Raw genomic sequence first — 55,452 nt, 5'->3', positions numbered from 1 at the left:
GCTGGCGGGCGAGCTGCGCGTGACGGCGCCACGCGACCAGATCGCGGTCACGGGCACCGTGCGCACGGTGGAGGGCGTGTTCGAGGCCTACGGCGCCAAGCTCGACGTCACGCGCGGGCTGGTGACCTTCAACGGCCCGGTGGCGAACCCGACGCTGGACATCGAGGCGCTGCGCACCGACCTGGAGGCGGTGAAGGTGGGCGTGGGCATCACGGGATCGGCGCAGAACCCGCGCGTGGCGCTGGTGTCCACGCCGGAAATGGCGGACATCGACAAGCTGTCCTGGCTGACGCTGGGCAAGGCCTCGACGGACCTGGCGGGCGACCAGACCGCGCTGCTGCAGCGCGCGGCACTGGCGCTGCTGGCCGGCAACAAGGGCAGCAGCGGCCCCGGCCTGGCGCAGCGCCTGGGGCTGGATGCGGTCTCGTTCTCGCGCGGCGCCTCGGGTGGCCTGTCGGACGCGGTGGTGGGCGTGGGCAAGCAGCTCTCGGAGCGCTTCTACGTCGGCTACCGCCAGAGCCTGGACGCCACCGGCGGCGGCTTCGACCTGATCTACAAGATCGCCGAGCGCTTCACCCTGCGGCTGCTGACGGGGCAGACGACGGGCGTGGACCTGGTGTGGACCTGGCGGTGGGATTGAGCACGCCGCTCAATGCCAGTCCGCGTCCGGCTGCAGCTTCAGCCGGCGCGCCGCCCGCACCACGTCCTCCAGCTCCACCGGGTCGCTGAACGGGTCCTCGTCCAGCACCGTGACGCGGTTGAGCAGCCGCTGCCAACGGTGCAGCTCCTCGACCACCGGCGCGTAGGGCTCGCGCCGCAGGGTGCCGTCGGGCTGCTCGACCAGGTCGCACAGCCCGTTGTGCAGCCACTGGCCGTTGTGCCAGTCGGGCATGTCCACCGCCGGGAAGAGGCAGACGCCGTGCAGGTCGATGCCCTCGTCCACCGCGGCCAGCGACTCCTGCATCACGTCGCACAGCCAGTCCTTGCGGCCCTTGCCCAGGCCGCTGGTCTCGGAGATCACCATCGGCAGCCGGTAGCGCTCCCACACCGTGCGCAGCAGGCTGCACAGCGGCAGGATGCGGTCGTCGCCGGGTTCCAGCGCCTGGTGCGGGCCCTGCGCGCGGTACTCCATCTGGCCGAAGGAGTAGCAGTTGCAGCCCACGATGTCGAGCAGCTCCGGCGCGCCGCCCAGCTCCGGACGGCGCCGTCCGGACAGCACGTCCCAGGCGTGGCAGGCGTCCTCGTCCTCCTCCTGCCGCGCAGCCTCGGCCAGGTCCGGGCGGTCGCGAGGCGGCACCACGTGGATCAGCGGCTCCACGTGCAGCATGCGGGCCTCGGCGTCCACCTCACGGATCGCCTTCACGCCGGCGATGGCCGCCGCGCACAGCGCGTCGCGCAGCCGCATGCGCTGCTCGCGGCTATGGCCGAAGGGCGCCATCCATCCCCACTCGCCGCCGGCGAAGCTCCAGAAGGTGATCTCGTTGATGGGCGTGAAGCAGTGCGGCCCGCGCACGCGTGGCACCACGTAGGCCGCCGCGGCGCGGCAGTAGGCGGCGAAGCGCGGCGCGAAGTCCGGCGCGAAGGGGTCGGCACCGTCGGGGTAGCCGTAATGGCACAGGTCCCACACCGGCAGCAGCTGGGCGCGGTTGATGGCGTCGATGAGCGGGTCCAGGCACGAGAAGTCGTAGCGTCCGCCGCCCCGGTCCGCCAGCGGCCACGGGACGCCCTCGCGCGCCACGGCGATGCCCACGCTGCGCAGGAAGGCGTAGTCCGCCACCGCCTGGCGGTCGTGCTGCGTCTCGGCCACGAGGTTGCGGCGGCCCCGGTCCTTCCACTCGAAGGTGGAGCACTCGAAGCCGGAGAGGAAGAAGGTGGGAAAGATGCCGGCGCGCTGTGCCATGCCGCCTCCGCGAAGCTGTGCGTCGGCAGTGGGCGGCAAGGGGTGGTCCCGCGCCGGGGCGGGTCAGGCACCTGCGACAGGCGCGCTTCGGTCCGCCGCGCGCCGCCGCGCCGCGGCGCCCATCAGCGCCAGCCCGCCCAGCATCAGCGCCCACGCGCCGGGCTCGGGCACGGGGGTGGCAATGAAGGCTTGCAGGCCCGGCTCTCCGCGGAAGATGCCGTAGCCGACGATCTGGCCGCGCTCGTTGATGTCGGCGGCGCTTTGCAGGATCCAGTTCGCGGCATCGAGCGGACGAATCAGGCTGGTGAGGTTGTACGAGACGCCGTCGCGGTACAGCAGCGCGCTGCCGTGGAGGCTCGAGTAGTCGCCCACGCCCCAGCCCTGGTTGTTCAGGGCCAAAAGCCGCGTGGAGGGCTCCTGGCCCAGCTCGGGAATGGGGGTATATCTGCCGTCGGCGTATATGAACGAGCGCACGGTGCCATTGCGCATTGCAAGTTGCAGCATTTGGCCGGCGTTGTTGACGTCCAGGGCAAGGACGGAGAAGCCATCTTCTGTGGGGGGCTCCAGCAGTTTGAAACCCGATCCTTCGGATATGAAGGTCCACACGTTGGGGCCGTCCGGCGCATTGACGAAGGCTTCGCCCACGATCACGCCGGCGTCGTTGATGTCCTGGGCCCAGACGGTACCCGGGTTGGGCACCTGGAGATAGCGAGAGCGCGTGCCGTCATAAATGAAACCCTTTTGGCCCAGGCGGCCCACGACCTGTCCGGCCTCGTTGATGCCCAGGGCTTCGCCCCACTCGTCACGGTCCAGCGGCCTGCCCAGGTCTTTGAAGCGGCCCTTGTCCAGGACGTAGGGCACCCGCTGCTCGTTGTCCAGAAGCAGCTGACCGACGATCTGGCCGCGGTCGTTGATGTCGTCTCCGAGCAAGACGTGGCGCTGTCTTGAGTCACGGAGCAGTTGCATGTGGCCGTTGCGATAGACGAAGCCGGTCTGCTCGATGGCGCCGTCGACGAAGCCCGTGACCTCGCCGCGGTTGTTGAGCGCCATGGGCGTGACGTAAAGAAGGCTTCCCTGCAACCCATCCGGCAAGCCCAATCCCTCGACGCGGTAACGCAATTCGGCCTGCACCGCCGCGGGCCAAGGCAGCAATACCAGCGCAAGAACAGAAAGAACTGAAAACCGAGACATGCATATCTCCCGGAAAGATCAGGAGCCTAGTTTCAATAGATATATGCCCACCATCCCGCGAGCCCACTACCCCGAATTGGATCTCTTGGAACCTTTGTTTCAGCGATGAAATGGCAAAAATGTAAAGAGGCAATTCAATATTGCTGCACCGTGCCGTTTCACGCCCTTCATATTCGCTTCCTGTTTTGCAAAAAATACCGGCATGCGGGTATGTCCGCCATGCCGGTACGGGGCGATGCCGCCGATGCCAGGGTGCCGGGCCGGGGCATGGCGATTGCCTCGGTCGTCCATGGCTACCGACAACCAACCCAACCCGCCCGGAGACACCATCGACCTGGACGACGAGGCGGCCATGCGCCGCTGGATCGACTATTTCGGTGTCACCGTCACGCAACTGGAAGAAGCGGTGAAGGCCGCCGGCAACAACGCGCAGGACGTGAAGCAGCACCTGCTCAACCAGGGCAGCAGCGCCGGCGCGAGCTGAAACCGGCGCCGGCCATGCCGCTCGGCGCCGGGCTGTGGCGGGCGCTGACCGGCCTCGTGCTGGGCTGCGCCTGTGCTTGGACGCTGGCGGCGGCGCCGGCGGCTTCGGCTGCCGGCAGTACGGCCCCGGCGGTGGCTGCGGTCGCACCTGCCGGGCCGGTGGTCGTCGGCTCCAAGCGCTTCACCGAGAGCTACCTGCTGGGCGAGCTGGTCACGCAGGTCCTGCTGCGCGCCGGCATCGCCGCGCAGCACCGGCAGGGGCTGGGCAACACCGGCATCCTGGAGCAGGCGCTCGCCAGCGGCGCCATCGCGGTGTACCCGGAGTACACCGGCACCATCGCGCGCGAGCTGCTGCGGCGCGAAGGAGCCGATGCGCCGCGCACGCTGGAGCAGCTCAACGCGCTGCTGGCGCCGCGCGGGCTCAAGGCGGCCGTGCCGCTGGGCTTCAACAACACCTACGCGCTGGCGATGCGCGAGGACGAGGCCGCGCGGCTGGGCGTCGCTTCGCTGTCGGACCTGGCGCGGCTGCCGCGCGAGCGGCAACGCGCGCTGCGCCTGGGGCTCTCGCACGAGTTCCTGCAGCGCGCCGACGGCTGGCCGGGGCTGCGCCGCGCCTATGGCCTCGATGCCGAACCCGGTGCCGGCCTGGACCACGGCCTGGCCTACCAGGCGCTGGCGCAGGGGCAGGTGGACCTCGTCGACGTCTACACCACCGATGCGCAGATCGCCCGGCTGCGGCTGCGCGTGCTGCGCGACGACCGCAGCTTCTTCCCCCGCTACGACGCGGTGCTGCTGATGCGCGCGACGCTGGACGAAGCCCCGCTGCAGGCGGCGCTGGCCGGGCGCATCGACGAGGCGGCCATGATCGCGATGAACGCGCGGGCGGAGCTGGACGGGCGGCCTTTCGCCGAGGTGGCACGCGAGTTCCTGGACGCTCGGGCTGGCGGCGCGGGCGCTGCGGCCTCGGCGCCTGCGGCGCGCACCGCGCCGGGCTTCATGGAGCGGCTGCTGGCGCCGGACCTGGGCCCGCTCCTGGCGCAGCACCTGGCAATGGTGTTCGGCTCGCTGGCGCTGGCGGTGGCCGTGGGCGTGCCGCTGGGGGTGCTGGCGCACCGCTTCCGGCGCCTGGCCGGCGTGCTGCTGGGCGCGGTGGGCGTGCTGCAGACGGTGCCCTCGCTGGCGCTGCTGGCCTTCCTGATCGCGCTGTTAGGACGCATCGGCTTCGTGCCGGCGCTGCTGGCGCTGTTCGTCTATGCGCTGCTGCCCATCGTGCGCAACACCCACGCGGGGCTGGCGGGCGTACCGCCGGGGCTGCGCCTGGCCGGCGCGGCACTGGGCCTGCGCGGCGGGCAGGTGCTGCGCGCGGTGGAGCTGCCGCTGGCCGCGCCGGTGATGCTGGCGGGCATCAAGACGGCGGCGGTGATCAACGTGGGCACCGCCACCGTGGCGGCCTTCGTGGGCGCGGGCGGCCTGGGCGAGCGCATCGTCTCGGGCCTGGCGCTCAACGACCACACCCAGACCCTGGCCGGCGCCGTGCCCGCGGCGCTGCTGGCGCTGGTGGTGCAGGGAGCGTTCGAGGCGGTGGAGCGGAGGCTGAGGCGCGCGCCGGAATAAGCGCTCAATCCAGCTGCCGCGCCGCCAGGTCCTCTGCGTGGGCGATCTGCTGCTCCGCCTGGTGCAGCGCCTGGCAGATGCCTTCCAGCGCTCGGGCCGGCACGGCGTCGCGCGCCGCGTCGGCGCCCAGCACGGCCAGCTGCGCCTGCTCGCGCAGGTCGGCGATGCGCTTGAGCAGGCAGCGCACTTCGAAAGCCGAGAGGTGCGATGACGCGGCAGCGGACCGGCAAGGCTCGGCCAGCGCGTGGAGGGGTTCAGCCAGGGTGCTCATTGCAGCAGCAAGGAAACGGGAACGACCAGCGCAGATTACTGTGTTTCCATACATATTCCGGCCGCATGTGTTTTGTGCTGCCGGACCCCCGGATCGTCGTGGACGGCCCAAGTGCCGACAGCCTTCACTGCCTGAGATGGGGCCGCGGGGCGGCGGCACAAGCCGCCCCGCGGCGCGGGCGCGCGTCAGCGCCCGTAGAGCTGCTGCGGCAGCCACATGCCGATGCCCGGGAACAGGTACAGCAGCACGATGGCCACGACCTGGATGCCCATGAAGGGCATCATCCCAGCAAAGATCTGGTTCAGCGTCACGTGCCGCGGCGCCACGCCCTTGAGGTAAAAGGCGCTCATGGCCACCGGCGGGCTCAGGAAGGCGGTCTGCAGGTTCAGCGCCACCAGCAGGCCGAAGAACAGCGGATCGACGCCGAAGTTGTCCAGCAGCGGGATGAAGATGGGCATGAAGATCACGATGATCTCGGTCCACTCCAGCGGCCAGCCCAGGATGAAGATGATCACCTGGGACAGGAGCAGGAACTCCGTGCGGCTGAGGTTCATGCCCAGCACCCACTGCTCCACCAGCTCCTGCCCGCCCAGCAGCGCGAAGGCGGCGGAGAAGATCGCCGAGCCCACGAACAGCCAGCACACCATGGCGCTGGTCTTGGCGGTGAGGAACACCGACTCCTTGACCACGTCCAGGTTCAGCCGCCCGTAGGCCGCCGCCAGCAGCGCGCCGCCCAGCGCCCCCACCGCCGCCGCCTCGGTGGGCGTGGCCAGGCCGAAGACGATGGAGCCCAGCACCGCCAGGATCAGGATCAGCAGCGGGAAGAAGCTGGCCAGCAGCATCTTGAAGATTTCCAGCCGCGCGAAGTTCAGCCGCGCGTAGTACAGCGCCAGCGCCGCGGCGCCCACGGCCAGCGCGATCCAGAAGCTCTGCGGCGCGGGACGCGACGCGGCAGCCTCGCGCTCGGCCGCCGGGGCCGAGGCGCTGCCCGCGTCGCCCGGCGGCACCACGGCCGCGGCGCCGGGCGGCTCCTGCACCCCGCCGGCGCCCGGCGGTTCGGCCAGGCCGGCGGAACCCGGGGGCTCCTGCAGGCCACCGCCCGAGGGCGGCTCGCGCAGGCCGTCACCGTCGGCCGGCGGCTCCTGCAGGCCACCGTCGGCGGGCGGCTCGGCCAGGCCACCGCTGCTGCTCTCCTCGGACGGGGAGCCGGCGCCGATCTCCTGCAGCCCCGAGGACTCTTCCAGGGCCAGGGGCCGCGTCACCATCTCGTAGCTCAGCAGCGCCGCCGCCGCGAACACCAGCGCCGGCAGGAACATCACCACGCTCTGGCGCGCCAGGTAGCCCATGGGCACGCCGTGGTTGCGCTGCCCCTTCACCGCCGCCATCAGCCCCGTCACCGCGTGGCGTTGCGGCGCCGCGCCCACCTGCACCAGCGGCACGGGCAGCGCCACCGCGCGCTCCTCGGCGCTGAGCGGCGGCGCCATCGCGGGCCGGAGCTTGGCCACCAAGACGGTGTAGAGGACGTACAGGCCCGCAAGCATCAGCCCGGGGAAGAAGGCGCCGGCGTAGAGCTGCACCACCGACACGCCGGCCGTGGCGCCATAGACGATCAGCAGCACCGAGGGCGGAATCAGGATGCCCAGGCAACCACCGGCAGTGATGGCGCCGGCGGACAGCGACACCGAGTAGCCCGCGCGCAGCATCGCCGGCAACGCCAGCAGCCCCATGAGCGTGACCACCGCGCCGACGATGCCGGTGGCGGTGGCGAAGAGCGTGCAGGTCACCAGCGTGGCCACCGCCAGCGAGCCCGGCAGCCGCGCCAGCGCCAGGTGCAGGCTCTTGAACAGCTTCTCGATCAGGTTCGCGCGCTCGACCAGGTAGCCCATGAACACGAACAGCGGGATCGAGATGAGCACGTCGTTGGCCATCACCTTGTAGGCCGACTGCACCATCAGGTCCAGCGTGCGCGTCGTGTCGCGCTCATAGGCCAGCCAGGTGAAGAGCATGCCCATGCCCATGAGCGTGAAGGCGGTGGGAAAGCCCAGCATGATCGCCACCACCACCAGCGACAGCATCAGCAGCCCGATGTGGCCGGGGGTGACGCGCTCCGCCCCCACCAGCATGGCCACGGCCCCGGCGATGATGAGCGCCATCAGGCTGAAGCCGAACCACAGTTCCTTGCGCAGCTTCATCACGCGCCCTCCTGGCGTTGCGCCGGCGGCAGCGGCCGGTCGAGCGCGTCGATGTCGGTGTCCTTGACCTGGACCATCTCCTTGAGCTTGTCCACGTCCACTTCCTCCACGTCCTCGTCGCGCGAGGGCCACTGGCCCTCGCGCAGGCAGATGACGCAGCGCACGATCTCCACCAGCCCCTGCAGCAGCAGGATCGCCCCGGACAGCGGGATGATGAACTTGAAGGGGTACAGCGGCAGCGCGTCGGCGGAGAAGGTCTGCTCGCGGATGGCCAGCGACTCCTGCGCGAAGTGCCAGCCGGCCCAGGTCAGCGCGACGATCCCGGGCAGGAAGAAGATCACGTACAGCACCAGGTCGATGGCCGCCTGCGTGCGCGGCTTGAAGAACCCGTAGAGCACGTCGCCGCGCACGTGGCCGTTCTTGGACAGCGTGTAGGCCCCGGCGGTCATGAACAGCGTGCCGTAGAGCATGATCTGCGCATCCAGCACCCAGGCATGGGGCTTGTTGAGCGCGTAACGGCTGAACACCTCCCAGCTGATGAGCAGCGTGAGCCCCACCGCCGTCCAGGCGAACGTCTTGCCGATGAAGGTGGAAAAGCGGTCCACCGCCAGCAGCGCCTTCTGCATGCGAACTCCCAACGCGCGCGATGCGTGCGAATAAGCGGACAAGGAAAAGGCGCCCCCGGGGCGCCCTTTCCTGGGAACTTCCTCAGCCGGTTCAGCCCTTCTTGGGCTGCTGGCCGGCGCCGCGGCTGAAGTAGTGGTTGTAGGCCATCTTGAAGTCCACCAGGTAGTCGCTCTGCCACTGGCCCGCGCGCTGTGCGAAGGCGCGCTGCGAGTCGAGCACGCGCTTGAACATCGGGTTCTCGGCGGCCTTCTTCTCGATCACCTTGTCCCAGGCGGCGAGCTGCGCACGCAGGATGGCGTCGGGCGTCTTGTAGAACTTCACGCCGGCCTTCTTGAGCTCCTCGTAGTCGCGCGAGTTGCGCTCGATGGCCTTCCAGCTCATGTCGGCGCTGGCGGCCTGCACCGCGTAGTCGATGATGGCCTTGAGCTCCGTCGGCAGCGCCTTGTACTTGGCGCCGTTGAACAGGATCTCGAACTGCTCGCCGCTCTGGTGGAAGCTCTGCAGCATGCAGTTCTTGGCCACGTCGGGGAAGCCCAGCACGCGGTCGGAGGAGGCGTTGTTGAACTCCGCCGCGTCGATGAGCCCGCGGTCCAGCGCCGGCACGATCTCGCCGCCGGGCAGCGGGTTGACGGCCGTGCCCAGCTCCGTGAACACGTCCACCGCCAGGCCCACGGTGCGGAACTTCAGGCCCTTCATGTCCTCGACCTTGGCCACGGGCTTCTTGAACCAGCCCAGCGGTTGCGTGGGCATCGGGCCGTACATGAACGACACCACGTCCAGGTTCAGGCTCTTGTAGATCTCCTCCACCAGCGCCTTGCCGCCGCCGTAGTAGTGCCAGGCCAGCACCATGTTCGGATCCATGCCGAAGGCCGGGCCCGAGCCCCACAGCGCCAGCGCGGAGTTCTTGCCGTACCAGTAGGCGATGACGCCGTGGCCGCCGTCGAGCGTGCCCTTGCTCACCGCGTCGAGCATCTGGAACGCCGGCACCACCGAGCCCGCGGGCAGCACCTCGATCTTGAGCCGCCCGCCGGCCATGTCGTTGACCTTCTTGGCGAAGTCCTGCGCGTACTCGTGAAAGATGTCCTTGGCCGGCCACGTGCTCTGGAAGCGCAGCGTGGTGGTCTGCGCCCGCGACACCGCCGGTGCCGCCAACGCCCCCGTCCCCACCGAGGTGGCAACGGCTTTCTTCAGGAAACCGCGGCGCGGGGCCGCCTGCTTCGGTTGCTGGCTCATGGGGCTGTCTCCTTTGTGATGGAAATGCGCAAAGCGCTGACCAGAAAAAGCTGCTGCACTATCAAAGTTGTCATACCACTGCTGCAACTGGTGCAAGCCCGGGTGTTAAAAGTGGCAAACAAGGCTTGCCAAACGGCGCCAAATCGGCAAGGCCGGGTTCAGTCCGGCACGACGGCCGTGGCCTCGATCTCCACCTTGGCGCGGTCCTCGATCAGCGCCACCACCTGCACCGCCGTCATCGCGATGTCGTAGTGGCCGATGAGCTCGCGGAAGGCCCGGCCCACGGTGGGCAGCGCGGCGAGGTACTCGCGCTTGTCGGTGACGTACCAGGTCAGGCGCACGAGGTGCGCCGGCGTCGCGCCGCCGGCCTGCAGCACGGCCACGATGTTCTGCAGCGCCTGCACCGCCTGGGCCGCGAAGTCGTCGCTCGTGAAGCGCTGCTGCGCGTCCCAGCCGACCATGCCGGCCACGAACAGCTGCCGTCCGCTCGCGGCCACGCCGTTGGCATAGCCGCGGGGACGTGGCCAGCCGGGGGGAAGGATTGCAGGCATCTGGAAGCTCCCGGAGGGTTGTCATTCGAAAAGGCACGTCACGTCAGCGAAATCCGGCGCTGGGCCTACTCCACCTTCAGCCTGAAGCGCTGCAGCTTGCCCGTGGCCGTGCGCGGCAGCGCTTCGAGGAAGGCAATGGCGCGCGGGTACTTGTAGGGCGCGATGGCGCGCTTCACGAAGTCCTGCAGCGCGCGCACCATCGCCGCGTCGCCCTGGTGCCCCGGACGCAGCACCACGAAGGCCTTGACGAGCTGTCCGCGCTCGGTATCGGGCACGCCCACCACGCCGCACTCGGCCACGGCCGGGTGCTGCAGCAGCGCCTCCTCCACCTCCGGCGCGGCGATGTTGTAGCCGGCGCTGACGATCAGGTCGTCGGTGCGCGCGTGGAAGCGGAAGTAGCCGTCCGCATCCATCGAGTAGGCGTCGCCGGTGTAGTTCCAGCCCTGGCGCACGTAGCCGGCCTGGCGCTCGTCGGCGAGATATCGGCAGCCCGTGGGCCCTTTCACGCGCAGGCGGCCAATGCTGCCCGGCGGCAGCGGGTGGTCCTCGTCGTCCACCACCTCGGCCCGGTAGCCCGGCACCACGGTACCGGTGGCACCGGGCCGGGCATGCGCTTCGTCGGCAGAGATGAAGATGTGCAGCAGCTCCGTGGTGCCGATGCCGTCGATGATCTCCAGCCCGGTGGCTTCGCGCCACTGCTCGCGCGTGGACGCCGGCAGCGCCTCGCCGGCCGAGACGCACTTGCGCAGCGCCGATCCGTGCAGCGCCGCGCCGTGGGCCACCATGGCGCGGTAGGACGTGGGCGCGGTGAACAGCACCGTGGCCTTGAAGTCGCGGATGCCTTCGAGCAGTTGCGTGGGCGCGGCCTTCTCCAGCAGCACGGTGCTGGCGCCGATGGACAGCGGGAACAGCAGCAGCCCGCCCAGGCCGAAGGTGAAGGCCAGCGGCGGGCTGCCGATGAAGACGTCGTCCGGTTGCGCTCGCAACAGGTGCGCCGGCCAGCAGCGGCACACCGCCAGCACGTCGCGATGGAAGTGCATGGTGGCCTTGGGCACACCGGTGGTGCCGGAGGTGAAGGCCAGCATGCAGGTGTCGTCCGCGGCGGTGTCCACGTTGGCAAAGCGCGCGGACTGCTGCTGCATCGCGTGCTCCAGCCCCTGCGGGCCATGGCCGTTGAAGTAGCAGCGGTGGTGCAGCTGCGGACAGGCCTGCGCCGCGGCCTCCAGCTCCTGGGCCAGGGAGCGGTCGCACAGCGCGTGGCTGCACTGCGCGATGTCGAGCACGGCCTTGAGCTCCTTGGCGCGCAGCAGCGGCATGGTGGTGACCGCGATGCCGCCGGCCTTGATCACCGCGAACCAGCAGGCGGCCAGCATGGGATTGTTGGGCGCGCGCAGCAGCACGCGGTTGCCCGGCACCAGCCCCAGCTCGCGCACCAGCACGTGGGCGATGCGGTTGGCCTGCTCCTGCAGGTCGCGGTAGGTCCAGATCAGCCCGGGCGCGCGGATGCACACGCGCTCGCCGCGGCCTTCGGCCACGTGGCGGTCCAGCAGCTCCCAGGCGCAGTTGAGTTGCGCCGGAAACTGCAGCTCCGGCAGCTCGAACACGAACTCTGGCATGAGCGCGGGCGGCGGCAGGCGGTCGCGGGCGAAGGTGTCGACGTGGGCACTGGGCATGGATGAGCTCCCGTCAATGGCTTGAAGCTGGCGGCTTGGCGGCCGTTTCCTCGCGCAGCAGCTCGCGCGCGATGATCAGTTGCTGCACCTCCGAGGCACCCTCGTAGATGCGCAGCGCGCGGATCTCGCGGTAGAGCCGCTCCACCGTCACGCCGCTGGCCACGCCCTGGCCGCCCCAGAGCTGCACCGCCGCGTCGATGACCTGCTGCGCGCCCTCGGTGGCCGCGAGCTTGGCCATCGCCGCCTCGCGCGTGACGCCGCGGCCCTGGTCGCGCTGCCAGGCGGCGCGGTAGGTCAGCAGCGCGGCGCTGTCGATGGTGGTGGCCATCAACGCCAGCTTGGACTGCGTGAGCTGCAGGTCGGCCAGCACGCCGCCGAAGACCTTGCGCACGGTCGTGCGGCGCAGCGCCTCCTCCAGCGCCCGGCGCGCGAAGCCCAGCGCCGCGGCGGCCACCGAGGTGCGGAACACGTCCAGCGTGCGCATCGCCAGCTTGAAACCCTCGCCCGGCGCCCCCAGGCGCTGCGATGCCGGCACGCGGCAGCCCTCGAAGCGCAGCCGCGCCAGCGGGTGCGGCGCGATGACCTCGATGCGCTCGGCGATGTGAAAGCCCGGCGTGCCGGCCTCGACGATGAAGGCGGAGATGCCGCGCGCGCCCGGCGCCTCGCCGCTGCGCGCGAACACCACGTAGAAGTCGGCGATGCCGCCGTTGGAGATCCAGGTCTTCTCGCCGTCGAGCACGTACTCGTCGCCCTCGGCACGCGCCGCGCAGCTCATGGCCGCCACGTCCGAGCCGGCCTCGGGCTCCGACAGCGCGAAGGCGGCGATGGCGCGGCCCGCCACGACTTCCGGCAGCCAGCGCGCCTTCTGCGCCTCGGTGCCCGCCAGCGTGATGGCGCCCGAGCCCAGGCCCTGCATGGCGAAGGCGAAGTCGGCCAGGCCGTGGTGGCGCGCCAGCGTCTCGCGCAGCAGGCACAGCGCGCGCGTGTCGATCACGTCGCGCGCGCCGCCCCAGGCGCGCCCGCCCACGGCATGGGCCAGCCAGCCGGCCTCGCCCAGTGCACGCACCAGCGCGCGGCATTGGGCGTCCACGTCGCCCTCGTGGCCCCGCGGCAGCTGCTGCACGCACCAGGCGTCCAGCTCGCGCGCGAGCGTGCGGTGGTGCGGCTCGAAGAAGGGCCAGTCCAGGTGCTGCGCGTGGTCCATGGCTTGCGTCCTTCAGTCGCCCTTGAACACCGGCCGGGTGCGCTGGCTGAAAGCCTCGTAGGCGCGCCTGAAATCCTGCGTCGCCATGCAGATCGCCTGCGCCTGGGCCTCGACCTCGATCGCCTGCTCGATGCCCATGGACCACTCCTGGTGCAGCATGGTCTTGGTGATGCCGTTGGCGAAGGTGGGGCCGGCGGCCAGCTCGCGCGCCAGCGCCAGCGCCTGCTCCAGCAGCGCTTCCGGCGCCACCAGGCGGTTGAAGAAGCCCCAGCGCTCGGCCTCCTCGCCGCCCAGGCTGCGGCCGGTGTAGAGCAGCTCGCTGGCGCGGCCCTGGCCGATGATCCGCGGCAGCAGCGCGCAGGCGCCCATGTCGCAGCCCGCCAGCCCGACGCGGTTGAACAGGAAGGCCGTCTTCGAGCGCGCCGTGCCCAGCCGCAGGTCGCTGGCCATGGCGACGATGGCCCCGGCGCCGGCGCACACGCCGTCCACCGCGGCGATGAGCGGCTGCGGGCAGCCGCGCATGGCCTTCACCACGTCGCCGGTCATGCGTGTGAACAGCAGCAGCTCCGGCGCGGGCAGGTCCACCAGCGGCCCGATGATGTCGTGCACGTCGCCGCCGGAGCAGAAGTTGCCGCCCGCACCGGTGACCACCACCGCATGCACGTCGGTGGCGTATTTCAGCTGCCCGAAGAGCTCGCGCAGCTCGGCGTAGGACTCGAAGGTCAGCGGGTTCTTGCGCTCGGGGCGGTTGAGCGTGAGCGTGGCGACGCCCTCCTGCACCTCCCACAGCACGTGCGTGGCCTGGTAGCCGGCCAGCGCCAGCCGATTGCCCGCGGCCAGGACGGGATGGATCTGCTTGCTCATCGGCGCTCCTTGCGCGCGGCGGCGCGGGTGGATGCGGTGTCGGCCGCGGGCACGTCCTGGCCGGCCAGGTGCAGCCGCAACCGGCCCAGCAGCTCGTAGAGGGTGTCGCGGTGCGCGGACTCGAAGCCGCGGAACATCTCGACCAGCCAGCCTTCGTGCTCCGTGGCCATGGCCAGGAACTGCTCGCGCCCCTGCGGCGTGAGCCGCACGATCAGCGAGCGCCGGTCCTGCGGATCGGGCACGCGCTCGACGTAGCCATCGGCCGCGAGCTGGTCGGTCACACCGGTGACGTTGCCGCCGGTGACCATCAGGTAGCGCGACAGCGCGCTCATGCGCAGCCCCTCGGGGTGGCGCTCCAGCTGCGCCAGGTAGTCGAAGCGCGGCAAGGTGGTGCCGAAGCGCTGGCGCAGCCGCAGCCGGATCTCCTGCTCGATCTGCGTGCTGCACGACAGCAGCCGCAGCCACAGCCGCAGCGCGGCGTGGTCGTCCGGCGCGGCGCGCGCTTCGCGGCCTATGCCCTCGTCGCCCAGGGAATGCACCAGCTTGAAGTGTCGAGCCTTGCTCACATCACTTCTCCCCCGCTGACCGAAATGGCCTGCCCGTTGATGCTTCGCGCCGCCGGCGTGCACAGCCAGGCCACGGCATCCGCCACCTCCTCGGCCTGCACCAGCCGGCCCTGCGGGTTGTGGCGCGTGAATTCGGCGCGCGCGCCTTCCGTGTCGCGCCCGGTGGTGTTCACCACGTTGGCGATGCTCTCGCGCAGCAGATCCGTTTCGGTGAAGCCCGGGCACACGGCGTTGACGGTGATGCCCTTGGCCGCCACCTCCAGCGCCAGCGAGCGCGTGAGGCCGATCACGCCGTGCTTGGCCGCGGCGTAGGCGGCGACGTAGGCATAGCCGCGCTGCCCCGCGGTACTGGCAACGTTGACGATGCGCCCCCAGCCCGCCGCCAGCATCGCCGGCAAGGCCGCGCGCGCGCAGTGGAAAGTGCCGTTGAGGTTCACCGCCAGCATGCGCTGCCACAAGTCGTCGCTGGTGCGCGCGAAGGGCGCGCTGGCGGCCTGGCCGGCGTTGTTGACCAGGATGTCCACCGCCGCGGCGCCCTCCTCCTGCAGCGTGCGCCAGGCCTGCGCCACCGCCTCGGCATCGGCCACGTCGCACACCAGCACGCGCGCATGCGCCGTGGTCGGCAGCGCCTCGGCCAGCGCCTGCAGCGCGTCCCGGCCGCGGCCCAGCAGCGTCAGCGTCGCGCCATCCACCGCCAGCCGGTGCGCGATGGCGGCGCCGATGCCGCGGCCCGCGCCCGTGACCAGCGCATGGCGCCCGGCCAGCGGCAGGGCGGCGCTCATGAACGCCCCGGCGCGGCCTGGGCCGCCGCCTTCTCGCGCGCGAGGTTGGATTCGAGCTGCCGCTTGGCCGCCAGGTACTGCCTGGGCCACGCCACCTCGGTGAAGCCGATCTTGGCCGCCTCCAGCAGCGTCCAGGCCGGGTTGGCCAGGTGCGGACGCGCCACGGCGCACAGGTCGGCACGGCCGGCGGCGATGATGGAATTGACGTGGTCGGCCTCGCTGATCGCGCCCACCGCGATGGTGGCGATGCCCGCCTCCTGCCGCACCCGGTCGGCGAAGGGCGTCTGGAACATGCGGCCGAAGATGACGTGCTCCTCCTTGCTCACCTGCCCCGAGGACACGTCGATCAGGTCCGCGCCGGCGGCCTTGAAGGCCTTGGCGATCGCCACTGCCTCCGCCGGCGTGTTGCCGCCCGGCACCCAGTCGTGTGCGGAGATGCGTACCGACATCGGCAGGTGCTCCGGCCAGACGGCGCGCACCGCGCGGAACACCTCCAGCGGGTAGCGCAGCCGGTTCTCCAGCGTGCCGCCGTAGTCGTCCTCGCGCCGGTTGCTCAGCGGCGAGAGGAAGGAGGACAGCAGGTAGCCGTGCGCGCAGTGCAGCTCCAGCCAGTCGAAGCCGGCCCGCGCGGCACGGCGCGCGGCGGCCACGAAGTCCTCCCGCACCCGGTCCATTTCCTCCCGCGTCATGGCGCGCGACCAGGCGCTGACGCCCGCGAGGTACTGCTGCGGCGAGGCGCTGACCAGGGGCCAGTTGGGCTCCGGCCCGCCGTCGGGCAGCGGCAGGTCGATGCCGTCCCAGGCACGGCGCGTGGAGCCCTTGGCGCCGGCGTGGCCCAGCTGCATGGCGATCTTCGCGTCGGTGTTGGCATGCACCCACTCCACGATGCGCTGCCAGGCCGCGCCCTGCGCGTCGTTCCACAGCCCCGGGCAGCCGGGCGTGATGCGCGCGGCGGGGCTGGTGCAGGTCATCTCCGCGCACACCAGCGCGGCGCCGCCCATGGCCCGCGCCCCCAGGTGCACCAGGTGGTAGTCGCCCGGCACGCCGTCCGCGCACGAGTACTGGGCCATGGGCGAGACGACGACGCGGTTCTTCAGGCTCACCGAGCGCACGCTGAAGGGCGTGAACATGGGCGGCACGGCAGGCAGCTCTGGGTCGCGCTGCACGCCGGCACGCGCGGCGAACCAGCGCTCGTAGCCCTCGAGCCAGGCCTTGTCGCGCAGGCGCAGGTTCTCGTGGCTGATGCGCTGGCTGCGTGTGAGCAGCGAGTACATGAGCTGCTCGGGTTCGAGCTGGTCGCAGTAGCGCTCGCCGCAGACCTCGAACCACTCCATCGCGTTCCAGGCCGCGTTCTGCAGCCGCAGCGCCTCGACGCGCCGCGCCTCCTGCCAGCGCTCCAGCGCCTCGGGGATGTGCGCCGGCGTGTCGCCCAGTTGCTGGAACTGCCGCGCGAGCTCGATCGCATCCTCCAGCGCGAGCTTGGTGCCGGAGCCGATGGCGAAATGCGCCGTGTGCACCGCGTCGCCCATCAGCACCACGTGGCTGCCCTGCGGGTTGCGCAGCCACCAGTGGGCGCAGCTCACGCGCTGGAAGTTCAGCCACGCCGAGCCACGCAGGTGGCGCGCGTTGCTCATGAGCGGCTCGCCCTGCAGGTTCTCCGCGAACAGCTGCTCACAGAAGGCGATGGACTGCGCCGTGTCCGCCCGGTCCAGCCCGTGCGCGCGCCACACCGCTTCAGGGCATTCGACGATGAAGGTGGAGGTGTCGCGGTCGAACTTGTAGATGTGGGCCTGGAACCAGCCGTGCTCCGTGCGCACGAAGACGAAGGTGAAGGCGTCGTAGAGCTTCTTCGTGCCCAGCCAGATGAAGCGGTTGGGGCGGGTGACGATGTCGGGCTGGAAGTGCTGCGCGTGCCGCGCGCGGATGCGCGAGTTGATGCCGTCGCTGGCGACGATGAGGTCGGCATCGGCGAACTCGGCGTCGGACTCCACCTCGCGCTCGAACACCAGCCGCACGCCCTCTTCCTCGCAGCGCGCCTGCAGGATGTTGAGCAAGCGCTTACGTCCGATGCCCACGAAGCCGTGGCCGCCGCAGCGAATGCGCCGGCCCTTGAAGCGCAGCTCGATGTCGTCCCAGTGGTTGAAGGCTTCCTCGATGGCCGCGGCGCTGGCGGGGTCCCAGCGGCGCATGTTCTCCATGGTGGCGTCGGAGAACACCACGCCCCAGCCGAAGGTGTCGTAGGGGCGGTTGCGCTCGATGACGCTGACCTCGTGCGCGGCGTTGAGCCGCTTCATCAGCAACCCGAAGTACAGGCCCGCGGGTCCGCCGCCGATGCACGCGATCTTCATGCGCCACGCCTCCGTTCAACGACGGTGACCCCTGAGGGCCGGTGCGGGGCAATTTAGGTTTCAATACTTTAGGCGTCAAGCAAGTGGAGACCCTTGTCCCGCTGGGTGGCAGCGCGGCGCGGAGCCACAATGTCGGCCCCGCTTCAAACAGAAGCTCAACCACATCGCATCTCATGAGGAAGCCCATTTCCCTCTCGCGCCGCGTCGCCGCGGCGCTCGTGCCCGTGGCCCTGGCCGCGGCCTCCTTCGCCGCGCAGGCGCAGGAAGTCGTCAAGATCGGCTTCAGCAGCCCGCTGTCGGGCCCGCAGTCGGCCTACGGCGTGGACAACCGCGATGGCCTGCTGCTGGCCGTCAAGGAACTCAACGCCAAGGGCGTGCAGGTCGGCGGCCAGAAAGTCACCTTCGAGGTCGTGCCGGAAGACGATGGCGCCGACCCGCGCCAGGGCGTGGCCGTGGCGCAGAAGCTCGCCGACAGCAAGGTGAAGTTCGTGGTCGGCCCGTACAACTCCGGCGTCGCCATCCCCGCCGGGCGTGTCTACAACGAGGCCGGCATGGTGATGCTCACCGTGGGCTCGAACCCCAAGATCACCGAGCTGGGCTATCCGCGCCTGTTCCGCATCGGCGTGAACGACGTGCAGCTGGGCTCGGCCATGGCGGTCTATGCCGCCAAGGAGATGAAGATCAAGAACGTGGCGGTGGTGGACGACCGCAGCGCCTACGGCCAGGGCCTGGTGCAGGAGTTCATGGCCGAGGCCAAGCGCCAGGGCCTGAACGTCGTCAAGCAGGAGTTCACGACCGACAAGGCCACGGACTTCACGCCCATCCTGACCTCCATCCGCAGCGCCAAGCCTGACGCCGTGTTCTTCGGCGGCTATTCCGCGCAGGGCGGCCCGATGCTGCGCCAGATGGTGTCGCTGGGCGTGCAGGCCAAGCTCCTGGGCGGCGATGGCATCTGCGCCACCGAGACCGCGCGCCTGAGCGGCAATCTCGCTGACGGCAAGGTGCTGTGCGCGCAGGCCGGCACCATCCTGGGCAAGGCCGACACCGGGCGCGCCTTCGCCAGCAAGTACAAGGCGGCTTACAACCGCGACCCGCTGACCTACGCCGCCGCCTTCTACGACGGCGCCATGCTGCTGGCCGACGCGATGCAGAAGGCCGGCTCCACCGACCCGGGCAAGGTGGCCGAGGCCCTCGCCAAGGGCAGCTACAAGGGCGTGGCCGGCGAGTATTCCTTCACCGAGAAGCACGACCTGAAGACCTCGCCCGTGAGCGTGTACGGCTTCAAGAGCGGGCAGCCGGAGGCGATTGCCTCGTTCTGACCGTTGCCGCCCAGGCGGGCAGCCAAGTGGCGACGCGGCCGTGGGCCGCGTCGCCCCTCACGACGGAACGCGCCGCACCAGGACTGGAATGGGCTGCCCGGTGACGAGCGCGACGACCACGTAGCCGCCCTTGTTGGGATTTTCCTTGGTGAGGTAGCGGCAAAACGCCTGGGCCATGTTCTGGATGCACGCGAAATCCAGACTGGCCCGTTGGTCGGCAGGAAAATACTGCTTGATTTCCGCCTCCGTGCTGGTCCGGTACTCACAGCCGGCATCACAGCTGATATTGGCCCACCGGCCGCCAGGTTTCTTGCCCTCCATGACCCATTTGTCGCCACTGCGGGACAGGCGGTAGAACATGTCGGTGGGATTCTTGGCGCGGTCGAGTATGACGTAAGTACCCGTGTCGGCTTCGGACAGCGCCGACGCGCCGGCAAGGCAAACCCAGAAGGCACTCGCCAGCAGCACCAGGCCTCTATTCATCGTTCGTCCCCTGCAGCGCTTTGGCGATGTCATTTCTCAGTGTTCCAACGGCGTCCCTGTCCCGGCCCGCGACCGCAAAGTAAACGAGGGCGCCGGACGGGATTTCCACGCATTTGACGCTGGCCCGGTTTCCCTTGAGGTTTCCGTAGCTGAAAGGGCCCTTCTGGATGACGTTGGCATATCCCAGCGACGTCAGCGCGGCGTGCGCCTTTTCGGCACAGGCCTCCAGAGAAACCGGCAAAAGCTTGTGGCCGGACCACAGCTGCGGGGGCCTCGGCTCCTTGGGCGCCGCCGCCTGGACCGGTGAAGGCGCCACGGCATCGGCCGGCTTGTCGCTGCCGGTTCCGGATGCGGGCCGCGGCATGGCGAACTGCAGATCCGAGATGAAGCGCTGGTCGAGCGCCGCGCGGCCCGGGGTGGCTTCCGCCCACTGGACCTTTTCCCATGCGCCGGCAAGGTCGCCCTTGGCGAACAGCGCCATGGCCCAGTTCTGCAGGTTCAGCGTGTGCTGCGGCGCCCGGGCATGAATGGCGGCAAAGCGTTCGAGCGCCCGCTGCAAGGCAGCCGCGTCCCGCTCCCGTACCGCGGCCATCGCCTGGGTTCGCGCATGGTCCACTGAAAAGTCGATGTCCTGCTCCAGCGCGGGCGCGGCTTCATCGAACAGTTGCAGTGCTTCCCGGTGCCTGCCGGCGGTGCCCTGGACCGAGCCCATGCCCCACAAGGCCTGGGCGTTGGAGGGGTCCAGAAGCCAAGCCTGGTTGAAACGCCTCATGGCCTCCTCATACTGTTTCCGCCTGAACGCCCGCCAGCCCCAGGCGGCGGCATCTTCGGAGGCCTTCTTTCGATTTCCCTCATATTGCCGATCGACGGCTTCCAGGAGTTTCGCGTCCGCTGCCCGCTCCGCTTCACTCTTGGGCAGGGTGCCGTATTTGGGCAGCGGGTTGATTCCCTGGGCATGAACGTTCAGGAGCGAGCAGCCCAGGAAAATCAAGGCCTGGGCGAGGCGGCGAAGTGGCAAAAGCATTCAAATCAACTTTCCAGGTTGAAATCCATCCAGGCCACTCAAGCCACGGCCTACCCGTGCAACCTTCACCGGCACCGAGGTCCAGCACGCTGGCGCTGGCGGGGTGAAACACAGGCCTTTCCCATGGTGCCGAAGAAATTCAATGCGGTGCGGTGGCCGCAGTCACGGCTGTCCTCAGAGGCACGACTGCCTTTAGCACGGCCTTGTTCATGTGCTGCGCCAGCTCGTCATACCGCGCCTGGTAGGCAAACGCGCTGACCATGTACGGCTCTTCGATGTCCGTGATCCAGAGCGCCTGCAACTTCTGGTTGTCCACTTCCTTGGCCAGGGTCAGCCGCACGCGCAGCTGGTGCGAGCAGCCGCTGCCTGCACATACCTTTAACGCGCCGAGCGGCGTGACAAGCAGAACGGGCCAGTCGGCGCGGGCGGAAGCCAGGGCCGGCGTGCTCCAGTCCACACGCTCTCCCAGCTTGACACTGGCGAAGACGGATTCGATCCCGGCCGCGCGCAGCGTCTGGGGCATTTGCGTTTCGACGGAGTGGTTCAAAAGCTCGACGATCCGGTCGCGCGTGGGCTGGTAATAATCCGGCCGTTCGGACACCAGCCGAGCGTTCTCGTACACGATCCTCACACCCGGGACTTGTATGGGCAGCGCCTGAAAGGCCTTGGCATTGAGCTCCCTGGTTGCGCAACCCGTCAGCGAAGCTCCCAGAAACACCGCGGCCAGCCATCCCAGGCCACGCTTTGACACCCTGCGCGCAATCGTTCCGTTCATGTCGCTCCTCCAGAAAAAGCGGACAACGTCTTGTCGGCGAATGCGAAACGCCTTCACCGCCGCCGTGGGCGGCCCTTCGGCGGCTGGGTGATCGAATGCCATGCAGTTGCACGGTGTTCGACCATTGCGCTCCCCATGCGTCATCGCGTTGCCTGTTCAGGCCACCGCGGCTTGTGCGGTTGCCGGCTCGTTCACCGGATCGATGAAGCCCCCGGCCTCGTGCCCCTGCTGACGAGTCAGTGTAGGGAGACGTGACAAGCGCTTGACCAGGAGCTTTGACACGAGCCCGTAGGCAAGTTGTCCTGGGAGGCCGTACCGGTACCGCGCGCCTACAAATCCGTCCGCAACTGCCACAGCTCCGGAAACAGCACCACCTCCAGCATCTTGCGCAGGTAGCTCACGCCGCCGGTGCCGCCGGTGCCGCGCTTCAAGCCGATGATGCGTTCCACCGTCGTGACGTGGCGGAAGCGCCAGAGCCGGAAGGCGTCTTCCAGGTCCGTCAGCTTTTCGCCCAGCTGGTACAGCTCCCAGTGGTGCGTCGGGTCGCGGTAGACCTCCAGCCACGCCGCCTCCACGCCGGGATCGGCCTGGTAAGGCTGCGTCCAGTCGCGCTCCAGGTGCGAGGCCGGCACCGCCAGGCCGCGCCGGGCCATCAGCCGCAGGGACTCGTCATAGAGCGAGGGCGCGCGGTACGCGGCCTCCACCCGCGCCATCAGCTCCGCGCGGTGCGCGTGCGGCTTGAGCATGGCCGCGTTCTTGTTGCCCAGCGCGAACTCGATGCAGCGGTACTGCGCGCTCTGGAAGCCGCTGGAGCTGGCCAGGAAGGGGCGCATCGCGCTGTACTCCGGCGGCGTCATGGTGGAGAGCACCGTCCAGGCGCTCACCAGTTGCTCCAGGATGCGCGTGACCCGCGCCAGCATCTTGAACGCGGGGCTGAGCTCGTCGCGCCGCACGCAGTCCATGGCCGCGTCCAGCTCGTGCAGCAGCAGCTTCATCCACAGCTCGCTGGTCTGGTGCTGGATGATGAAGAGCATCTCGTCGTGCGAGGGCGACAGCGGGTGCTGCGCACTCAGCACCTCGTCCAGGTGCAGGTAGTCGCCATAGCTCATGGCGCGGCTGAAGTCGAGCTGGGCGCCCTCCTCCGTGACGATGCGTTCGGTGCTCATGGTCAGCCTCCCGTGCGGCGGCCCCCGGCCGGGAGAAGCCCCGCCATCGTTGGCACCGCCGCAAACATCTTGGCCCTCGCCGCGGGTGCCGGCAACGCGGCCGGCGCGCGTGCCCGGCGTCAGCCGGCGGCGGCCTCGCCCGCGATCGGCAGCTCGATGCGGAAGGCCACGCCGGCGCGGCGCTCCAGCAGCTCCAGCCGCGCGTCGATCTGCCCCGCCAGCGCCTGCACGATGCGCAGCCCCAGCCCGGTGCCGGTCTCGGGGTCCAGCTGCGGCGGCAGGCCCACGCCGTCATCGGCCACCAGCAGCTGCACGCCTTGCCCGGCGCGGCGCAGCTGCAGCCGCACCGTGCCGCCGCGGCCGTCCGGGAAGGCGTACTTCAGCGCGTTGCTCAGCAGCTCCGACACCATCAGCGACAGCGGCACCGCCTGGTCCACCGCCAGCGAGAGCGTGGTGTCGGCCTGGTAGTCCAGCGCGATGGCGCGGCCCTGGCCCAGCAGCCGCAGCTGGTCCTGCGCCAGGCGCCGCAGCCAGCGCGCGAGATCCAGCTCGCCGTGGCGGCCGGACTGGTAGAGCTCCAGGTGCAGCCGCGCCATCACGCCCACGCGCGCGCCGGCCTGCTCGATGGCGCGGCGCGCGTCCGCGTCGCGCACGCTGCGCAACTGCAGCGACAGCAGCGAGCTGACGATCTGCAGGTTGTTCTTGACGCGGTGGTTCAGCTCGTAGAGCAGCACCTCCCGGGCCTGCAGCGCCTCGGCCAGCGCGGCCTGCGCCGCCTTCTGTGCCGTGATGTCGAGGTTCACGCCCACCATGCGCTGCACCTCGCCCTGCTCACCGCATACCGCCTGGCCGCGGCCCAGCACCCAGCGTTGCCGGCCATCGGCGCAGTGCAGGCGAAACTCCAGCTCGAAGCTGCCGCCCGTGTCCAGGGCCCGCGCCAGCGCCGCGTCCAGCAGCGGGCGGTCCTCGGCATGGACCCGCGACAGGAAGGCCTCGCTCGCCACCACGCCACCGGGCGACACCGGCAGGCCCAGCAGCTCGAACATCTCGCGGTTCCAGCGCGACTCGCCGGCCTGCGGCAGCCACTCCCACACGCCCATGCGCCCCGCGGCCAGCGCCATGTCCAGCCGCAGCTGCGCCTGCGCGAGCTGCCGGGTGCGCTCCTGCAGCGACTCCAGCGCGCGGCGCTTGTCGTCGATGTCGTCCAGCACCACCAGCGCGCCCGTGACCGCGCCGGTGCCGTCGCGGATGGGCGCGCCGACGACGCGGATCCAGGCGCGGTGGCCATCGGGCCGCTGGTACAGGTGCTCCAGCTCCGGCCGCCCCTCGCCCGCCAGCGCGCGCGCCATGACGTGCTCGCCGGGCAGCAGCGGCGTGCCGTCCGGGTGGAGGGCGGCATAGGCGCCGTAGTCCTGCACGCCATCCACGGCCATCACGGGATGGCCCAGGATGCGCTCGATCTGCCGGTTGCCCTTCACCAGCCGCCCCGAAGGCGCCTCGGCCACCACCAGCCCCACCGGCGCGGCATCGAAGATGGCCTGCAGCAGCTGCTCGTTCGTGCGCAGCCGCTCGGCCGCCTCGCGCCGCGCCGTGACGTCCTGGAAATACACCGCCAGTCCCTGCGGGCTGGGAAAGGCCCGCACGTCGAACCACATGCCCAGCGGCGGGTAGTGGATCTCGAAGGCCACCGGCACGCCCTGCGCCATGGCGCGCCGGTACTCGTGCTCGACGACCGTGCCCAGCACGGGCGCGTAGGCCTCCCACACCACGCGGCCCAGCAGCGCCTCGCGCGCCACGCCCAGCAGCGCCAGGGCGCGGTCGTTGACGTAGCTGAAGCGCCACTCGCGGTCCAGCGCATAGAAGGCGTCGCTGATGGCCCCGAGCATGGATTCCACCTGCGCCCGCGCCGCATGCTCGGCCGCCAGCATCTCGTCCACGTCGGTGGCGGAGCCGACCCAGCCGTCTTGGCGGCCCGCGGCGTCGGGCATGGGCACGAGCTGGACCAGGTGCCAGCGCCACGGGCCGTCATGGCGGCGCAGGCGCCGGCGCACGCTGAAGGCGACGCCGCTGCCCAACCGCTGCGCCCATTCGGCCGCGTGCGTGGCCAGGTCCTGCGGGTGCACCACCCGCAGCCAGCCCTGCCCGTTCAGCCCGGAGGCCGCCAGTCCCGTGAAGCGTTCCCAGCCCGCGCTGCACCAGCGCATGGCGCCATGGGCGTCGGTCTCGAAGGCCAGGTTGGGCAGCGCATCGACGAGGGCGCGAAAGCGCTCGCCAGGCGCCGCGGCCGTCCCGCCGGCCGGGCTGCCGCCAGGCGGCTCGCCGCTGCCACACTGAGGTGGCGGCGGCCCGGGCGGGGACGGGGCGTTGGGCATAGGCGTGGCGAGTGAAACCGGACAGCGTAGGGCGCCCGCCCGCCGGGCCGATCCGGCGCACGGCCGTGAAGCGCCCAATAAGTCACGAAGGCTGCGGCGCGCAAACGCTCCGGCCGCGCTTCACACGCCCAGGGCCCGCGCCAGCCAGCGGCTGGCTGCGCCCGCGGGGTCTTCCAGACCGTGGATCACGGAGAAGTGGTGCGCCTGCTCCACCGGCTGCAGCTCCACCGGGTTGCCGGCGTGCTGCCAGGCTTCGGCGAAGGCGGCCGACTGGCGCGCGAACTCGGCCGACTCCAGCGCGCCCCAGGCGACCCAGGCGTGCGTGCCGCAGCGGCGCACCTGCCGCGCGGGCGAGTTGCGGCGGATCACGCCGTCGTCGAGCTGGATCATCGGCTGCAGGTAGCTCCAGCGCAGCGGCTCCAGCTCGTACAGGCCGCTGGCGAGGAAGGCCGCCGTGAAGGGGTTGTCCGGCAGGCCGTAGTCGCGCTCCCAGGGCGTGAGCAGGCACATCGCCGCCAGGTGCGCGCCGGCCGAATGCCCGCCGATGGCCAGCCGCCCCGGGTCGCCGCCGTGCTCGCCGATGTGGCGCAGCACCCAGGCCACGGCCGCGCGCGCCTGGCGCACGATCTCGTCCAGGCTCACGCGCGGGCACAGCGCGTAGTTCACGACCACCGTGGTGATGCCCAGCGCCTGCGGCCCCAGCGCCACGCCGCTGAAGTCGGCGGCGCTGAACGAGCGCCAGTAGCCGCCGTGGAAGAAGACGAACACCGGCGCGCCGGGCTGCGTGGCGGGAAAGATGTCCAGCGTCTCCGCCCGCGTCGGGCCGAAGGGCAGGTCCAGCACGCAAGGCCGCTGCTCGCGCGCGCGGCGGCTGGCCTCAGCGTAGTGGCGCGCTTCGGCGCCGGGGTCCGACACGAGCAGCGAAGGGTTGTACTGGCGATCGATCTCGTCCTGGGTGCGGAAGTCCCGGTACAGCGGCGAGAGGGTGCTGGTCATATGGAAAGGCTCCTGTGAGGCACGAGTCGGCCGGGCCTGGGTGCGGCGCCGGCCCGGGGGCGGGAATGGGCCTTGCCGAGGGTGGTTCCCGGGCCCACCGGCCCTCAGACAACCCCGAACAAGACAAGGAAGCAAGCACATGGGCAGCCAACAACCTTCTACCCCGGAAAGCAACGACATCGCCAAGCTCTGGGAGCTGATCAAGGACATGCGCTTCGGCATGCTGACCACGCGGCACGAGAACGGCCATCTGCACTCCCGCCCGATGACCACGCAGAACCGCCGCGACGACGAGGCCGACGCGCTGTTCTTCTTCATGTCGCGCAGCAGCGAGCCCTTTGCCGACCTGCAGCGCGAGCACCAGGTGAACGTCGCCTACGCCAACCCTTCCAGCGACACCTACGTCTCGGTCTCGGGCCTGGCCGAAGCGGTGGAAGACCCGGCCTTGCGCCACGCGCTGTGGAACACCGCCACCCAGGCCTGGTTCCCCAACGGCCCGGACGACGCGGACGTCGCGCTGGTGCGCGTGCGCATCACTCATGCCGAGTACTGGGACGTGCACGAGAGCAAGCTGGTGCAGCTCTACAAGATGGCGCGCGCGGCCGCCACGGGCCAGCCGCCCAAGGACATGGGCGACTACGGCGAAGTCCGCATGCACTGAAGCGCAGGCAGCTGTTCCCCCCTCCGGCACGCGAAAGGCGACAACGCATGGAACTTCCCAACCACGCCCTGAAAGACCTCTTCGACCAGCTCGGCCTGCCCAGCGGGCACGGCGAGATCGAGCGCTTCATCGAGCTGCACCGCCCGCTACCGCAGGAGATGCGGCTGGCGGACGCGCCCTTCTGGAGCCCCGCACAGGCGCAGTTCCTGAACGAGGAGTTCCACGACGACGCCGACTGGGCGCCGCTGGTGGACCAGCTCAACGTGCTGCTGCATACCGAGCCGTGACAAGCACTTAGGGCAAAGCTGAATAAGGTCCGTAACAGGGGTGGCTGGTACGGTGCCGCAGCATGAAGCAACAGACCCTTGCCATGGCCGCTGACCAGGAAGCCGGATTCGAGCGCTACCGTCGTCCGACCAGGCGCGACGTGTTCCTGGCGATGATGGAAGAGATCGTGCCGTGGCAGGAGCTGTGCGCGGTGATCGAGCCGCACTACCCCAAGGCAGGCAGCGGTCGCCCACCCATCGGGCTGGAGCGCATGCTGCGCATGTACTTCGTGCAGCACTGGTTCAACCTGGCCGACGATGCCTGCGAGGAGGCGCTGCTGGATAGCACGGCGCTGCGCCGCTTTGTGGGCATCGACCTGGGCCGAGAGCGCGTGCCCGACGGCACGACGCTGCTGAAGTTTCGCCGTCTGCTGGAACGCCACGAGTTGGGCGAGCAGCTGTTTGCTGCAGTCGGCCAAGTGCTTCAGGCCCGTGGCCTAAAGTTGGGCACCGGCACGATCGTGGACGCCACCATCATTGGTGCGCCGAGCTCGACGAAGAACGCCGACAAGGCCCGCGACCCTGAGATGCACCAGACCTGCAAGGGAAGGCAGTGGCACTTCGGCATGAAATTGCACATCGGCGTGGACAGCCGCACTGGGCTGGCGCACCGCGCCGTGGTGACGGCGGCCAACGTGCACGACAAGCATCCGCTGCCGCAGCTGCTGCACGGCAACGAGCGGCGTGTTTACGGCGACAGCGCCTACGCCAGCCAGAAGGCACTGATCCAGGCCAGAGCGCCGCAGGCCAAGGACTTCACCAACCAGCGCGTGCGCAAGGGCGTGGAGAACGAAGAGGTCCAGCGCTCGAAGAACCGCAACAAGTCCAAGGTCCGTGCCCGGGTGGAACATGTCTTCGCTGTGGTCAAGCGGCTATGGGGATTCACCAAGGTGCGCTACCGCGGGCTGGCCAAGAACGCCACGCGCTCGTTCGTCGCGCTGGGTCTGGCCAACATTTACCTAGCCCGGGCGTACGTGGCATGAGTGCGCCCAAAATGGGTGCCATGGGCGGCTGCAAGGCAGCGATGGCGGTGATTGAGCGACAGTTCGCATGAAAATCACGCGCCTGAATAGCGTCCATTCCGCATTACGGGATCACGGATCATTGGCTCGTTGAATCAACAACTTGTTCAGCGTTGCCTTAGCGCGGTTTTTTCTAATTGGACGCCGCCAAGTCTGGCGGCGTTTTCGTTGGGCGGGTCGGATGCGTTGGACAGGCCGCTGGCTCACTGCGCCGCGGGCAGCGGCTTACGTCTTCTGGAAGACGGCGCGCCGTCACGATCCGGTCACGGCGCGCTCACATAGTCATCGGACCAAGTCACTGGAGACACACGATGAGCTGGTCACTGCTTCTCTGGGTTGGATGCAGCGTCCTGGCCGGTGCCACAGGCACCGTGCTCTACACGCTGCTGATGGACGACAAGGCGTTGGAAGGTTATTGACGCCCCCACGCCGGGCGTCCGCCCGGCGCGACAGCCCCCCGTGCAGAGATCACGCGCTCCGGCTCCGGGGCGGGGGACATCCGGCCCGGCTTGAGGCTGATCCAGCGCCGAGGCCGCGCGAGCAGCCACACTGTGGGTTTGTACAAGTACCGGGTTCCCATGTATTCCCACCTGCTCGTGCCGGTGGATGGCACCGCGCTGTCCACCCTGAACATCTCGCAGGCCGTGCGGCTTGCCCAACTGCTGGGAGCACGCATCACCTTCCTTCACGCCGAAGCCGACTATGGCGGCACCGGCGAAGGCGCGCTGCTGCGCGAGCTCGATCCGGCCTGGTTCGCGCAGGAAGCCCAGGGAGACAGCGCCGCGGTGCTGGGCAAGGCCATGGCCGAGGCCGGCGCGCTGCAGGTGCCCTGCGCCGGCCACGCCAAGGTCACGGACCGGCCGGCACAGGCCATCCTGGAAGCGGTGGAGGAGCTCGGCTGCGACCTAGTCGTGATGGCCTCGCACGCGCTGCACGGCCCGCGCACCTGGGTGTACGGCTCGCAGACCGAGAAGGTGCTGCGCCAGTCGCGCGTGCCGGTGCTGGTAACGCGCAGCGAGCGCGACGAGCCACTGACGGCAGCCGAGCGTGCCATCACGGCGCTGGTGGACGAGCACCGCTCAATGGCCGTGGTGGTCAAGAGCCTGCAGGCCCTGGCCAACGAGGCGCGCCAGGGCGGGCGGCTGGACGTGGCCACGCTGCGGCCCATGCTGCAGTACCTGCGCGACTTCCCCGAGCGGCTGCACCATCCCAAAGAGGAGCGCCACCTGCACGTGCGGCTGCTGCAGCGCCATCCCGCGGCGCAGGCGCTGCTGGCCGAGCTGGAGCGCCAGCACCAAGTCGAGTACGAAACGGTGCGGCGGCTGACACGGCTGGCGGACCGCTGCGCCGCCGGCGCGCCCGAGGCCCTGACGGGGCTGCAGGACACGGTGCAGACCTTCGCCGAGGCGGTGTGGGCGCACATGAAGCTGGAGGAAGGCCCGCTGCTGACGCTGGCGCGCGAGCACCTGCTCGAAGAGGATTGGGAGGAGATCGCCGAGGCCTTCAAGGCCAACGACGACCCGGGCCTGGGCCGCTACGAGGCCGAGGACCTGCGCAAGCTCTTCACGCGCATCGCGCGCTGGGTGCCGCACTGACGCATCAGGCGGCCCAGTCTCCCCGCCAGCCCAGCCGCCTGGACATCTCCAGCGCGGCATCGCGCACCGCCCGGGCGGCGGCGGAATCCCAGTCCACCGGCAGGTCCTCCTGGTGGCCCAGCGCCGTGATCACCAGCACCGCCTGACCCTCGTGGTCCAGCACCGGGGCGCTGAAGGCGTTGACGTTGGGAATCGGACGGCCTTCGGCCCGCACCACGCCGTGCAGCCGCACGTCCTCGCGCGCCTGCCGCACCAGCCCCTCTTCCTGCGGCGTGAGCTGCACGGCGGGCCGCGCCGGGTCGCCCAGCGCGCCCGCCATGGCTGAAGCGATGCGCTCCGCGGGCAGCGCCGCGGCAAAGGCGCGGCCGGTGGCCGTGTGCAGCACCGACATCACCGTGCCGGCCCGCATCGCCACCAGCAGCGGCTGGCGCGCCTCGATCATGCGCACGACCGTGGGACCGAAGTTGCCCCACAGCGCCAGTGCCACGGCGTAGCCCGTGGACTCCGCCAGCCGCTCCGCCACCGGACCCGCCACCCGCATCGGGTCCAGCTGGTGCAGGCAGGTCAGGCCCAGCTGCAACGCGGCCGGGCCCAGCGCGTAATGGCCCGTGGTCGGGTCCTGCTCGATCAGCCCCAGCTTGCAGAAGCTCACCAGGTACGGATGCGCCCGCGCCGAGGGCAGGCCGGCGCGCGCGGCCAGGTCCTTCAGCGACATCGGGGCCGGATGCCCCCCCAGCGCCAGCAGCAGGCGCCCTCCGACCTCCACGGACTGCACCGCCCGCTGGCCGCCCTCTTCCTGGCCGCTCATGGCTTGAACCATATCGGCTCCCCTCCAGACATCAGAGTTTTCCTATGCAAATGCGTTTGCAATGAACAAACGAAGCTTCTAAACTGCAAACGCGTTCGTTATAGACAAACTCATTTGCAAGCCATGAACCCTAGCAAGAAGTTCGCATCCCAAGCCGACCTGGAAGAAAAGATGGTCAGCTTCAAGCAGATCTCGGAGCACGCCTGGGCCTACACGGCCGAAGGCGACCCGAACACCGGGATCATCATCGGCGACGACGCCGTGCTGGTCGCTGACACCCAGGCCACGCCGGCGATGGCGGCTGACGTGATCCGCCGCATTCGCGAGGTGACGGACAAGCCCATCAAGTACGTCGTGCTCACGCACTACCACGCCGTGCGCGTGCTGGGTGCCTCGGCCTACGAGCCGCAGCAGATCCTGGCCAGCCAGGACACCTACGACCTGATCGTCGAGCGTGGCGAGCAGGACAAGGCCAGCGAGATCGGCCGCTTCCCGCGCCTGTTCCGCAACGTGGAGACGGTGCCTGCCGGGCTGACCTGGCCTACGATGACCTTCAGGGGGAAGATGACGCTGTGGCTGGGCAAGCTCGAAGTGCAGCTGCTGCAGCTCGGCCGCGGCCACACCAAGGGCGACACGGTGGTGTGGCTGCCGCAGGAGCGCACGCTGCTCTCGGGCGACCTGGTGGAGTTCGACGCCACGCCGTACGCGGGCGACGCCTACTTCAAGGACTGGCCGCAGACGCTGGACAACATCGCCGCGCTCAATCCGCTGGCGTTGGTCCCGGGCCGCGGCCCCGCACTGGTGGGCGAGAAACAGGTGCAGGCGGGCCTGGCCGGCACGCGCGCCTTCGTCTCCGACCTGTACGCCGCCGTGCAGGCCGGCGCCGCCGCGGGCCTGGACCTCAAGACCACCTACAAGAACGCCTACGCGCAGATGGCGCCCAAGTACGGCCAGTGGGTGATCTTCGACCACTGCATGCCCTTCGACGTGACCCGCGCCTACGACGAGGCCACGCAGTACCCGGACCCGCGCGTGTGGACCGCGCAGCGCGACATCGACATGTGGCACGCGCTGGAAGGCTGATCCACAGCGCCCGCCAACCCCTTCCCAACGGAAACACAGACACCGGGCGCGCCCGTCGCGGCGCGGCCCGTGGGGCGACTCGTCCCTGCGGATTCAAGGAGACACCATGCTCAAGACCTACACCTACCCGAAGTTCGAGTACCGCAAGCCGGCCGAGCTGTCGGACGCCGCGCCGCGGCGCCATCCGGTGGTCATCGTCGGCGCCGGCCCGGTCGGCATGACCGCCGCGCTCGACTGCCGCCAGCACGGCATCCCCGTGCTCGTGCTCGATGACGACAACACCGTGTCCGTCGGCTCGCGCGGCCTGTGCTATGCCAAGCGGGCGCTGGAGATCCTGGACCGCGTGGGCGTGGGCGAGCCCGTGGTGAACAAGGGCGTGGACTGGAGCGTGGGCCGCACCTTCTTCGGCGAGGGGGAGGTCTTCAGCTTCGACCTGCTGCCCGAGGCTGACCACAAGCGCCCGGGCATGGTGAACCTGCAGCAGTACTACCTGGAGCAGTACCAGGTGGAGCGCTGCAACGAGACCGGCGTCGAGATGCGCTGGAAGAACAAGGTCATCGCCGTCACGCCGCAGGCCGACCACGTGTCGCTGCAGGTGCAGACGCCCGACGGCGTGTACGCGCTGGAGACCGACTGGCTGATCGTGTGCGACGGCGCGCGCAGCCCCATCCGCACCATGCTCGGCCTGGACATCGACGGCAAGGTGTTCATGGACCGTTTCCTCATCGCCGACGTGATCATGAAGGCGGCCTTCCCCGCCGAGCGCTGGTTCTGGTTCGACCCGCCCTTCCACCGCAACCAGAGCGTGCTGCTGCACCGCGAGGCCGACGACGTCTGGCGCATCGACTTCCAGCTCGGCTGGAACGTGGACCCGGAGGAGGAGAAGAAGCCCGAGAAGGTGATCCCGCGCATCAAGGCGATGCTGGGCGACGACCGCGAGTTCGAGCTGGAGTGGGTCAGCGTCTACACCTTCCAGTGCCGGCGCATGGGCCGCTTCAACCATGGCCGCGTGCTGTTCGCCGGCGATGCCGCGCACCAGGTCTCGCCCTTCGGCGCGCGTGGCGCCAACTCCGGCATCCAGGACGCAGACAACCTGGTGTGGAAGCTCAAGCTGGTGCTGGACGGCCTGGCGCCCGAGGCGCTGCTGGACAGCTACTCCGAAGAGCGCGTGCACGCGGCCGACGAGAACCTCATGAACTCCACGCGCTCGACGGACTTCATCACGCCCAAGAGCAACACCAGCAAGGCCTTCCGCAACGCCGTGCTGCAGCTGGCGCAGAAGCACGCCTTCGCGCGCAAGCTGGTCAACTCCGGCCGGCTGTCGGTGCCCGCGTTCTACAGCGCGTCGTCGCTGAACACGCCCGACGCCGACGCGTTCGACAGTCACATGGTGCCGGGCGCGCCCATCGAAGACGCGCCGGTCGTGGCCGATGGCCGCGGCGGCTGGCTCATCGACCAGGTGGGCAACCGCTTCCAGCTGCTGGTGTACGCGGACGACGCCTCGACGGTGGACCGCACGCTGCTGGCCGGCCTGCGCGACGCGCCCATCCCGGTGGAGACCATCGTCGTCTCGCCCAAGCCCGCGGACCTGCCCGGCGTGCGCGTGCTGCAGGAACTCAAGGGCCTGGTGGCGCAGCGCTACGACGCCCGCGACGGCAGCGCCTTCCTGCTGCGCCCGGACCAGCACCTGGCCGCCCGCTGGCGCGGCGTCGACGCCGCCCGGGTGCGCCAAGCCGTGGCCCGCGCCACCTGCAACGCCTGACCCCCAAGGACCACCCCATGCCGCTCCAACTGCAACCCAACTTCCAGGAAGCCGGCCAGCGCCCCATCCGCGACTTCTCGCCCGGCGACGACTTCTACGAGGCGCTCATCGACATGCACCGCGACCTCAGCGACGAGGCGAGCGCGCTGGTCAACGCCAAACTGATCCTGCTGCTGAGCAACCACATCGGCGACCTCGCCGTGCTGCGCGAGGCCATGGCGCTGGCGCGCGAAGGCGTGTGAGCCCATGCCCTTGCTCAACGAAACCCACGACCCGGCGCTGCGCAGCTGGGTGGCGTCCGCCCACCGCGCGGGCACCGACTTCCCGATCCAGAACCTGCCCTTCGCGGTGTTCCGCCGCAAGGGCTCGCTGGAAGCCTGGCGCGGCGGCGTCGCCATCGGCGACCAGATCGTCGACCTGGCGGCGGCGGCCGCCCTGGCGGTGTTCGACGGCCCCGCGGGCATGGCCGCGCTGGCCGGCTCGCAGGACAAGCTCAACGCGCTGATGGCACGGGGCCAGCCCGCGTGGCGCGCGCTGCGGCTGGCGCTGTCGCGCGGGCTGCGCGAAGGCGCGGCCGAGCAGCGCCAGCTGCAGGCCTGCCTGGTGCCCCAGGCGGAAGCCGAGTACGACGTGCCGGCGCGCATCGGCGACTACACGGACTTCTACACCTCCGTGCACCACGCCACGAACATCGGCCGCCTGTTCCGCCCGGACAACCCGCTGCTGCCCAACTACAAGTGGGTGCCCATCGGCTACCACGGCCGCGCATCGAGCATCGGCGTGTCGGGCCAGGCGTTCCGGCGTCCGCAGGGGCAGACGCTGCCGCCCGGTGCGGCGCAGCCGGTGGCCGGGCCGTGCAAGCGGCTGGACATCGAGCTGGAGCTGGGCGTGTTCATCGGCGAAGGCAACGCGCTGGGCGGGCCGGTGGCGATCGCGCAGGCCGAGGACCATGTGTTCGGCATTTGCCTGCTCAACGACTGGTCGGCGCGCGACATCCAGGCCTGGGAATACCAGCCGCTGGGGCCGTTCCTGTCCAAGAGCTTCGCCACCACCATCTCGCCCTGGATCGTGACGCTGGAGGCGCTCGCGCCCTACCGCGCGCCCTTCCAGCGCCCGGAAGGCGATCCGCAGCCCCTGCCCTACCTGGACTGCGCCGCCCACCGCGAAGCCGGCTCGCTGGACATCCAGCTGCAGGTCGAGCTGTTGACGCCGCGCATGCGCGAGGCCGGCCACGCCCCGGCCACCCTCTGCCGCACCAGTTACCGCCATGCCTACTGGACGCTGGCGCAGATGGTGACGCACCACACCGTCAACGGCTGCAACCTGCAGCCCGGCGACCTGCTGGGCAGCGGGACGCTCTCCGGTCCGACGCTGGACCAGGCCGGCGCGCTGATCGAGCTCACCGGCGGCGGCAAGCAGCCCGTGGCGCTGCCCGGCGGCGAGCAGCGCACCTTCTTGGAAGACGGCGACAGCGTCGTGCTGCGCGGCTGGTGCGAGAAGCCGGGCGCGGCCCGCATCGGCTTCGGCCTCTGCGAGGGCACCGTGCTGCCCGCACTCCAGGCGCCGCAGCGCTGATGACCTGCAGGCGCCTCCAAGCGGGCGCCTGTTCCCCTTAAGCCAGCTTTCAGAACACGTAGGCCACGCGCGCCTGCACAGCTTCCACGGCCGCGCCGTTGCGCACCTTGACGTCCTTGGCAACCTGCAGCTGCAGCTGCAGGGCGTCGGTGACCTGGTGCTGCCAAGTCAGCATCAGGTTGGTGTCGCGCTTGCTGCCCAGCACCTCGCTGCCGTTGAGCGTCTCGCGCGCGCCGTAGGCCTGCCGCACCGTTAAGGCCAGCCGCGTGGCGTCGGAGAGGTGGTAGCTCAGGTGCGCGAAGGCACGCACCAGCGGCTTGCGCTCGATGCGCGTGGTGTCGTCGCGGGTATAGAGCTCGGTCTGGCCCAGCAGGTCCAGCGACACCTTGGGCGCCAGCGGCGTGATGTAGCCGAACTGGAGGTCGAGCGCATAGCGGTCCTCGCTGGCGAAGAAGCCTTCCTTCCGATGCGCCCCGCTGGGCAGGCTCAGGTAGCCGGCCCAGCCCAGGTGCGTCTGCGAGGCCTCGTCGCTCTTGGTCCAGTACGTGGTGCCCAGGATCACGTTGCCCACGCCCGACAGCCGCGTGTCGTCGCCGCCCACGCGCTGGCGCCCGAAGGGCAGCACCAGCTCGACGTCGGCGGGCTTGCCGCCCAGCTCGAAGTAATGCATGACGCGCAGCACGCCGATGTCGAGCTTCAGGCCCAGGTCGCCCAGCGCGCGGCGCCCGTTCTCGTACACGCGATCCGCCTTCTGGTGCTGCGCGTACAAGGCTGTCACTGTGGCGCCGGCGGGCGCGGGCACGTAGTCGCCGGGATCGGGCGCGCTGGCGGCCCGGGACTGGTTGCACAGCGCCAGCACAGCCAGCGGGACAAGGAAAAGGGCGCGGTTCTTCATACGGACCAGTTCGATTCAGCAAGGTGTGGCGAAGCCGCCCGCAAGGTCGGCAGGCGCGGGCGGCGGGGCGGTGGTGCAGCTCGGCGCTTCAGTGGTGGATGCAGACGGACTTCAGCTCGGTATAGGGTTCGAGCCAGTCCACGCCGAAGTCCCGGCCCTGGCCGGATTCCTTGAGCCCGCCGAAGGGCATGTTCGGGTCGATGAGCACGTGGCTGTTGACCCAGACCGTGCCGGCCTCGATGCGCGGCGTGTAGCGCATCGCCGCACCGAGGTCGCGCGTCCAGAGGCTGGCCGCCAGGCCGAAGCGGCTGTCGTTGGCCAGGCGCAGCGCTTCCTCGGCATCGCCCACGCGCGTGAGCGACAGCACCGGGCCGAAAACCTCCTCGCGCAGCAGCTGCATCGGCGCGCCCGGGTTCAGCACCAGCGTCGGGCGCACGTAGTAGCCGCGCTCGTCCGGGGCCGCCGCGCCTTCGAGCAGCTCGCCGCCGTGGCGTCGCGCGTCGTCCAGGTGCGCCAGCACCGACTGCTGGTGCTGCCGCGACACGAGCGGGTTGACCTGCGCCTGCGGGTCCAGGCCCGGCCCCACGCGCATGCTCTTCATCGCCTCGTGCAGGCCGCCGGCCAGCGCGTCGAACAGCGGGGCCTCCACGTACACGCGCGAGGCCGCGGCGCAGACCTGGCCACCATTGAGGAAACCGCCCAGCAGCAGGCCGTTGACGACGGCATCGACGTCCGCGTCGCGCAGCACGATGGCGGGATTCTTGCCGCCCAGCTCCAGCGTCGTGCGCGCCATGCGCTCCACCGCCGAGCGGGCGATGTGCTTGCCGGTCTGGGTCGAGCCGGTGAAGCTGATCTTGGCGATGGCGGGATGCTCGACCAGCGCGCGACCGGCCGTCGCCCCGGTGCCCGTGATGACGTTGAACACCCCGGGCGGCACGCCGGCCCCGGCCGCGATCTCGGCCAGCCGCAGCGCGGTCAGCGGCGTCACCTCCGAGGGCTTGAGCACGATGCTGCAGCCCGAGGCCAGCGCCGGCAGCACCTTCCACAGCGCAATCATGAGCGGGAAGTTCCAGGGCGCGATGCCCGCCACGACGCCGATGGGCTCGCGCCGCGTGTACGTCGTCCAGTGCTGCGGGCCGCCCGGCAGCGACACGTCGAAGGTGCGGCCCGAGAGCTTGGTCGCCAGGCCGGCGGCGTAGCGGCTCCACTCCGCCGAGGCGCCCACCTCGATCATGCGCGACAGGTGGATGGACTTGCCCTGCTCCAGCGTCTCCAGCTGCGCCAGCTCCTCGGCATGGGCCTCGATCGCATCGGCCAGGCGCAGCAGCACGCGCTCGCGGTCCGCGGGGCGCAGGTGGCGCCAGCGGCCGTCTTCGAAGGCCACGCGCGCCGAGCGGACGGCGCGGTCCACGTCCTCAGCCGTGGCATCGGGCACGCGGGCGATCACCGCGCCGGTGGCGGGATCGTGGACGTCGATGGTGGCCGTGCCGGTGCCGGCCGTCCACTCGCCGTCGATGAACAGGGCCGGGCGCCGCTGCAGGAAGTTGCGGACCGCATCGTCGATGGGGAACCGTCCGTCGTAGGCCATGGGTGTCTCCAAGTGGGGTTGTGCACTTGAAAACAACCTTATCGGCGGGCCTTTTTCAGCCTCTTGTCATTTCGTGCGCCGGCTTGTTCCAGCGTGCAGCCCCGGGAAACTACTGATCAGCCGAGGCCAAAGTGGGCGCCCTGCGCCCGGCAGGCCGAAGGCGTGCGGCCATGATGCGCATGGAAGGCGCGGCTGAAGTTGGCCGCGTCCGGGAAGCCGCACTGCCGGGCGATGCGCATCACCGGCACGGCGCTCCACGTGGCGTCGCACAGCAGCTCATGCGCGCGGTCCAGGCGACGCTGCTGGATGAAGGCCCGCGGCGTCTGACCGGCGGATTCGAACAGCGTGTACAGGCCTCGCCGCGAGATGCCGAAGGCCTGCGCCACGCGCTCCGGCGTCAGCAAGGCATCGCCCAGATGCTCCTCGATGTAGTGGCGCACCTGTTCCAGGCTGGGCCGGCCGGCCACGGCGCCGTCGTTGCCGCGCGCCTTCAGCTCGGTGGCGAGCGCCTGCTGCAGCAGGGCCAGCAGGCTGTTCTCGATCACGGCCTGGCCGGGGCCGTCCAGCGGCGTCGCGTCGTGCAGCAGGCCCGCAAGCGCGCAGCGCGCGACATGCGCCGTCCCGCCCTCGGCCAGGGGCTGCGCGGCCAGCGAGCGAACGGCCGGTGCCAGGTGCAGCGAGCGCGCCTGTGGCAGCAGCAAGGTGATGAAGCGCGAGCCGTCGCTCGATTCGATGGCGTAGTCGCGCGCGGTGTCGTAGACCGTCCAGTGACCCGGCTGCAGCACGGACTCGCGCGCCCCCTGGCGCACGCGGCTCGTGCCGGACAGTTGCCAGAACGCCTTGAAGCAGGCGCGCGCGTCGTTTTCCGCGTCCCGCTGCCGGCGCTTCACTTCCGACGCGGCGACGCGCACGTCCATCGCGTGGCTGCCGGCAAAGCGCGCCAGCAGCGCGCTGCCCTGGAACGACGCGGGCCGCTCGGCACGGCACTCCAGGTTCAGGAAGGCGGAGGAGACGAAGTCGCGCCACGGCTGAAAGCCGAAGACCTGAGGCGTCGGTTCTGGACGAAACATGCAAATCCCTTGGTCCAGGCGCAGATTGCTTAGCCTATACCAAATGAATTTGCATGAGACTAATTCCGACTGCCGTGTGGGGAACTCGCTTGTTCCTGATCAAGCGTTTTGGCGCCTGCTTTCACAGAGGAGGCATGCCCGTCCGCGCGACAGCCGCTAGGGGACTTCACGGAGGCGCGCATTCGGGGGTGCTGGCAAGCTGCGCGCCCCGACGCCGTGGCACAGCTCATGCTTCTCGGCCGCGCTTTCCGTATCAAGCCGCATCTCCTGCCATGTACACCTCTTTTTGCACCGAGATGGCAACGCAGCCGGTGAATGGAAGCCCGCAAGTGGTGCGCCAGATCCGTACCGACGACCTGGAGGAGCACACGCAGCAGCTCCTGGACTGGCAGCTTGAATACGACCAACTGGATTGCGGACGCTTCGAAGGCAGCTTCCTGGACGTCAGGCTGCCGGGCATGCAGTTGTTCGTGGAACGAACCAGCCGCTGCCTGCACCAGAGCGGCGTGCTCAGCGCCGGCTCGGTGAGCGCGGCCATGATGCTCAGCGGCCAGGGCGAGCTCGTCATCAACGGCGTGCGTCCAGGCGCCTCGGGCCTGGCGTCCGTGCACGACGGCGAGCTGCAGATGACGACGCCCGCGGACTGCAGCTTCGCGGGCGTGGTGGTGGACGAAGCGCTGCTGCAGCAGGCCTCGCAGGACCTGCTGGGCCGTCCGCTGTCGATTTGCCGGGGCCTGGTCACCGGCCTGTCCACCAGCGAGCAGCAAGTCAAACCCTTCGCGGCTGCGCTGCGTGCCGGGCTGCTGCTGGCGTCCGCCGGTGCAGGCTCGCTCGATGAGGCTGGCGCCCGGCAGGAACTGCGCGACAACGTGCTGGTGCAGATGGTCCACGTGCTGGCCGATTCGCGCGATGCCGACCAGGAAGGTCGCGCCAGCCAGCGCAAGCGGCTGGTGGACCGCGCCTGCGAGCTGATGATGGCGCGCCCGGACGAGCCGCCCTCGCTGGACGAGGTCTGCAGCACCGTGGGCGCCAGCCTGCGCAAGCTGAATTACTGCTTCCAGGACGTGCTGGGCCTGTCGCCCAACCGCTATATCCGGGCGCTGCGGCTCAACGCGGCGCGGCGCGAGCTGCGCCGCTGCGCGGACCCGGCGCTCAGCGTCTACGACGTCGCCTCGCGCTGGGGCTTCTGGCACTTCGGGCGTTTTTCCTGCGACTACAAGCGCCAATTCTGCGAGTCGCCGTCGCAGAGCCTGCGCCGCGCGCGGCTGTCCGGCGGGCAGGCGCTGAACGCCTGAGCACCGCGCGTCACGTGGCGCTCATGTTTGCAGGATTCGGATAAGGCATTTGGAGACCCCTCCCTAGGATTTCATCGTGCAGACAGGGACGTCTGCGAGATGGAGTCTCCATGGTTCATTCACTGGTGCGGTGGTCCCGCACCAACGCTTGCAAGGCAGCGATGCTGGCCTTCGCAGTGGGCGGTCTGGGCACGGCACACGGTGAGCTGCCCGTCGAGACGCTCACGATGGAGCCGCTGGCCGCGGCCGACCCCTACCGCATCTACCTGACCGACCCGGTCATGCCGCACCTGGTGGACGGCCGCGTGCACGTCATCGACGGCTCACGCATGCGCTACCTGGGCCTGACCGGCGCGGGCTTCTCGGCCTCGACCGTGCTGTCGCGCGACCGCAAGGAGCTTTACGTCGCCACCACCTACCACAGCCGGCTGCAGCGCGGCACGCGCACCGACGTGGTGGAGGTCTACAACACCGACGACCTCAGCTTCAAGCACGAGATCGAGATCCCGGCCAAGCACGCGCAGGGCCTGCAGATCAAGGCGCTGCTGCAGACCACCAGCGACAACCGCTTCCTGCTGGTGCAGAACGCCACGCCGGCCACGTCGGTGACGGTGGTGGACCTGCAGCAGCGCAAGGCCGTGGGCGAGATCGCCAACCCCGGCTGCTGGGGCGTGCTGCCCTGGCGCGCGCCCGCCACACGCTTCTCCACCGTGTGCGGCGACGGCACGCTCATGACCTTCGACCTGGATGCCACCGGCGCCAACGCCACCAGCGCGCGCAGCGCGAAGTTCTTCGACCCGGACGTGGACCCGGTGTTCATGCACTACGAGATGCTGGATGACCGGGCAACCTTCGTCTCCTACGCGGGCAAGGTGCACGGCATCGAGCTCGCCGGCACCGAGCCGCGCTTCGAGCAGCCCTGGAGCCTGCTGGACGCGGCCAGCGCCAAGCGCGGCTGGCGCCCGGGCGGCTACCAGTTCTTCGCCGTCGAGCCGCGCCGCGGCCGGCTGTTCGTCGCCATGCACGAGGGTGCGGCGGAAGGCAGCCACAAGAACCCGGCCAAGGAAGTCTGGGTGTTCGACCTGAACCGCAAGCAGCGCGTGGCGCGCATGCCGGGCCACACCGCCATCTCGATGACGGTGGCGCGCACCGAGACGCCGCGGCTGTTCCTGCTCAGCGGCGCGGACAACAGCATCGTGGCCTACGACGTTCGCGACGACAGCCGGCTCAAGAAGCCGCTGATCGTGTCCGCGCCCATGGGCGAGACGCCGGTCTACCTGGAGACGCACTGATGAGCGCCCTGCCCTCCTTCGCGCTCGATCCGGTGCTGGGCCATGCCGCGGCGGCGGCGCTGGGCGCGGTGCTGCTGCTGGGCGCGCTGCCCAAGCTGCGCGACCCGGCGCTGTTCCGCGAGGCGCTGGACAACTACCGCCTGCTGCCGCGCGTGATGCTGGCGCCGATGGCGCTGCTGCTGCCGCTGCTGGAATTGCTCGCCGGCGCGCTGCTGCTGCCCGCGGCCAGCCGCGGCGCGGGCGCCCTGCTCGCGCTGGCGCTGCTGGCGCTGGTCACCGGCGCCGTCGCCATCAACCTGCGGCGCGGCCGCGAGCGCATCGACTGCGGTTGCGGCGGCAGCGAGCACGTGCCGCTGAGCCGCGGCCTGGTGGCGCGCAATGCCGGCTTGGGCCTTTTGGCGCTGCTGGCCCTGATGCCCGCGCAGTCGCGCGCCACTGTCTGGCTGGACCTGGTGGCCACCGCCTTCGCCACCCTCTTCCTGCTCGGCCTGTACCTGGTCACGAACCAGCTGCTGAGCAACCACCCCCGACTGATCGCCCTGAGGAACGCACCGTGAACGAAGCCCTTCTGATCTCCAACATCCTGCTGTGGCTGGCCGTGCTGGCCCTGCTGGTGGCTGTGATCGCGCTGTCGCGCCAGATCGGCATCCTGTACGAGCGCGTGGCGCCGATGGGCGCGCTGATGATGGACAGCGGCCCGAAGGTGGGCGAAGCCGCCCCAGTCTTCGACCTGCCCTCGCTGGACGGCCGCAACGTGCAGCTGGGCGTGCCCGGCGCGCGCAGCACGCTGCTGTTCTTCCTGTCGCCCACCTGCCCGGTGTGCAAGAAGCTGCTGCCGATCCTCAAGTCCATCAGCGCGGCCGAGTCCCAGTGGCTGAGCCTGGTGCTGGCCTCCGACGGCGAGGCGCCGGAGCACATGGAGTTCCGCCAGCGTGTGGACCTGATGGCCTATCCGTACCTGCTGTCGGCCGAGCTGGGCATGCGCTTTCGCGTGAGCAAGCTGCCCTATGCGGTGCTGATCGACGAGAAGGGCCGCGTGCAGGCCAAGGGCCTGGTGAACTCGCGCGAGCAGCTCGACAGCCTCTTCGCCGCGCGCGACCTGGGCGTGGCCTCGGTGCAGGACTACCTGGCGCCGCGCCTGGCGAAGGAGCAAGCATGAAGTCGCTGTTCTCCTTCCTCGACGGCTTCGCAGAGCGGCGCAGCCGCCGCCTGGCGCAGCAGACCTCGCGCCGCAGCCTGCTGGTGGGCCTGAGCAAGCTGATGGTGGCCTCAGCCTTCACGCTGCCCGTGCTGCCCTTCGACCGAACCTCCCAGGCCCACGCGGCCGGCGGCCATGGCGGCGGCGGCGCAGCGCACAAGGGCGCGCCCACCGACACCGACTGCGACTACTGGCGCTACTGCTCGGTGGACGGCTTCCTGTGCTCCTGCTGCGGCGGCAGCGCCACCACCTGCCCGCCCGGCAGCACGGCGTCGAAGGTGGCCTGGGTCGGCACCTGCCGCAATCCGGCCGACGGCAAGGACTACCTGGTGAGCTACACCGACTGTTGCGGCCGCACGCCCTGCGGACGCTGCTTCTGCAACACCAACCACGGCGACCGGCCCGGCTACCGGCTGGGCGTGCACAACGACGTGAACTGGTGCATGGCCAACGACAGCTCGGTCTACCACTGCACCGTGTCCGTCATCGTCGGCGTCGCCGAAGGAGCCTCGTGATGAAAGCCCCGCATCGAGTCGCCGCGCTGCTGGCGCTGGCCGCCTGCGCCTTCCAGGCCTCGGCGCAGCAGGCGGATGCCGCTGCCGGGCGCACGGTGTTCCAGAACACCTGCGCGGCCTGCCACAACAGTGCGGGCCAGGGCACGCCGGGGCTGGCCCCGGCGCTGGCCGGCACGCTGGGCAAGCACGCGGACAGCGAGGACGGCCGGCGCTACATCAGCCAGGTGCTGCTGCAGGGCTTGAGCGGGCGCATCGTGTCGCAGGGCCAGACTTTCATGGGCGCGATGCCCTCGCAGGCCGCCCTGTCCGACGAGCAGCTGGCCGCGGTGGCGAGCTACGTGGCCAAGGAGCTCAACGGCAGCGCTGCCGCGCCCTTTACTGTCGAGGAGTTCGCCAAGGCGCGCTCGTCCAAGCCCACGCACAAGGAGCTGCGCGAGCTCCGCGAGCAGCTGCCCAAATGAGCCGGCGCACCGTTGTGTCGCGGCAGCCGGTGGGGCCGGTCGTGAAGCTGCTGGCCCTCGGCCTGGCCCTGTGGGCCGGCACGGCCGCTGCGGACACCAGGCCGGCGCGGGCGCAGCTGAACTACCTGCATCACTGCGTCGGCTGCCACGGCATCGACGGTGCGGGCGCGCCCGCCAAGGGCGTGCCCTCGATGAAGGGCACGCTGGGCCGCTTTCTCCAGGTGCCTGGCGGACGGGAGTTCATCGTCCAGGTCCCGGGCGTGATGAACACGCCGCTGTCGGACCGGGACGTGGCCGAGCTGATGAACTGGCTGCTGCCGCGCGTGAGCGAGAGCACCCTGCCGGCCGGGCTGCGGCCCTACGACGGCGAGGAGATCGCGCGGCTGCGCGGCTCGCGCCCGTCCGACGTGGGGGCGCGGCGGCAGCAGCTGATCGACTCGGGGCACGCGGCCGGCATCGCGATCGAGCCCTGAGCGCACTTACCGGCTCAGCCCCAGCGCCCCCGGCTGGCGCCCCCAGCGGTTGATGAGCAGCGAAGCCAGGATCACCGCGCCGCCGGCGGCCAGGCGCGGCAGGTCGGCGTCGCGGTTCCAGATCAGCAGGTTCACCACCAGCCCGGCGGGCACGTGCAGCTCGTTCATCACGGCCAGCGTGCCGGCATCCACGCGCGTGCTGCCCAGCACCCACCAGTACATGCCCAGCGCGGTGGCGAACAGGCCCATCCAGGCCAGCACGCCCCACTGCACGGGCGTCTGCGGCAGCTTGGCCCAATCGCCGAACAGCACGAACGACGGCAGCGCCAGCACCAGCGCGCCCAGGAAGAAGTGGCCGAAGAAGCGGTGCAGCGGCACCTCGGTGCGGTGGCGCGCCAGCAGGTGGCGGCACAGGATCTGGCCGGCGGCGAAGGTGGCGTTGGCCAGCTGCAGCAGCAAGAAGCCCAGCAGGTAGCTGCCCTCCAGCCGGTGGAAGCGGATGATGGTGCCGCCGCCCACGGCCACCGCCGCGGCCAGCAGGGCGCGGCGGTTGAAGCGGCCTTCCAGCGCATCGTCGATCAGCGTGACGTAGATCGGCGTGAGCACCGTGAACAGCAGCACCTCCGGCACCGTCAGCACGTTGAAGCTGCGGTAGAGGCACAGGTACGTGACGCCGAACTGCAGCGCGCCGGCGAGCCAGAAGCCGCCGACCAGCCGCCGCGGCAGGCCGCGCCAGACGGTGAAGGGCACGAACACGGCGGCGGCAATGGCCACGCGCATCAGCACGGCGAAATCGCTGTCCACCTTTCCGGCCAGGTACTGGCCGATCAGGCTGAAGGAAAACGCCCACAGGACGGTGACGACGATGAGATGGGGCATGGCGGGGCGCTGACGAAGGTCCGAAAAGCAAAACCCGCCACCATAGCGCGCATGGGATGGCGGGCTCAGAGCCAGTCCATGCCGGGCGTTCAGGCCGCGGGCAGCACCTTGGCGGCCTTGCCCCGGGTGCTGCGGGTGACGTGGACGATGTCGGAGCCGTCGATGGTCCAGGCGTCGAGGAAGCCCTCGGCGACGAGCTGCTGCAGCGCCACGCGCAGCGCCTTGCGGAAGTCGGTGAGCCGCGCGGCACGCGAGCCGGTGAGGCCCTTGAGCGTCTCCACCTTCAGCGGATAGGGGGCCTCGTGGGTGGAGAAGTAGCTGTGCAGGTACTTGGCCAGCGCGCTGCGCAGCCGCAGCCGCTGCTCCCACCAGACCTGCGTGTAAGCGCTGGGCCCGAAGAGCTTGATGATTTCTGGCTCCAGCCACACCGTCCACTTGGACTTGGGCTCGTCGCTGTCAGCCGACTTGCCCATGAACTTGCGCACCAGTGCGCCCTGGTAGAGGTAGAAGCCGTCGCTGCTGGTGGCATCGGAGCTGAGCCGGATGCTGGTGAACTGCAGCCGGTCGAAGCTGGCCTTGAGCCGGTTGTAGCCCTCGACACTGCGCTTCCAGCCCAGCTCCTTGAGGAAGGAGTACGCAGTGAAGCTCACGGCCTCGCCCAGGGGCTGGCAGCGTGCCAGGTGGATGAGCTGCAGGAACACGTCCTCGTCGTCCTGGCGCAGCTCCTCGCCCCGCACCGTCAGCACCCAGCCGGCCAGCGTCTGGATGGTGCGGTGCTCGCGGTAGAAGCTGCGCGGCTCGTTCTGGTTGCCGACCGTGAACAGCGAAAAGCGTGCGATGGGATTGGGCAGGCCCCGCACCCGCTCGTGCCACAACGGCAGTTGCGTCGGCTGCACGGGCAGCGGCAGGCGCGGGTTCGGCGGGGAGCTGCGGTCCTGGGGCATGGCGGTGTAGGCGTGGCCGGGCAACGGTGGGAGTCTGAAGGCGATGCGGCCTCGCCCGGCCTCGCGCTTCGTCCCCGCGCCGTCCGTGTCGCGGATGGCGGGAGCCGAAAGGCGTGCCAGGAGCGGTTCCGAAGCCAACATCCACGCTCCAGCCCGCGCCGTGCGGGCAGTGTCCCGGAGCGCTTTCACGGCCCGCAAGCGAGCTGGCTCGCCCGCTGACTCCCGATGCACGCCCTCTGACTCCCGGCGGGCGCGTGCCGTGTGCGCGGACACGCCTTCTGGCTCCCGTGCCATTCGGTCACTTGGCGCAGGCCAGCCTGCACACCCGCGGGCTCCCAGGCTCTGGAGCCCTGCCCTTCGCTAACGCCTGCTGGCTCCCGGCCGAAGCCGCCGTCCATCAAGCACGCCCTTGGACTCCCGGCCCGGAGCGCAGTGCCGTCCGGGGAGGTCGAAGCGTTCGCGCGGGACGAAGCAGGGTGCGAAGCGGCTCAGCTCATGAAATGCCAGAAGCAGGAATCTTCCCGAGCGACACGGTGCGGTACGGAAATTTGGCGCTGAGGCTCTGGCTTCCCGCTGATGCCCTGTACGGACTTCGCATGCGGGTGGGAGTCAGCGGACGAAGGCGAAGCGCCTTGCGGCTCCCGGTGGGTGTTGCTGTCTTCGGCACCGGGCTCATGCAGCCTTTCGTGAAAATCGGCCGGCCGGCCGGCCGTTTCCTGATGGCTGCCTTTTTGCGGGCCTGCCGCCACGCCGTTCGAAGTGCGGCACGCCTTCCGACTCCCGCCTCTCGGCGATTCAAGAAGGATTCAGGGAGATTCAATAAGATTCGGCCCTGTGGACAAGTGAGCCAAATGGTTGTCGTTGCTGAAACTTCTGACTCCCACCCGGGAGCCAGAAGGCGTGGCGTCGGGAGTCAGCGGGCGAGGCATCCGGGAGTCGGAAGGCGTGCCCTGCGGGAGCCAGCGGGCGTGGGGTCGCGGACACCCGAGGGCGGAAAGTGGGAGTCCGAAGGCGGGTCACCGGGAGTCGGCGGGCGCGTTGTGGACAACTCGGGACGGCCTGGGAGGGCCGCGGTGCGGCCAGCCGGCCGCTACGGCTCGCCGCGCTCGGTGAACAGCCGCTGCAGCCAGGCGAGCACTACGGGAGAGCGCCAGTCGCCGCTGTCGATGCGGCGCACCATCAGCGGCGTGGCCACGCCGCGCTCGATGACCCAGCGCCGCAGCTCGTCCAGCCAGCGGCCTTGCGCTTCCTTCGGCAGCGCCTCGAACACCGTGGCGAACTCCTGGATGCTCTGCCAGGGCGCCGCCGGCTCCCCCAGCGCGGCTGGCAGCGGCAGGCGCGGCGCATACGCCACCTCGGCGGGCGTGGCCGGCACGGCCGGGCGGCGCGGCGTCTTGTCGGCGATGCCGTGCAAGATCCACTTCAGGTGCGAGAGCCGGTCCGGCACTGGCGTGCCGCCGGACAGGTGCCGCGCCAGCAGCTCCAGGGCGTGCGCTACCGCCTCGCCGCCGAAGCGCTCCTCCAGCGCGTCGACGTCGCGCTCGGCCAGGCCCAGGCCCAGGGCCCGCGTCACCAGCGCCACGTCCACCGGCTGCTCGCTTCCCGCGGCGGCCGGACGCCGCTCACGCGGACGCACCTCGAACTGCAGGTGCACGCCGTCGGGCTCCTTGTGCTCGACCAGCGTGATCTCGATCTCGCTGATCTCGTTGATCTCGCGGATGGCCGGCACGACCAACTCGCTCTTGATCTTGCGCCACTCGCGCTGCTTGGCCTGGTCGCTACCGCGCAGCACCGGAACCCACCAGCTCCAGTGCTGGCGCGCGGTGCGGCCCGTGGTCTTGTAGCGCACGCAGATCTCGTACAGCGCCACCGCCGCGTAGGTGCCCAGCCGCGCGACCGTCTCCAGGCTGATCTGCGCCCAGCGGTCCGGATCCGTCATCTGCTGCCGTATGGCCGGCGGATACCACCAGCGCACCCAGTTGTCGCGCCCGACCTTGTAGAGCTCCACCTGCGACACCAGGGTGAATATCAGCAGGCGCTCGCCGGCCTCTCCTGGCGCCCCGTCCAGCGGCGCATCCCCCAACGAGAGCCGCCGCCAGTCGACCTTGGTCGTCATCATCTCGCCGAGGTAGCGCTTGAGCGACGCGGCCGCGTTGCTGTCGGCGCCGAGACCCCTCAGGATGGATTTCAACGGTGCGGCATAGCCCGCATCGCCCGTGTCCCCGACGCGCTGCGCCATGCGACCCATGACGTTGTAGGCCTTGCGCGCGGTTACCGTCAGCGGCCGGTTGGCCGGGACGATGGCAATGATCGCGGCAGGCTTGCGGAACACCTCCACCGCCACCTCGCGCTGGTTTGTCTGGACTGCCTTGGACATGGAGAAAAGTATATGTCCAGGCATCCGCGGACACGCTTTCCGAGCCGTCGGCGGCGGCAATGAAGTGCCACCGGGCCTCAATAGTCAAAACGCTGGACGTCTGGCTGCCAGTCCAGCGGCCCGACGCAGGTCGCACTGGCGCCCTCCAGTGAAGTTGTCCACAGCGGCAGCCCCCTTCGCGACATTGAGAAGTCAAACGGCGGGACACGCTCAGTCAAGGCGCTGGACGTTTCCAGTCAGATCCCGGGACGGAAATCATGGGAAGCCTGGACAGGGTTATTCTGTAAGTTGTTGATTTAAAAGAATAATTCCTATTTTCCACAGCACCAAAGGTATTAAAGGGGATTAAAGACGGATTAAAGAACGGCGCTTGAGAAGGTTCATTTCCGCTGTTTCGTCCAGCGTTTTACGGCTTTCGGCTCCTCAAAAAATCAGCGCTGCTCATTTTTTAGGTTCGCTTCTACAATTCATCGCAACGCAAGAACGATGCAGGAGAACACACTCTTGGAAACTACCGTGCTGAATGAAGACGATGGCATCACGCTGGAAGCCATCGACGAGCAGGCGGAGCGGGTGAAGGCGGTGGTGTCGCAGATTCGCGGCACGATGCTGGCGCCTGACTCCCGCAAGCAGCCGCCCACCTTCTCCAGCGGTGATCTGGCCGAGCTGACTGGCTGGGACAAGTCCAAGGTGCTCACTCGCATCAAGAAGGGCAACCTACCCGTGGGCACGCTCTCGCCCAGCGGCGCACGGCGCGAGTTCACGCTGGGTGAGGCCCGCCATTGGGTGCGCGTCGCCCGGGAGGGTGACCTGCGCCCGGCCGGCACAACGGCCGTGACCGTTTGCATCGGGAACTTCAAGGGCGGGGTGAGCAAGACCACCACCGCGGCCACCGTGGCGCAGGGGCTGAGCCTGGCCGGGCACCGGGTGCTGCTGATCGACTGCGACCCGCAGGGATCGCTCACCACGCTGTTCGGCATCCTGCCGGACTCGGAGGTGGAGATCGGCGACACGGTGCTGCCACTGTTCAAGGGCGAGCAGGCCGACGTGTCCTATGCCATCCGCCAGACCTACTGGGACGGGATCGACCTCGTGGCCGCGGCGCCCTTCCTGTTCGGCGCCGAGTTCACGCTGCCGGCACGGCAGATGGCCAACCCGAACTTCGAGTTCTGGAAAGTGCTGGATCTGGGGCTGGACGCGGCGCGCGAGGACTACGACTTCATCATCATCGACACCCCCCCTGCCCTCTCCTACACCACCATCAACGCGCTGATGGCCGCTGACGGCATCGTGATGCCGCTGCCGCCCAACGCCCTGGACTTCGCCAGCTCGGCGCAGTTCTGGGACCTGTTCTCCGACCTGACCAATTCCCTTATCCGCCAGCGCGGCGGCACCAAGAAGTTCAGCTTCATCGACGTGCTGCCCACCAAGGTCGAGAGCACCGACCAGACCGGGCTGATGGTCAAAAAGTGGATGGCCACGGCCTATGCTGACAAGCTGGTGCAGGTGGAGATTCCCAAGACCGCGGCGGCCAACACCTCCTCGGCCGAGTTCGGCACGGTCTACGACCGGGTGGCCAACGCCAGTGCACGCACCTTCAAGCGCGCCACTGAGGCCTACGACCGACTGGTGGACCTGATCGAGGACCAGGGCCAACTGTTCTGGACCCGGCAGCTCGACCAACTGCGTGGAGCCGCGCGATGAGCGGCGCCCGCAAGGAACGCAAGGGCGACAACATCGCCTTCGTGCTGCCGCCGGCGCGCACCGCGCGCGCTCCGGAGGAACCGGTGCCGCCCGCGGCGGCGGAACGTCAGCCTATCGTGCCGCCGGTGGTGGCGCGGCCCAAGACGGGGCCAGGGCTCACCACCATGGAAATCCTGGACAACGCCACACTGCGCCAGAAGCTCGGCGAGCTGGAGCAGGAAGTCTTGCGGCTGGCCGGCGAGCGCGGTGCGCTGCAGCTCGATGCGCGGGAGATCGCTCCCAGCCGCTGGGCCAACCGGCATGCCGACTCCTTCAAGGGCCCGGACTTTGAGGCCTTCAAGGCCGAGATCCTAGACGCCGGCGGCAACGTGCAGCCGATCTTGGTGCGGCCGCTGGAGAGCATCGGGCCCGGTGCCGCACGCTACGAAGTGGTGTTCGGCCACCGCCGCCACCGCGCATGCCTGGAGCTGGGACTGCCGGTCAACGCGGTGGTCAAGGCGCTGTCGGACCGCGACCTGTTCGGTCACATGGAGCGCGAGAACCGGCTGCGCCGCAACCTCTCGGCTTACGAACAGGGCGTGATGTACCGGAAGGCGCTGGATGAGGGCATGTTCCCGTCACTGCGGCAGCTCGCTGCATTCATCGGCCGCGCTCCCGGGGACGTCTCCAACGCGCTGCATATCGCCCAGCTGCCGCAGCCTGTGCTCGATGCCTTCCCCTCGCCGAACGACATCCAGTTCCGCTGGATCAAGAAGCTCAAGGACGCGCTGGAGCGCGACCGGGAGGCCGTGGTGGCCGCGGCGAGCGACGCGGCGGCACAGGGCCTGGCGGCGGCCAAGGTGCTCAAGCTGCTCAGCGGCGCGGGCGACGTGGAGGGTGTTAGACGGTCTAACACCCCGGCCGCCAGTACGGCGGGGGCGGACCTGTCGGCACCGGCTGAGCGCCGTATGGACCTGGGCCAGGGCCGGCAGGCCGCGATCCGCCATGACGGCGCGTGCACCGTGCTGGAAATCGACGCTGCGCTGCTGCCGCCGGAGCGCTGGAGCGCGCTGGAGAAGGCGCTGCGGCGGCTGGTGGGGCAGCGCGGCTGAGCCCGGCGCAGTCCGGCGATCGATCAGGCGGCCCCCGGGCCGCCTTCTTTTTGGCCCGCGGCGAGAATCGCTGCCCCGTAGCTTTCCGCACGCGCGGTCTCGTCTGGATGTCCTCCGCTGTACCGGCGCCCTGGCGCTTGGCCTCGCCCGTCTTGGGCTTGGTCCTCATTGCTTCCAACCTTCGGCCTTCACTCATGGGCATCGGCCCGCTGATCAGGCAGATCGAGGCCGACACGGGGCTGTCCCCGTCGGCCCTGGGCCTGCTGATCACGATGCCGGTCATCGCCTTCGGCGCGGTATCTCCGCTGGCCGCTCCCCTGGCGCGACGCTTCGGCCTGGAGCGGGTGCTGATGGTTTCGCTGTGGCTGCTGGTGCTGGGCGTCGTGCTGCGCTCCCTGCCAGGAACGGCCTGGCTGTTCGCCGGTGCGGGCCTGCTGGGGGCCGGCATTGCCTTGGGCAACGTGCTGGTACCCGCGATCATCCGGCGAGATTTCCCGGGGCGCATCGGCACCATGACCTCGGTCTTTGTCACCACGCTGGCGGGCGTGGCTGCCGTGGGCGCCGGGCTGGCGGTACCGCTGGCCGGGGCGCTGGGCTGGCGCCTGGCCCTGGCGGTCTGGGCTGTGCCCGCAGCCCTGGCCGGCCTGTGGTGGCTGATCATGCCCAGGCGTTCCGGTACCGTGCCAGCTTCGGCGCTGCCGCCTGCGCCCGCCCGCGCGCCGGTGCTGATGTGGCGCTCGCCCCTGGCCTGGCAGGTGTCGGTGTTCATGGGGCTGCAGTCACTGGCGTTCTACGTGCTGGTTGCCTGGCTGCCGAGCCTGCTGCAGGACGCCGGGCTGTCCGCCGCGACGGCTGGCACCTACGCCTTCTTCTACCAAGTGGCGTGTCTGAGCGGTAGCCTGCTGGCGCCCCTGGTGGCGGCGCGAGCGCGCACCCAGTCGTGGCATGCGGTGGCCGCGTCGGTGCTGTCGCTGGCCGGCTTCGTCGGCTTGGCCGGGCCAGCGCCTTCGCTGATCTGGATCCTGCTCGGGGGCCTGGGCTCCGGGGCCAGCCTCGCGCTCTCGCTGGCCTTCTTTAGCCTGCGCACCCACAACCCGCTGCAGACCGCGTCGCTGTCCGGCATGGCCCAGTCGGTGGGCTACAGCCTCGCGGCCCTGGGTCCCGTGGGCTTCGGCCTGCTGCACGACGCTTCGGGTGGGTGGCGGGTGCCGCTGGTGGTGCTCTGGGTGCTGGTGGGCCTGCAATGCTGGGCCGGTGCCCTGGCGGGGCGGGCGCGCACGGTCTGAGGCAACCTTGCGGCAGGCAGGCGGTCGCACTGCGTCAATCGGCGCAGTGCTGCGCGGCCCGGTGTGGGGCGCGGCTGCAGGATGGTCAGTCCACGGCAGGGCAGGGGAGCCCATGCCATGGCCGGGTGTTAGACCGTCTAACACCCGCCGTGCAGCGCTGGATTGGCGCCGTGCCGACACGCCCTCTGACTCCCGGGACGCAACCCCGCCGCCTGCGCAGACGTGGCATGCGTGCAGGTCGGCCAGGAGCCGGGCCTGGATCAATGCCATCTTCCAGGTGACGAACGGCTTGCTCGGGACTTCACACGGGACTTATGAGCTTTTCAAGCCTGTATTCCGTTGGCGCTGACCCATCGGGCGATCAGCGCTCCTGACGGCGCGGTAGCAGCCCGCAGCGTCCGTTCTTGTTTCGATGGTCCGGCATGAACGGGCTATCGGCGTTCAGACATCAGGCGGAATCCGACTCAGTTATCACACGACCCACAGTGCGGGGAGGAAGGTGCAGTGAGAAGGCCGCTGGCGATGGGCTTCTCTTCAGGCAGCGGAACCGTTCTCTACCGAACGGAAGAAGACCAGCACAAGGACTCGACCGCGGCGCACAGGCCGCCGCATTGCGTGCCAGCGCCATGGTCGCGATGCCAGCAAGCACTGCCTTCCTGCGCTGCAGGAGCAGCCATCGCACGCAAGGCTTGTCAGGATGCGAACCCATCCACTCCAACCGTGCACTGCAGACGCCGGCGGTCTTTCCAGGATGGGACAGGGAGCGGGAACGCCCCGCACGGAGTGCGCTACTCGGACCACCAGGGCTTGGTCAGGGAACGCCAACGGGCACAAATTTCTAATCGAAGATTAGTCATAATCTCCGGGCGTTTCTAGCAGTCGAAAACGCTAGGCGAAGGCCTAGGGTGGATTTTCTCAGGCCTGCCAATAACTTACCGTCTAGCTTGGAAGAACCTAACTTAGCAGGTTCCGCTCTTACAGCAGTCAACCAACGGCTTTAGTTTCCTCTCCAGATTTTGATCTGCGACGCAATAACGCGGCACCAAAGAGCCCTTCGCTGAGCAGTGCGAGAGATCCTGGCTCCGAAACGGTATTGATTTGCACCGACTGTATTCCAAACGTGTCCTCAACGGCCACGGTTGTGATCTTATCTCCACTGGAGATATAAAAATAAATGCCAGCATAGTCTTTTAATACAATGGGCACATACTCTCGATGCATACCGAGATCCGTTGAAAGACCAACAAAGTCGCTTTCTCTAGAATTAACCCATTGAGATATAATTACATCAAAACCACTTGATGTGTGCCCGCTACCATAACTATATATCTCATCAATGCCGTCCAATGAATTATGAATACTACCTGCGACGTTATTCAATTCACCCTTGAGACTAACGCCACCAACATCTATAGGACTTACGCAGCGAGCACCATCCGCACCGCCGGGCTGCGCAGCTCGGCTCTTACTTAGATAGTTGGACAGCATCTCGCGTTTGAGCTGATAGAGTGTTTTCCCGACCGGTCGCGCCTGAGCTGCCAAGCAATCCCAAACCAGCACGGCACAAGCAATATGGTTGCGCTGCATCCGGCCGCGCCGGCACTGGCATTTTTCCGCTCCAGTGAGCTGCTTGAATTCGCGATGAAACTGCTCAATCTTCCAACGCATGCCGCACGCTTCTTGTGTTGCGTCCGTGGAATCCCGAGATAGATCGTTGGTCACGATCCAATTGATGCGGTGGGTGGACACCGGCACACGAAAGAGCTTCACCCGATGCTCAGGCGGAAAACCTTTGACCTTGACGATCTTGCCTTGGTGCAGTTCAAGATCAGTCCACTGCAGACTGTCCACACGTTGATAAGGACGTCCCTCTTTGGAGTCGTCCACATAACGATTGTCCTTGAGCGGGCAGTAATAGAAGAGCTTCTTGGAAGCGATGTAGGCCATGAGAGCGCTGGGTAAATATTCGGTAGATCCACCGGCGACATGGGTACTGCGCGGCGAACTGGACGCCAGCAGACGCATTGCCTACTGTGAGTTTCATGAGTACGGCTGTTGGGCAGGCGCAGTCAGTGGCCCCCGCAGCGCAAGCATCGGCGACGCCGTTCGAGCAGGCTTCAGTGACGCTGAGCAAGCAAGAGCATGTGCAGTTGGTCATGCAGGCCAGCTCTAGGAAGTCACTGCACGAACGCGCGGTCGCGCGGATTGAGCAATATCGACAGCAGTACAGCCAGGCCCTTGAGCGGATCAAGGCGCTGGAGCGGCTGGTGCAGGAATACGAGCGGGTCAGGCTGCGCGAAGCCGAGCTGCGCGAGCAGATGATCTACAGCCTTGAGCAGGCCCGACGGCGAGAGATGAGGTTGCATGCACAACACGTATGCGAGCGTGAGCAGGCATGACAGCAAGAGGCCGCACTGCAGGAACAGTTGGCGCAGGAACAAGCCTACAGCCGAGAGCTGCGGCATCGGCTTTTCGGTCAGCGTAGCGAGAAGTCCCGTGCTCTGAACAAGGCCAGTGCGCCATCGCAGGAGCATAAGCGTCCTCGTGGGCAGCAGCCCGGCAGGCCCGGGCACGGTCGCACCCGGCTGACGCAGCTGCCGGTTGTCCAAGAGACAGCCGAGCTCGATGCAGCCGTGTGCCCGCGGTGTGGGCTCGCGCTGCAGGCATTCCCCGGCAGCGACGACTGCGACGTGGTCGAGTTCGAGGTCCGCGCTTGGCGACGCGTGGTCCACCGCCGGCGCTACCACCCGGTGTGCCAATGTGGCTGTCTGCCGGGCATCGTCGCCGCCCCCGCGCCGCCGCGTTTTGATCCCCAGGGGCAAGCTTGGCGTATCGGTATGGGTGCACCTGCTGCTGGGCAAGTACCTCCATGGCCAGCCGCTGCACCGGCTATTGCAGGACTGGGAGGATCAAGGTCTGCATCTGTCTCCCGGCACGCTCACGGATGGCCTGCATCGCCTGGCGCCAATGTTCGAGCCGCTGCAGCAAGCCTTGCTCGAGCACCTACGTGGGCAGAATCACTGGCATGCCGACGAGACGCGCTGGGAAGTATTCGTCGAGCGTGAAGGCAAGCGCGGTCACCGCTGGTATTTGTGGATGTTCCCCACGCCCACGGTGGCGTACTACACGCTCGACCCCAGCCGTTCGTCGAAGGTGCCCAAGCAGGTGCTGGCCGGGTGTGACGAAGGCATCCTCAGCGTCGACCGCTACTCAGCCTACAAGGGATACGTCAACAAGCATCCCGGCGTGCAGCTGTCATTTTGCTGGGCGCACCAGCGCCGTGATTTCCTGCGCGTTGCCAACAGCCACCCGCAGCTGGAACCGTGGGCCATGAGCTGGGTCGACCGCATCGGCGAGCTCTACAAGCTCCATGCGCGACGCCAGGAGGCGGGGCTGGCCTCGGCGGAGTTCAACGTCCGGGACCAGCAACTGCGCCAGGCGGTGCAGTCCATGTGCCAGAGCTGTGAGCAGTCGCTCGCTGAAGGCAGGCTTGCTGCACCGGTGCTCAAGGTGCTCCAGAGCCTGCACAACCACTGGCAGGGCCTCATCTTGTTTGTGGAGCAGCCATGGCTGCCGCTGGGTAGAGTAGAGATGTGGCGCGGTGGCCGTAGGTCCGGTTTGTCCATTTCCGCCCCTTTCGTCTGGCGGTGCCCGAGTAACCTCGCCATAGCTCCGTTTCCACATCCCCCTCGTCGAACCGGACGTGCGGATCTCCCGCATCCGGCTCTCTTCCGACGCATCAGGCCTTCGCTTTCGAGCGGCCGCGTTGAATCGGCAGCAGGCATATCAGTCCCAACTTCAAGTAGAGGTACTGGTCGGAGTATTGGCGGTACCCCGTTCCCTGCTTGCCGCTTCGTCTTCGCAGCCAGATCCGCAGACGCCGTGCGGTGTAGTCGTCGATGGACCGGTAAATTTCCT

General features: G+C 69.2%; 52 protein-coding genes and 1 pseudogene (1 of these 53 cut by a window edge). 23 read left to right on the top strand and 30 right to left on the bottom strand.

All coding sequences use genetic code 11. The annotated features are described in order from the left end of the window. Window positions 1–640, top strand: the final stretch of a protein-coding gene (locus H537_RS0124995; protein WP_029000032.1) for a translocation/assembly module TamB domain-containing protein. 3,707 nt of this gene lie to the left of the window's left edge; the window shows 640 of its 4,347 coding nt (coding positions 3,708–4,347); its start codon lies off the left edge, out of view; its stop codon occupies window positions 638–640. A 9-nt stretch (window positions 641–649) separates the two neighbouring features. On the opposite strand, the gene H537_RS0124990 is transcribed toward H537_RS0124995, so the two are convergent. From H537_RS0124990 to H537_RS54590, 3 genes are all read right to left on the bottom strand, one after another. After that, window positions 650–1,900, bottom strand: coding sequence for a glycoside hydrolase family 1 protein (locus tag H537_RS0124990; RefSeq protein ID WP_029000031.1), 1,251 nt, complete (start codon window positions 1,898–1,900; stop codon window positions 650–652). 63 nt (window positions 1,901–1,963) lie between these two features. Beyond that, on the bottom strand, window positions 1,964–3,091 hold the full coding sequence (locus H537_RS0124985; protein ID WP_238446786.1) for a PEP-CTERM sorting domain-containing protein: 1,128 nt from the start codon (window positions 3,089–3,091) through the stop codon (window positions 1,964–1,966). A gap of 99 nt (window positions 3,092–3,190) precedes the next feature. After that, window positions 3,191–3,382, bottom strand: a complete 192-nt coding sequence (locus H537_RS54590) for a hypothetical protein (RefSeq protein ID WP_169517089.1) — start codon at window positions 3,380–3,382, stop codon at window positions 3,191–3,193. Here H537_RS54590 and H537_RS0124980 point away from each other — a divergent pair. After that, window positions 3,381–3,575, top strand: coding sequence for a DUF3606 domain-containing protein (locus H537_RS0124980; RefSeq protein ID WP_029000029.1), 195 nt, complete (start codon window positions 3,381–3,383; stop codon window positions 3,573–3,575). The two genes, H537_RS54590 and H537_RS0124980, sit on opposite strands and share 2 nt — an antisense overlap. Before the next feature lie 14 nt (window positions 3,576–3,589). Further along, a complete protein-coding gene (locus H537_RS0124975) occupies window positions 3,590–5,188 on the top strand; it encodes a glycine betaine ABC transporter substrate-binding protein (RefSeq protein ID WP_084150930.1) in 1,599 nt (532 codons plus the stop codon). Between the two features lie 4 nt (window positions 5,189–5,192). On the opposite strand, the gene H537_RS0124970 is transcribed toward H537_RS0124975, so the two are convergent. The 11 genes from H537_RS0124970 to H537_RS0124920 form a co-directional block, all read right to left on the bottom strand. Then, on the bottom strand, window positions 5,193–5,459 hold the full coding sequence (locus H537_RS0124970) for a hypothetical protein (protein ID WP_029000027.1): 267 nt from the start codon (window positions 5,457–5,459) through the stop codon (window positions 5,193–5,195). Window positions 5,460–5,644: 185 nt separating this feature from the next. Further along, a complete protein-coding gene (locus H537_RS0124965; RefSeq protein WP_029000026.1) occupies window positions 5,645–7,651 on the bottom strand; it encodes a TRAP transporter large permease in 2,007 nt (668 codons plus the stop codon). After that, on the bottom strand, window positions 7,651–8,277 hold the full coding sequence (locus H537_RS0124960; protein WP_029000025.1) for a TRAP transporter small permease subunit: 627 nt from the start codon (window positions 8,275–8,277) through the stop codon (window positions 7,651–7,653). Before H537_RS0124960 ends, H537_RS0124965 begins: the two co-directional genes overlap by 1 nt. Window positions 8,278–8,368: 91 nt before the next feature. Then, window positions 8,369–9,511 carry a TRAP transporter substrate-binding protein gene (locus H537_RS0124955; protein ID WP_029000024.1) on the bottom strand — a complete coding sequence of 381 codons (1,143 nt, stop codon included), beginning with the start codon at window positions 9,509–9,511 and terminating at the stop codon, window positions 8,369–8,371. Between the two features lie 158 nt (window positions 9,512–9,669). After that, a complete protein-coding gene (locus H537_RS0124950) occupies window positions 9,670–10,062 on the bottom strand; it encodes a RidA family protein (protein ID WP_029000023.1) in 393 nt (130 codons plus the stop codon). Window positions 10,063–10,127: 65 nt separating this feature from the next. Continuing rightward, window positions 10,128–11,735 (bottom strand): AMP-binding protein, encoded by a 1,608-nt coding sequence (locus tag H537_RS0124945; RefSeq protein WP_029000022.1) that lies wholly within the window; start codon window positions 11,733–11,735, stop codon window positions 10,128–10,130. A gap of 13 nt (window positions 11,736–11,748) precedes the next feature. After that, window positions 11,749–12,939, bottom strand: a complete 1,191-nt coding sequence (locus H537_RS0124940; RefSeq protein ID WP_029000021.1) for an acyl-CoA dehydrogenase family protein — start codon at window positions 12,937–12,939, stop codon at window positions 11,749–11,751. A gap of 12 nt (window positions 12,940–12,951) precedes the next feature. Further along, a complete protein-coding gene (locus H537_RS0124935; RefSeq protein ID WP_029000020.1) occupies window positions 12,952–13,803 on the bottom strand; it encodes an enoyl-CoA hydratase family protein in 852 nt (283 codons plus the stop codon). Further along, window positions 13,800–14,369, bottom strand: a complete 570-nt coding sequence (locus H537_RS45390) for a MarR family winged helix-turn-helix transcriptional regulator (protein ID WP_051243225.1) — start codon at window positions 14,367–14,369, stop codon at window positions 13,800–13,802. Before H537_RS45390 ends, H537_RS0124935 begins: the two co-directional genes overlap by 4 nt. Beyond that, on the bottom strand, window positions 14,366–15,151 hold the full coding sequence (locus H537_RS0124925) for an SDR family NAD(P)-dependent oxidoreductase (RefSeq protein WP_029000019.1): 786 nt from the start codon (window positions 15,149–15,151) through the stop codon (window positions 14,366–14,368). Before H537_RS0124925 ends, H537_RS45390 begins: the two co-directional genes overlap by 4 nt. Further along, on the bottom strand, window positions 15,148–17,499 hold the full coding sequence (locus H537_RS0124920; protein WP_029000018.1) for a bifunctional salicylyl-CoA 5-hydroxylase/oxidoreductase: 2,352 nt from the start codon (window positions 17,497–17,499) through the stop codon (window positions 15,148–15,150). The genes H537_RS0124925 and H537_RS0124920 overlap by 4 nt, the downstream gene beginning before the upstream one ends. A gap of 173 nt (window positions 17,500–17,672) precedes the next feature. On the opposite strand from H537_RS0124920, the gene H537_RS0124915 reads away from it, so the two are divergent. Beyond that, window positions 17,673–18,818 carry a branched-chain amino acid ABC transporter substrate-binding protein gene (locus H537_RS0124915; RefSeq protein WP_029000017.1) on the top strand — a complete coding sequence of 382 codons (1,146 nt, stop codon included), beginning with the start codon at window positions 17,673–17,675 and terminating at the stop codon, window positions 18,816–18,818. A gap of 57 nt (window positions 18,819–18,875) precedes the next feature. Here the strand turns inward: H537_RS0124915 and H537_RS0124910 are convergent, their stop codons facing one another. The 6 genes from H537_RS0124910 to H537_RS0124885 form a co-directional block, all read right to left on the bottom strand. After that, a complete protein-coding gene (locus H537_RS0124910) occupies window positions 18,876–19,301 on the bottom strand; it encodes a hypothetical protein (protein WP_084150929.1) in 426 nt (141 codons plus the stop codon). After that, window positions 19,294–20,325 carry a tetratricopeptide repeat protein gene (locus H537_RS49680; protein WP_051243224.1) on the bottom strand — a complete coding sequence of 344 codons (1,032 nt, stop codon included), beginning with the start codon at window positions 20,323–20,325 and terminating at the stop codon, window positions 19,294–19,296. Before H537_RS49680 ends, H537_RS0124910 begins: the two co-directional genes overlap by 8 nt. A 139-nt stretch (window positions 20,326–20,464) precedes the next feature. Continuing rightward, window positions 20,465–21,202 carry a hypothetical protein gene (locus H537_RS0124900; RefSeq protein ID WP_029000014.1) on the bottom strand — a complete coding sequence of 246 codons (738 nt, stop codon included), beginning with the start codon at window positions 21,200–21,202 and terminating at the stop codon, window positions 20,465–20,467. Between the two features lie 227 nt (window positions 21,203–21,429). Next, window positions 21,430–22,266 (bottom strand): tryptophan 2,3-dioxygenase, encoded by an 837-nt coding sequence (gene kynA, locus H537_RS0124895; RefSeq protein ID WP_043459950.1) that lies wholly within the window; start codon window positions 22,264–22,266, stop codon window positions 21,430–21,432. A gap of 119 nt (window positions 22,267–22,385) precedes the next feature. Next, entirely contained in the window at window positions 22,386–24,638 is a 2,253-nt protein-coding gene (locus tag H537_RS0124890) for a PAS domain S-box protein (RefSeq protein WP_029000012.1), read from the bottom strand. A gap of 120 nt (window positions 24,639–24,758) precedes the next feature. Then, the gene (locus H537_RS0124885; protein ID WP_029000011.1) at window positions 24,759–25,634 is read right to left on the bottom strand and encodes an alpha/beta hydrolase; all 876 of its coding nucleotides are present in this window, start codon (window positions 25,632–25,634) and stop codon (window positions 24,759–24,761) included. A gap of 139 nt (window positions 25,635–25,773) precedes the next feature. Between H537_RS0124885 and H537_RS0124880 the strand changes: the two genes are divergently transcribed. The 4 genes from H537_RS0124880 (at window position 25,774) to H537_RS0124860 (ending at window position 29,238) form a co-directional block, all read left to right on the top strand. After that, on the top strand, window positions 25,774–26,295 hold the full coding sequence (locus H537_RS0124880) for a pyridoxamine 5'-phosphate oxidase family protein (RefSeq protein ID WP_051243223.1): 522 nt from the start codon (window positions 25,774–25,776) through the stop codon (window positions 26,293–26,295). 47 nt (window positions 26,296–26,342) lie between these two features. After that, a complete protein-coding gene (locus H537_RS0124875; protein WP_029000009.1) occupies window positions 26,343–26,582 on the top strand; it encodes a DUF2789 domain-containing protein in 240 nt (79 codons plus the stop codon). Between the two features lie 62 nt (window positions 26,583–26,644). After that, on the top strand, window positions 26,645–27,604 hold the full coding sequence (locus H537_RS0124870) for an IS5 family transposase (RefSeq protein WP_029000008.1): 960 nt from the start codon (window positions 26,645–26,647) through the stop codon (window positions 27,602–27,604). A gap of 617 nt (window positions 27,605–28,221) precedes the next feature. Then, a complete protein-coding gene (locus H537_RS0124860; protein WP_029000007.1) occupies window positions 28,222–29,238 on the top strand; it encodes a universal stress protein in 1,017 nt (338 codons plus the stop codon). Window positions 29,239–29,242: 4 nt separating this feature from the next. On the opposite strand, the gene H537_RS0124855 is transcribed toward H537_RS0124860, so the two are convergent. Then, a complete protein-coding gene (locus H537_RS0124855; protein WP_029000006.1) occupies window positions 29,243–30,046 on the bottom strand; it encodes an IclR family transcriptional regulator in 804 nt (267 codons plus the stop codon). A gap of 123 nt (window positions 30,047–30,169) precedes the next feature. Between H537_RS0124855 and H537_RS0124850 the strand changes: the two genes are divergently transcribed. The 4 genes from H537_RS0124850 (at window position 30,170) to fahA (ending at window position 34,466) form a co-directional block, all read left to right on the top strand. Beyond that, window positions 30,170–31,129, top strand: coding sequence for an MBL fold metallo-hydrolase (locus tag H537_RS0124850; protein ID WP_029000005.1), 960 nt, complete (start codon window positions 30,170–30,172; stop codon window positions 31,127–31,129). 106 nt (window positions 31,130–31,235) lie between these two features. Next, window positions 31,236–32,891 carry an FAD-dependent oxidoreductase gene (locus H537_RS0124845; protein ID WP_029000004.1) on the top strand — a complete coding sequence of 552 codons (1,656 nt, stop codon included), beginning with the start codon at window positions 31,236–31,238 and terminating at the stop codon, window positions 32,889–32,891. 17 nt (window positions 32,892–32,908) lie between these two features. After that, a complete protein-coding gene (locus H537_RS0124840) occupies window positions 32,909–33,133 on the top strand; it encodes a DUF2783 domain-containing protein (RefSeq protein ID WP_029000003.1) in 225 nt (74 codons plus the stop codon). 4 nt (window positions 33,134–33,137) lie between these two features. Further along, window positions 33,138–34,466 (top strand): fumarylacetoacetase, encoded by a 1,329-nt coding sequence (gene fahA, locus H537_RS0124835; protein WP_029000002.1) that lies wholly within the window; start codon window positions 33,138–33,140, stop codon window positions 34,464–34,466. A gap of 49 nt (window positions 34,467–34,515) precedes the next feature. Here fahA and H537_RS0124830 read toward each other — a convergent pair whose 3' ends face one another. The 3 genes from H537_RS0124830 to H537_RS0124820 form a co-directional block, all read right to left on the bottom strand. Then, a complete protein-coding gene (locus H537_RS0124830; RefSeq protein ID WP_029000001.1) occupies window positions 34,516–35,361 on the bottom strand; it encodes a transporter in 846 nt (281 codons plus the stop codon). 88 nt (window positions 35,362–35,449) lie between these two features. Further along, complete coding sequence (locus H537_RS0124825) at window positions 35,450–36,949, bottom strand: aldehyde dehydrogenase family protein (protein WP_029000000.1); 1,500 nt, start codon at window positions 36,947–36,949, stop codon at window positions 35,450–35,452. Between the two features lie 116 nt (window positions 36,950–37,065). Continuing rightward, on the bottom strand, window positions 37,066–38,019 hold the full coding sequence (locus H537_RS0124820; RefSeq protein WP_028999999.1) for a helix-turn-helix domain-containing protein: 954 nt from the start codon (window positions 38,017–38,019) through the stop codon (window positions 37,066–37,068). Between the two features lie 272 nt (window positions 38,020–38,291). Between H537_RS0124820 and H537_RS0124815 the strand changes: the two genes are divergently transcribed. From H537_RS0124815 to H537_RS45385, 7 genes are all read left to right on the top strand, one after another. Next, on the top strand, window positions 38,292–39,314 hold the full coding sequence (locus tag H537_RS0124815) for a helix-turn-helix domain-containing protein (protein WP_156901921.1): 1,023 nt from the start codon (window positions 38,292–38,294) through the stop codon (window positions 39,312–39,314). A 110-nt stretch (window positions 39,315–39,424) separates the two neighbouring features. Then, window positions 39,425–40,606, top strand: a complete 1,182-nt coding sequence (locus H537_RS0124810; RefSeq protein ID WP_043459949.1) for an amine dehydrogenase large subunit — start codon at window positions 39,425–39,427, stop codon at window positions 40,604–40,606. Then, the gene (locus H537_RS0124805; RefSeq protein ID WP_043459948.1) at window positions 40,606–41,163 is read left to right on the top strand and encodes a MauE/DoxX family redox-associated membrane protein; all 558 of its coding nucleotides are present in this window, start codon (window positions 40,606–40,608) and stop codon (window positions 41,161–41,163) included. Before H537_RS0124810 ends, H537_RS0124805 begins: the two co-directional genes overlap by 1 nt. Next, window positions 41,160–41,765 carry a methylamine dehydrogenase accessory protein MauD gene (gene mauD, locus H537_RS0124800; RefSeq protein WP_028999995.1) on the top strand — a complete coding sequence of 202 codons (606 nt, stop codon included), beginning with the start codon at window positions 41,160–41,162 and terminating at the stop codon, window positions 41,763–41,765. The genes H537_RS0124805 and mauD overlap by 4 nt, the downstream gene beginning before the upstream one ends. Beyond that, entirely contained in the window at window positions 41,762–42,319 is a 558-nt protein-coding gene (locus H537_RS0124795) for a methylamine dehydrogenase light chain (protein WP_043459947.1), read from the top strand. The genes mauD and H537_RS0124795 overlap by 4 nt, the downstream gene beginning before the upstream one ends. Then, complete coding sequence (locus H537_RS0124790; RefSeq protein ID WP_043459946.1) at window positions 42,319–42,780, top strand: c-type cytochrome; 462 nt, start codon at window positions 42,319–42,321, stop codon at window positions 42,778–42,780. The genes H537_RS0124795 and H537_RS0124790 overlap by 1 nt, the downstream gene beginning before the upstream one ends. Next, entirely contained in the window at window positions 42,777–43,253 is a 477-nt protein-coding gene (locus tag H537_RS45385) for a c-type cytochrome (RefSeq protein ID WP_051243220.1), read from the top strand. Before H537_RS0124790 ends, H537_RS45385 begins: the two co-directional genes overlap by 4 nt. A gap of 6 nt (window positions 43,254–43,259) precedes the next feature. On the opposite strand, the gene H537_RS0124780 is transcribed toward H537_RS45385, so the two are convergent. The 3 genes from H537_RS0124780 to H537_RS0124770 all read right to left on the bottom strand — a co-directional run bounded on the left by H537_RS0124780 (window position 43,260) and on the right by H537_RS0124770 (window position 47,453). Beyond that, window positions 43,260–44,132, bottom strand: a complete 873-nt coding sequence (locus tag H537_RS0124780) for a DMT family transporter (protein ID WP_028999992.1) — start codon at window positions 44,130–44,132, stop codon at window positions 43,260–43,262. A gap of 89 nt (window positions 44,133–44,221) precedes the next feature. Next, window positions 44,222–45,217 (bottom strand): plasmid replication initiator TrfA, encoded by a 996-nt coding sequence (trfA, locus tag H537_RS45380; protein ID WP_169517088.1) that lies wholly within the window; start codon window positions 45,215–45,217, stop codon window positions 44,222–44,224. Between the two features lie 949 nt (window positions 45,218–46,166). Then, on the bottom strand, window positions 46,167–47,453 hold the full coding sequence (locus tag H537_RS0124770) for a RepB family plasmid replication initiator protein (RefSeq protein WP_028999991.1): 1,287 nt from the start codon (window positions 47,451–47,453) through the stop codon (window positions 46,167–46,169). A gap of 516 nt (window positions 47,454–47,969) precedes the next feature. On the opposite strand from H537_RS0124770, the gene H537_RS45375 reads away from it, so the two are divergent. From H537_RS45375 to H537_RS0124755, 3 genes are all read left to right on the top strand, one after another. Next, window positions 47,970–49,157 carry a ParA family protein gene (locus H537_RS45375; RefSeq protein ID WP_238446785.1) on the top strand — a complete coding sequence of 396 codons (1,188 nt, stop codon included), beginning with the start codon at window positions 47,970–47,972 and terminating at the stop codon, window positions 49,155–49,157. Next, window positions 49,154–50,248, top strand: coding sequence for a ParB/RepB/Spo0J family partition protein (locus H537_RS49675; RefSeq protein ID WP_051243217.1), 1,095 nt, complete (start codon window positions 49,154–49,156; stop codon window positions 50,246–50,248). The genes H537_RS45375 and H537_RS49675 overlap by 4 nt, the downstream gene beginning before the upstream one ends. Window positions 50,249–50,442: 194 nt before the next feature. Continuing rightward, on the top strand, window positions 50,443–51,534 hold the full coding sequence (locus H537_RS0124755) for an MFS transporter (protein WP_051243216.1): 1,092 nt from the start codon (window positions 50,443–50,445) through the stop codon (window positions 51,532–51,534). Window positions 51,535–52,518: 984 nt separating this feature from the next. Here the strand turns inward: H537_RS0124755 and H537_RS57085 are convergent. The 3 genes and pseudogenes from H537_RS57085 to H537_RS55095 form a co-directional block, all read right to left on the bottom strand. Continuing rightward, the gene (locus tag H537_RS57085; protein ID WP_441293985.1) at window positions 52,519–52,914 is read right to left on the bottom strand and encodes a PEP-CTERM sorting domain-containing protein; all 396 of its coding nucleotides are present in this window, start codon (window positions 52,912–52,914) and stop codon (window positions 52,519–52,521) included. A 38-nt stretch (window positions 52,915–52,952) separates the two neighbouring features. Next, window positions 52,953–53,499 (bottom strand): annotated as a pseudogene (locus H537_RS57080) (transposase); the annotation flags it as partial. 212 nt (window positions 53,500–53,711) lie between these two features. Then, the gene (locus tag H537_RS55095; RefSeq protein ID WP_211235086.1) at window positions 53,712–54,356 is read right to left on the bottom strand and encodes a hypothetical protein; all 645 of its coding nucleotides are present in this window, start codon (window positions 54,354–54,356) and stop codon (window positions 53,712–53,714) included. On the opposite strand from H537_RS55095, the gene tnpC reads away from it, so the two are divergent. Further along, the coding region (gene tnpC, locus H537_RS56870; RefSeq protein ID WP_441293984.1) for an IS66 family transposase at window positions 54,295–55,452 on the top strand (1,158 nt) is incomplete at its 3' end. The two genes, H537_RS55095 and tnpC, sit on opposite strands and share 62 nt — an antisense overlap.

The sequence above is a fragment of the Azohydromonas australica DSM 1124 genome, from assembly GCF_000430725.1.
GTDB lineage: Bacteria > Pseudomonadota > Gammaproteobacteria > Burkholderiales > Burkholderiaceae_C > Azohydromonas > Azohydromonas australica.
This window is presented reverse-complemented; position numbering and strand designations above follow the sequence as displayed.

Excerpts from the sequence above, each read along its gene's own strand:
- H537_RS0124770 (WP_028999991.1), bottom strand. The coding sequence starts at position 47,453 with ATGTCCAAGGCAGTCCAGACAAACCAGCGCGAGGTGGCGGTGGAGGTG.
- H537_RS0124950 (WP_029000023.1), bottom strand. The coding sequence starts at position 10,062 with ATGCCTGCAATCCTTCCCCCCGGCTGGCCACGTCCCCGCGGCTATGCC.
- H537_RS0124970 (WP_029000027.1), bottom strand. The coding sequence starts at position 5,459 with ATGAGCACCCTGGCTGAACCCCTCCACGCGCTGGCCGAGCCTTGCCGG.
- H537_RS0124900 (WP_029000014.1), bottom strand. The coding sequence starts at position 21,202 with ATGGCATTCGATCACCCAGCCGCCGAAGGGCCGCCCACGGCGGCGGTG.
- H537_RS0124910 (WP_084150929.1), bottom strand. The coding sequence starts at position 19,301 with ATGAATAGAGGCCTGGTGCTGCTGGCGAGTGCCTTCTGGGTTTGCCTT.
- H537_RS0124935 (WP_029000020.1), bottom strand. The coding sequence starts at position 13,803 with ATGAGCAAGCAGATCCATCCCGTCCTGGCCGCGGGCAATCGGCTGGCG.
- H537_RS0124780 (WP_028999992.1), bottom strand. The coding sequence starts at position 44,132 with ATGCCCCATCTCATCGTCGTCACCGTCCTGTGGGCGTTTTCCTTCAGC.
- H537_RS0124825 (WP_029000000.1), bottom strand. The coding sequence starts at position 36,949 with ATGGCCTACGACGGACGGTTCCCCATCGACGATGCGGTCCGCAACTTC.
- H537_RS0124805 (WP_043459948.1), top strand. The coding sequence starts at position 40,606 with ATGAGCGCCCTGCCCTCCTTCGCGCTCGATCCGGTGCTGGGCCATGCC.
- fahA (WP_029000002.1), top strand. The coding sequence starts at position 33,138 with ATGCCCTTGCTCAACGAAACCCACGACCCGGCGCTGCGCAGCTGGGTG.
- H537_RS0124925 (WP_029000019.1), bottom strand. The coding sequence starts at position 15,151 with ATGAGCGCCGCCCTGCCGCTGGCCGGGCGCCATGCGCTGGTCACGGGC.
- H537_RS0124860 (WP_029000007.1), top strand. The coding sequence starts at position 28,222 with ATGTATTCCCACCTGCTCGTGCCGGTGGATGGCACCGCGCTGTCCACC.
- H537_RS45385 (WP_051243220.1), top strand. The coding sequence starts at position 42,777 with ATGAGCCGGCGCACCGTTGTGTCGCGGCAGCCGGTGGGGCCGGTCGTG.
- H537_RS54590 (WP_169517089.1), bottom strand. The coding sequence starts at position 3,382 with ATGGACGACCGAGGCAATCGCCATGCCCCGGCCCGGCACCCTGGCATC.
- H537_RS0124945 (WP_029000022.1), bottom strand. The coding sequence starts at position 11,735 with ATGCCCAGTGCCCACGTCGACACCTTCGCCCGCGACCGCCTGCCGCCG.
- H537_RS0124890 (WP_029000012.1), bottom strand. The coding sequence starts at position 24,638 with ATGCCCAACGCCCCGTCCCCGCCCGGGCCGCCGCCACCTCAGTGTGGC.
- H537_RS49675 (WP_051243217.1), top strand. The coding sequence starts at position 49,154 with ATGAGCGGCGCCCGCAAGGAACGCAAGGGCGACAACATCGCCTTCGTG.
- H537_RS0124875 (WP_029000009.1), top strand. The coding sequence starts at position 26,343 with ATGGAACTTCCCAACCACGCCCTGAAAGACCTCTTCGACCAGCTCGGC.
- H537_RS0124790 (WP_043459946.1), top strand. The coding sequence starts at position 42,319 with ATGAAAGCCCCGCATCGAGTCGCCGCGCTGCTGGCGCTGGCCGCCTGC.
- H537_RS0124975 (WP_084150930.1), top strand. The coding sequence starts at position 3,590 with ATGCCGCTCGGCGCCGGGCTGTGGCGGGCGCTGACCGGCCTCGTGCTG.
- H537_RS0124985 (WP_238446786.1), bottom strand. The coding sequence starts at position 3,091 with ATGTCTCGGTTTTCAGTTCTTTCTGTTCTTGCGCTGGTATTGCTGCCT.
- H537_RS0124955 (WP_029000024.1), bottom strand. The coding sequence starts at position 9,511 with ATGAGCCAGCAACCGAAGCAGGCGGCCCCGCGCCGCGGTTTCCTGAAG.
- H537_RS0124880 (WP_051243223.1), top strand. The coding sequence starts at position 25,774 with ATGGGCAGCCAACAACCTTCTACCCCGGAAAGCAACGACATCGCCAAG.
- H537_RS0124795 (WP_043459947.1), top strand. The coding sequence starts at position 41,762 with ATGAAGTCGCTGTTCTCCTTCCTCGACGGCTTCGCAGAGCGGCGCAGC.
- H537_RS0124920 (WP_029000018.1), bottom strand. The coding sequence starts at position 17,499 with ATGAAGATCGCGTGCATCGGCGGCGGACCCGCGGGCCTGTACTTCGGG.
- H537_RS0124845 (WP_029000004.1), top strand. The coding sequence starts at position 31,236 with ATGCTCAAGACCTACACCTACCCGAAGTTCGAGTACCGCAAGCCGGCC.
- kynA (WP_043459950.1), bottom strand. The coding sequence starts at position 22,266 with ATGAGCACCGAACGCATCGTCACGGAGGAGGGCGCCCAGCTCGACTTC.
- H537_RS0124915 (WP_029000017.1), top strand. The coding sequence starts at position 17,673 with ATGAGGAAGCCCATTTCCCTCTCGCGCCGCGTCGCCGCGGCGCTCGTG.
- H537_RS0124850 (WP_029000005.1), top strand. The coding sequence starts at position 30,170 with ATGAACCCTAGCAAGAAGTTCGCATCCCAAGCCGACCTGGAAGAAAAG.
- H537_RS0124755 (WP_051243216.1), top strand. The coding sequence starts at position 50,443 with ATGGGCATCGGCCCGCTGATCAGGCAGATCGAGGCCGACACGGGGCTG.
- H537_RS0124965 (WP_029000026.1), bottom strand. The coding sequence starts at position 7,651 with ATGAAGCTGCGCAAGGAACTGTGGTTCGGCTTCAGCCTGATGGCGCTC.
- H537_RS49680 (WP_051243224.1), bottom strand. The coding sequence starts at position 20,325 with ATGCTTTTGCCACTTCGCCGCCTCGCCCAGGCCTTGATTTTCCTGGGC.
- H537_RS0124980 (WP_029000029.1), top strand. The coding sequence starts at position 3,381 with ATGGCTACCGACAACCAACCCAACCCGCCCGGAGACACCATCGACCTG.
- H537_RS0124990 (WP_029000031.1), bottom strand. The coding sequence starts at position 1,900 with ATGGCACAGCGCGCCGGCATCTTTCCCACCTTCTTCCTCTCCGGCTTC.
- H537_RS0124820 (WP_028999999.1), bottom strand. The coding sequence starts at position 38,019 with ATGTTTCGTCCAGAACCGACGCCTCAGGTCTTCGGCTTTCAGCCGTGG.
- H537_RS0124840 (WP_029000003.1), top strand. The coding sequence starts at position 32,909 with ATGCCGCTCCAACTGCAACCCAACTTCCAGGAAGCCGGCCAGCGCCCC.
- H537_RS0124940 (WP_029000021.1), bottom strand. The coding sequence starts at position 12,939 with ATGGACCACGCGCAGCACCTGGACTGGCCCTTCTTCGAGCCGCACCAC.
- H537_RS0124855 (WP_029000006.1), bottom strand. The coding sequence starts at position 30,046 with ATGAGCGGCCAGGAAGAGGGCGGCCAGCGGGCGGTGCAGTCCGTGGAG.
- H537_RS0124815 (WP_156901921.1), top strand. The coding sequence starts at position 38,292 with ATGTACACCTCTTTTTGCACCGAGATGGCAACGCAGCCGGTGAATGGA.
- H537_RS0124870 (WP_029000008.1), top strand. The coding sequence starts at position 26,645 with ATGAAGCAACAGACCCTTGCCATGGCCGCTGACCAGGAAGCCGGATTC.
- trfA (WP_169517088.1), bottom strand. The coding sequence starts at position 45,217 with ATGTTGGCTTCGGAACCGCTCCTGGCACGCCTTTCGGCTCCCGCCATC.
- H537_RS0124960 (WP_029000025.1), bottom strand. The coding sequence starts at position 8,277 with ATGCAGAAGGCGCTGCTGGCGGTGGACCGCTTTTCCACCTTCATCGGC.
- H537_RS0124885 (WP_029000011.1), bottom strand. The coding sequence starts at position 25,634 with ATGACCAGCACCCTCTCGCCGCTGTACCGGGACTTCCGCACCCAGGAC.
- H537_RS0124830 (WP_029000001.1), bottom strand. The coding sequence starts at position 35,361 with ATGAAGAACCGCGCCCTTTTCCTTGTCCCGCTGGCTGTGCTGGCGCTG.
- H537_RS0124810 (WP_043459949.1), top strand. The coding sequence starts at position 39,425 with ATGGTTCATTCACTGGTGCGGTGGTCCCGCACCAACGCTTGCAAGGCA.